Source organism: Chondromyces apiculatus DSM 436, assembly GCF_000601485.1.
Classification (GTDB): domain Bacteria; phylum Myxococcota_A; class Polyangia; order Polyangiales; family Polyangiaceae; genus Chondromyces; species Chondromyces apiculatus.
Window position 1 is genome coordinate 1 of sequence record NZ_ASRX01000059.1, and the last position, 57,671, is coordinate 57,671.

The following is a 57,671-nucleotide window of genomic DNA, read 5'->3' on the forward strand; positions in this document are numbered from 1 at the left end:
GTGAGTTTCCGGTCAGGTATCCGGTTCCCTGCTGAAAGAACTACTTCATGCGCCTCGCGGAAGCCGCTGCTACTTTCAGGGTTACCTTTACCTGTCCATGGCTCCTCTTGGTGCCCAGTCGAGCTATTTACTTGCGCCTCTGTTTGCCTCGTCCCAGCCAACAAATCCTTCCGTCCAATGGTCCTGATTCAGCACCACTGCGCTCACGTAAAAACCATCTGGATGATCGCGGAACCCCGGCTGTAGTTTGAGACGTTCGACCGCCTCCTTCGCTTTCTCTTCGTCGGAGTAAACGCCAATCAATTTGATGTTCTCCGCACCGTCTGGGGATTCATACACATGCTGAACGAGGTGTACTTGGTCCATACCTATTTATCTTTCGGCATCTCGAAGGCGCGGTCGCCCCACTTCTTGATCTGATTAAACTCAGAAGACGGCCCCGTGTCGCTCCACCCGCCTTTTCCGTACTTCTCGTCCATCAGCCTTCTTGCAAAGTCTTTTCCACTCTCTTCTACCGTGGGTCGGTTCCCGCGTGCCCAGCTCGGAACGTCTTTTGACCCCCCTTTGCCGCTGACTCCGGGCTTAGGCACCTTATCGGCAGCGCCTGTAACCTGGACGCCACTGGCCGGCGCTTTTCCTCCCGATGGCTTTAGCGCCTTCTCCCCGATCTCCTTCTCCAGCTTTTCGGCAGCCGCCTCGACGCCCTCCTTGACGACCTTCTCCCCGGCTTCCTCGACGACCTCCTTCCCGGCCTTGATCGCGAACTTCCCGGCCGTCGCCGCCTGTCCCCCGATCGGCAGCATCGCCGCGACCGAGAGCGTGCCCATCAACGCATTCTCTGCAGCCTTCGCCTGATTCCCCGCGATGGCGTACCCAGCCGCTTCCACGCCGTGGATGACCGCATTCACCCCGTCCGCGATCTCTCCGAGCCCAGGGACCAGCCCCACCACGTCCAGCATGGTGTGCACCGCAGAGAGCCCCTTCTCCCACCAGCTCTCCTCCTCCTTGGTCTCCGGCTCCGGCGTCGGGCTCGTCTCGCCCTCGATCTCGCCTAACGGTCCGATCTTCACGCAATCCACGTTCTCGACGAACACCACCCGCCCGCGGGTGTTGCCCACCCCGTCGGGACCGTCGCAGTTCATCTCGTAAATCGAGGTGTGGTACGTGACGTGGTGGCCTTCGACGGTCACCGTGGTGCTGTGCGTCACGGGCTTGCAGTAGCCCTTGTTCACGCCGCTGATCACGCCGCCGCCCACGCCGGCCTCGTCGCCGTAGACCGTGGTCAGACGGCTATCCATCGTCATGACGGCCTCGCCTGTCATGCACACGGTGGTGGCGTGGCGGATGCCGTCGCTGAACCGCCCCAGGATCTGGTACGGCACGGGCGCCATGGTCGGCGGTGTCCGGCACACGTCGGGCGTGGTGCTGAGGACGATGGCCTCGCCGGTGACCCGCAGGCCTTCGTTGTCAGCCATGGCTCCTCCCGGTGGGATGCGCCATCCGCGCCTCCAGGACACGGATCGGTTTCGTCTTCACGACCGGCGCGCGCCAGGTGAGGTGGGCCTGGCCAGCAGGAACGTCGAGGAAGAGGGTGTCCAGGAAGACCGGCGCGATGGCGAGGGAGCCGTCCATGTGCCGCAGGAGCAGGCCGAGTTTGTAGCCCGGCAGGTAGCAGCGCAGCGCGCCCTCCGGCGTCATGCCTTCCAGGGTCACCTCCTCGTCGCCGTTCAGGAAGTCGGGGTAGATGAGGTCCGGATGCGCGGCGTTGTGGAAGGTGAACTCGAAGTCCTCTGGAAGCTCGGGCCAGCGGCTGCGCTGCCACGGCTCGTCGAAGGTGCCGGCGCGTGCCAGCCGCGGCTGCCAGGAGCGCGCGATGGGCCCGAGCCCCTCGGGGGCGTAGGCCTTGCCCACCTCGGTGACGGGCTGCTCAGGGGAATCGATCTGCGGTGCAGGGATCGGCGCGTCGCCCTGCGGGAGTTCGTCACCGACATGGCCGACCCCGACTGGGTTCTCCTTGCACAGACTGGCGCCTCCCCAGTTCGTCTTCCACGTCCCACCGAAGGCGTGCTCGTAGCGCAGCGGGACCTCTGCCACGGGCTCCGGCTCCGAGAGGGTCCAGCCGTCGCCCTCGCGTGTCCAGTGGCGTGGGCCAGTCACCCGTAACGCCTTGCTCAGCATCCCCACCTGGACCCGCACCGCCCACTCCGGGAGCGGTCGGCCTTCGGGCGCGTGTGCCACGGCGTTCACCAGGATGTCGGCGCGCGGCTTGAAAGGCGCCAGGTCGCTCTCCACATAGACGCTGGATTCATTCGGCGCGCCGTGCCAGACGTCCACCTCCACGAGGGCGCGCTGCTCGGGGCTGGGGCGCAGCGCGGCGCCAGGCACGAGGTCGAAGGTGCCTCTCATCACGAAGACCCCGAACTCGCGACCGGCGACGTCGCGGGCGTCGAACAAGAGCGTCCGGAAGGGCGTGTAGTTGCGCACGATCATCGAGGCCTCCTGCCCGCTCCGGGCCTCAGTTGAGGTTGATCTTCTTTCCCTTCACGTTCACCTCACCGGAAGCCTTGAACTCGAACTCCACGCCCTTGATCTCCACCTTGCCGCTCTTGTCGAGAGTGATGCTCGCCTCGCCGACGGTGATCTCCAGGCGCTCCTTCACGTCGAGCTTCATCACTCCAGGCGGCAGGTCGGGCTCCTTCGCGGCGGCCACGGTGGCATCGCTCCCGGCCGCGCTCGCGCCTGCGATCGCGCCTGTGCCTGCGGTCGCACCTGCACCTGCGGCTGCGCCCATGCTCGCGCCTGTGGCTCCGCCTGCGCCCGCCTCTTCCTTCTTCGGCTCGGGTCCGACGGTGATCTTCATCCCCTTGCCGATGCTCTCGGTGCGGCTCCCCCCGATCTTGACCTCGTGCTTGCCAGCCACGGTCTCCGTCACGTTGGCACCCACCACGAGGGCGCGGTTCTTGGTGATGGTCTCGGTCACGTTGCGGGCGACGTTGGTGACCAGGTTGCCGCCGACGGTATCCACGCGGTTGCGCTCGGTGATCACCGTCTCGTCGCGCTTGACGAGGCGGCGCATGTCGCGCTCGGCCTGGATGAAGATCATCTCGCGGCCTTTGGCGTCCTCGAAGAGCAGCTCGTTGAAGCCGTCGCCGCCAGGGGATGAAGCGGTGCGCCACGTGGACACGGTCTTGTTGTCGGGGAGCTTGTGCGGGACCTGGGTGGTCTCGCCGTGCACCCGGCCGATGACCACCGGGTGGTCGGGGTTGCCCTCCAGGAAGGCGACGATGACCTCGTGGCCGACGCGCGGGATGGTCATCAGTCCGTAGCCGGCGCCCGCCCAGCCGGTGCTGACGCGGATCCAGAGGGAGCTGTCGTCGCTGAAGGGGGCGTCACGGTCCCAGTGGAACTGCACGCGCACCCGGCCGTATTCGTCGGTGTGGATCTCCTGACCGGGGGGGCCGACCACGATCGCGCTCTGGATGCCGTGGATCTTGGGAGGCGGTGTCTTGAGCGCCGGTCGGTAGGCTTCGTCGGCGAAGACGGCGGTGCACGAGAGCGACCACTCGCCGTTCGGGGTGCCCTCGAACGACAGCTCGGTGATCAGGAGCTTCCGGCTGGGGGACAGCTCCTCGCGAGGGTGGTCGAGCAGCGAGATCAGCACGCCGACGTGGAGGTCGATGACGTTGGTCTCGAAGGTCATGAGGATGCGCTCGGCGCGCAGGCTCTCCAGGCCCTTCGCGGCGAGCTGCTGGCCGGCGCGCTCGTCTTGACGTACCGCCCCCTTGTCGTCGCCCGCGAGCTTCTTCACCTGACCCGTCACGAGTTCCGCGAGGCCCTCCGAGACTCCCTTCGTGAGGTCGCCTGCGACGTCGCCGACGACCTCGCCGAGCTTGCCGCCCACGAGGTCGGTGACCGCCTCGTCGACCTTCTCTCCGAGCTTCTTGCCCTGCTCCTCGATGACGCCTTTGATCTTCTTGTTCACCGCGTCGACGACCGCCTTGCGGAGCGTCTTCTCCAGGTCGATGTTCAGCTCGCGCTCGACGCCGAGGATGTCCCCCGTGACCTTGCCGGCGATGTCGCCGAGGATCTCGCCGGACACGTCGCCCGCGATCTCGCCGATCATGTCCGCCGCCACCTCGCCGAAGCCGCCGCTGAGCACGCGCTTGATGGCCTTGTTGAGCAGCGAGGTGACCTGCTTGTCGACGAGGGTCGTGACCTGCTTGTCGACGAAGTCGACCACCTCCTTGCCAGGATCGCTCTTCTCCTTGGCGGTCCCCTCCGCGCCGCTGCCCCCGCCGCTCTTGAGCGCAGCGGCGGGCGCCGCCTCCTTGACGATGATCGCGGTCGATCCAGGTAGGTAGCGGTACTGCTCCAGGGTGTTCTCGCCCGTGCCGGGTGCGGACGTCGAAGAGAGCAGCGCATACCTGGGACTGCGTCGGAAGTCGTGGTCGCGGCTGGTGTAGCGCTCGGGGGTCACGCGCTGCGCGAGGCGCAGGCTGCTCACATAGGAGAGGTCCGCAATCTCGCTCGGATTCTCCACATACTGGATGGGGCTCCCCGCGTACGTCTCGCCGTCCTGCGGTCGGTCCGTGAGCACCATCTCGGGCCCGTTGTCGCCCTCGACGAAGAAGAAGGAGATGCCTGCCTCTTCGAGGTGCCGGCTCAGAAAGTCGTAGTCGCTCTCGTCATACTGGACGCGGTATTCGAGCTTCGGGTACGCGGCGGCGTCGATGCGCCAGGTGGCCTTGATGTGCCACTCCTGGAGCAACTTGTCGGCGATGTCCGGGATGGAGAGGCGCTGAAAGATGCGGATGTTGCGGCGCTGGGTGAGGAGCCACAGCCGAGGGACGATGCGGAGGTAGTAGGTCGAGAGGCCTGTCGGCTCGGGCTGAACCAGCTCCATGTGGGAGCAGATGCCGGTCCACGTTCGGCCACCTGCGAGTAAGTTCAGGAGGTCGCTGACGGCCTTGAAGCCCGCAGGCTTGCGCAGGAACGACTCGCACTGAAGGCCGTGGTTCTGGGATCGCGCCCACACCGAGACGCTGAACAGGTTGGACATCGATTCGTGCACCGAGAATCGGCGCACCGACAGCGAGGGTTCGCCGCAGTCAAACCAGAGCGACAGTAATCCCATGCGCCTCTCCTCCGCCCGAGCTGGCCGCCCCCTGCGATCGCAAGGAGTCGAAGCGACAACGACGGTATCCCCGGGTGAGGAAGCTCCGCAAGCCTGCGCACTCGAGGAGGTGCAATGACTCTCCGAATGACCGGGACGGTCTCGTGCAGGAGATCGACACTCTTTCTGCGGGAGCCAGGAGAGTCTGCTGGGAGAGCCACGGGAGCCTGTGGCCATGCGTCCGGAGATGTCTGCGAAGGCCGCGGAGTCTCCGCGGAGAGAGGCAGCGTGCACTGGAGGCACTGGACGAGGATCCTTGGAAAGAGGTGCTCGCTCTTCCAGGACAGTTCTGCGCTCCTCGGAGGAATCGGTGAGGGCACCCAAGTCCTTTCCCCTGTCTGCTCAAGGGACCTGCCGGGCACGCTGCGAGACGCCAGCAGTGTCGTCGAGCAATGCCGGTCGTCTCTCCCAAGAGCTTCGGCGGGTTCAGGAGGACCCGACGGAGCTGCTCGCGAGAGCCTGGGGAGGCTCCTGCGAGAACTCCCCGGGTCTGTCAGGAGCCTCGGCGGCTTCAGGGGTGTGCCCGGCAGGCCCCTGAGATCCGGACAGACGCTGGTCCCATGGCCTCCAGAGGGCATGGTGGTAGGCGCCGAGGCTCCTGCAGGAGCGTCCCGGGTCTCTTGAAGGAGCCTCGCGAGCCTCTTCCTGGCGACCGGGGAATCTCGATTTCTGGTGACAGGCCCGGATGCTGGCAGCCCGCGCGTCAGCCTTTTCAAAGGTCGATCGTGGCAGGCGCCTCCCTCTCCGCGCGTGGGGATCCGGAGGCGATACCGGCGCATGGGGACCGGAGGCGATACCAGCGCATACAGGCTGGCGCAGGAGCACGAGGGCCCGTGCAGCACACCGCAGGAACGAGGTCCTACCCTGGAGGCGATGTCGTACCCAGGCCTGCGAGGGTCTGCTCCGCTGACGTCACCAACATACAGGCTGCGCTTGACAGCCCGCAACGGAACACTACAGTGGCCGACGATTGCGCGTGGGGTGTGCAATCGTGACCGGCACTGCCCCGACGGGACCCCGTGGGATTCACCCGCGTGTTCCCGGCCGGGAGTGGAGCCAGGAGGACAACATGGCCAATGACCCGTTGAATCCGGAGATCGGTGAGCGATTCATCGATGCGCGTGAATGCGATTACTTGATCGATGTGGAGGCGCGCGAGCTGCTCGGGCTGCGCACGGCGCATGAGGGGTTCCAGGAGGTGCTCGGCGAGATCGAGGGGAACGCAGTGGCTTGGGGTCCCCTGGCGGGGATGACCACCACAGACACGGACACGCTGGCGGTGCTGAATGCACAGATCGCGAGGGTCGAGATGTTCCTCGGTCCTGCGGCGAAGCTTGCCGAGATGCTGTACGAGACGCGCTATGTGCTGGAGGACCGGCGGCAGCGCCTGGTCCTGAACCTGGGGGCAGCGGTAGAGCGGCGGGGCAAGGAGATGCCGGAGCTGCTCGCGAAGTACGAGAAGACGCGGGCATACCGATCCGCTGCGGGGAAGAAGGCGGCGAAGACGCGGCAGCGCAATGCGGAGCAGGGTCAGGCAGCGGCGCGGGCGGCGGGGGAGAAGCCCTCGGCAGGCGCGGAGATCCCGGCAGCCACGACGCACGCTGCAGTCTTGGCGCCATCGGCAACCGCGACGCAACCGGCGGTCATGATGCCAGCCGCAATCACGACACCGTCAGCGAGCACGGTGCGACCGGAGGTCCAGATGCCGCCGGGAATCACGGTGCAACCGGCAGTGACGGCACTCTCCGCATCGGCAACGGCGACGCAACCGGCAACGGCGACGCAACCGGCAACGGCGACGCAACCGGCAACGACGACGCAACCGGCAACGACGACGCAACCGGTAACCATGGCCCGTTCCGCATCCACGGCGCACACCGGCAGCAAGGCACATGCCCCGCGCAAGGTGCGCGCGCGAGACAAGGAACGGCCGAAGTCCGAGAGGGACGCAGCCAGCGCTTCGTCGACGGCGGGCTGAGTCAGCCTCCACAAGATCGGACGCACCACGTGCTCCTGCGTCAGGCGCATGGTGGTGCGTCCGTGCGACGGTGCAGCATCATGAGCCGTATTACGCGCAGTGTGCCGTGCACGTGCCACTGCTGCTTGGGCGGCTGTGCTTGACAGGGGGGAGCGCTTCAGAACACTTCAATGATGGTATCTGCGCTGGTCACCTCGGCAGTGGCGCCTCTGGAGGTGCCCAGGCCCGACGTGTCGGCCGTCGTGACCGAGGACGACACGCCCGTGGACAACTTCCCTTCGGAGAAGCAACAGCGCCTGCTCACCGAGCCGCTCTTCAGCTCGTGGTCGGGGCCGCCACCGACCGAGCCGGGCGTGTTGCGCCCCTTCTTGGTTGCTGCCAACGTCGGGCTGTTCGCCACGCCGAAGGAGCCGCCCCTCGTACCCGACGTGCTCCTCAGCCTGGATGTGATCCTGCACCAGGATCCGCGAGCACCTCCACTCAGCGCGCCTCCCCTCGACCGTGGCGCCCTACTTCACGCGCGCCGCTCCTCCGCCTTCCGCGTCCCGGCAGCAGCGAATCCCCGTCGAGTAGTCGGCATAGGACCGCGGGTGCGCCGTCACCAGCGCATCGCATCCCGAACGCGTGGACCGCGCGTAGAACCCCCCGGCGAAAGCCCCATCCGCATCATCGACCCACTCGTCGAGGTTCCCGACCATGTCGGCGATGGCGTCATTCCCCCAGCGACTCCAGCAGCGCGGCGTCGCCCCTGTCTCGTGGAGCAGAGGGTCTCCCGCGTGCTGCAGACGGTTGAGGCGGGGATCCAGGTGCCCGAGGGAGGCGTTGTCGTGGAGCATCGCCGCGGGGTGCGCGTCGCGGTACACGTTGCAGGCGCCCGCCTCGAAGGTGTCACCGTACGGATAGCGGGTGCGGTCCTCTCCGCGGCACGCGAGCGCGTGCTCCTCGGGCGCGCAGAGGCGCTTGCCCACCGCCTTGCAGGCAGCATCGGCCACCAGACCCGTGACGTAGCCGCTGGGCCGGTCCCCGAGGCGCGCACGGGCGGCCAGCTTGTGGGTGCGGCCCCGCTGCCACTCGGGGAAGAACGGCAGCGGCATGGCGCGGGCGTGGAGGTCCCCGAGGCGCTGCCGGCCCGTCGCCCACTGGGTCAGCACGAAGTCGAGCAGGTTGGGGGTGGGCGGGTAGTCCGGAGAGAGATCACGCCCGGAGTCCGCGTCGACGAGGCTGGCCTCGTAGCGGTCGACGCAGAACAGCGTCCCCCCCTCGGCCACACGCGCTCCATCCACGGCCACCATGTCGGCCGGGCACGGTGGGACGGCGCTGCGTGCGGCTGACCCCTCGCCCGGCGCGGCTGTCCCGGCGCCCGCGGCAGGTACGGCGCTCGACCCGGCTGCCCCGGCGCTCGCGGCAGGCGCGGCGCTCGCGGCAGGCGCGGCGCTCGACGCGACTACCCCGGCGTTCGCGGCAGGCGCGGCGCTCGGCGCCGGTGCCACGGCACTCGACGACCTCCCCGGCACGGAGCCGCCCGTGGGCAGCGGCGGCGCAGCGAGGACCACCTCGGCCTGCGACGTCAGTCCCTCGACCGCACTGCCGAACCAGCGCAGTGTCCCATCCGGCGCCCACACGGGATCGCCGACCACGCAGGCGCCCGGCGCATCGGGCACGGGCAGGTCGACGAAATCTCCCGGCGTCGGGGCGGGGTAGGTCTTCCGGACGGGCCGCCCATCGACGCAGGCTGCGGGACTGGCGTCGGCGGGCCAGGGCCTGGAGGCGCGCTCGTGGCCCTGGTCATCGAGCCAGACCACGTGCCGACGCTCCCGATCGGTGAGCAGCGCGCCACCCTCGGGCAGCGGGATCAGACGCACCGCCGCACTGCCTGCCGCCCTGGGCAGCGATGTCGGCTGCACCTGGCCCGGGCGCCCGTCCGCGTCGAGGGCGAAGGCGACGATGCGGCGCGGATCCGCGGTGCTCGGACCGGCCATGAGGGCTCCCCCAGCACGCCGCTCGCAGGCGTCGAAGTGCGCGCGCACGGGCGCAGGAACGGGCGGGAGTGGGGTGAGCGCGCCGGAGGGCGCGAGGGCCGTGAGGTGCAGATCCCCGCCCATCAGCTCCAGGAAGAGACCACGCCTGGGCCCCCCGACGAGGGCCGTGGCGTCGGGGTGAGCGCGCCCGCGCAGGCTCTCGATCACCGCGGGCGTCGGCAGGAGGCGCACGAGATCGCTGCGCGCCATCCAGTACGACGCGGCGATGCGGACCATGCCGCCCCGGTCCGCAGGGTGCTCCGGAGCGCGCAGCAGCGTCGTCGCGCGCTCAGGGAGGGAGGGACTGCCGGCGTCCTCGATCGCGCCCGTGATGCTGACGCGCCGCAGCCGACCCGCTGCCCAGGCCAGCCCTTCTCCATCAGGGAGGAACGTGCCCCAGGAGATACGCGCACGGGGTGCCGGGAAGGGATGGTCCTCGCGGCGAGGCTGGCCGTCGGCGCGGGACGCGGAGAGCAGCTCCCCCGCGACCTGGAAGAAGCCTCGACCGCCGGCCCAGGCGACGAGGCCAGGATCATGCCGCGGCTGCAGCGGCGCGCGGCGAGGGCCGAGGCCAAGGATCCGATCGAGCACCGTCGTCTCCTCTGCGGTGAGTGAAACCGACGCGGCGAGCCGCCCGGGGTCGAGCAGGCAGGTGGCCTGCGCGCCCGTGTAGCGCGCGAACGAGGGGGTGATGCGGGCAGCTTCGCAGCGACCCCCGCGCTGCTCGATGCCCGCGTAGGCCGCGCCAGCCTTGCCGAAGAAGAGGCGCGGCTCCTCGTGACCGCGGATGAACCCGTACTCCAGCTCGCCCTCGGCGGGCGTGGCGCTGTACGTCGGGTCGTGGCGGCCATCCTGCTGGAGCGTCGCGGCGACGATGCGCGCACGACCGAGCGGAGACTTGTCGCCAGGCTTCGCCGGAGCCTCGGTGTACACCAGCAGATCGATCGCAGCGCCGCGCCCCCCCGCGTCGATGAGCGTCATCCCGTCGAGCGGCGGCCGGAAGCGGAACCCGGTGGGCGTCGCCTGCGCATCGAGCACGCCATCGAGCGAGGCCCAGCGCAGGAGGACGTCGAGCTCGGGCTGGCGCAGGGGCTTGATGACCCCATGCCCCCCCTTCTTGGCGGCCGGCTTCTTCCCGCGCCCGGAGCCGGCTTTTGCGGGCGTCTTCGCGGGGGCCTTCGGGGTCGGCTTGCCCGCACGCGCGCGCTCGGGAGCCGGTTTCACGGGCTTCGCCGTCGCGGCACGCGGCGTGGAGGAACGAGGATCAGGGGTGGCCAGCGCCGGCGCGACATCGAGCAGCGCGAGACGGTCGCCCACGGCAGCGAGGGCGTGCGCGCGGATGGACGTGCAGCGGCGGGTGGGCTCGCGCGCGGCATCCATCGCAGCCCCCGCCGCGTGCGTCGTGAAGCACAGCGCTCCCTCGCGGGAGGTGAGCAGCGTGGTGCTGGCGTCCGCACGAGGGAGCGCGGTGATCACGTACTCGCCGTCGAGGCGGATCTCGGGCCCGAGCTTGCCGGTGACGCTGTCGTGAACGCGCACCCAGCCGGTGCGCTCCGAGGAGGTGCTGGCCACGAAGAGCAGCGCGCGCGGATCCAGGGTGGGCTCGATGGTGAAAGCGAGCGGCTCAGCCGTGAGATCCCCGAGCGGTCTGCGCCGCACGATCTCGGCGGAGGCCCCCGCGCCCTCACCGCCCCCAGAGCGCACGGTGGCAGGTTGCACAGCAGATCCAGCCCCGGATGTACCGTGCACGTCGGGAGCGGTCTGGGTACGGGAGGCACGGGGTGAGCAGCCTGCCGCCGTGAGCAGGGTCGAACCAGCAGGCGCGCGCGGCCCCGGGGAAAGGGCGGCACATGCCGCAAGCGCGCCGAGGCCCGTCAAGAGCGCTGTCCTTCGACGTGGCACGATGGCTGCAGAACTTCCGTGGTTGTGGTCGCGACGAGACCACGGAGTGTTCCCATGAAGGCATCGTTTCATCGTTCCTGGTTCTATCTCGGCTCGGTCGCTCTGGTGATGGTCGCGTCGGGGTGCGTCAGCGATCGCACCCGCGACGCGCGCTCCCCGGGCCGCTCGGAGACCTTCGAGTCACGCGCCCCCGAGGCGAGCGACGAGGGACCTGCACGACCGGTCATGGCTCCGGATTACCACGCCATGCACGACGATCCGCTGGGCATGCACGGGCGCCCCCGGCCCGGCCTCGACGCCGCGTTCCCCGGCCAGCCCCAGACCGATCTGCTGCCCGACCCGCGACGCACGGACACCAGCCGGGGCGAGATGAAGATGAACCACCTCCCCGACCAGCAGGAGCCGCGCTCCGCGACCCTGGCGCCGCGCAGCGCCGGCCAGGATCAGACCGCCGCGGGCGAGCAAGTGTCCATCTCGCCGGACGCCATGAGCGAGCGACAGCTCTGCCAGCAGCTCGCCGCCGCCGGCCGCCTGGAGGTGCAGGACATCGAGAACGGCGTCCGGATCATCATCGCCCCCAAGACGGCGGCAGAGCTCGCGGCCGTCCGGGAGACGGCCCAGCGCATCGAGTCCCGCATGCAACCGGGATCGGCGGCAGCACCACGCGGAGAGCCCTCCACACAGTGCAAGCTCTTCGAGGTGGGCCAGCTTGGCGCGCGCGCGAGCATCCAGGAGAGGCCGAACCAAATCCACCTCATCCTCACCACCACGGACACGCTGAACGTGACCGACGTCCGCCGCGAGGCGCGCGCCTTCGTGGCGACGGGCAGCCCAGCGCCGCCCGCGACGCCTTCCAAGCCTTCGAAGTGACGTCCCCGAAGTGACATCCGGCGAACGGCGCTCGACCCGGCCACCCGACCGGGTTAGCCTCCGCGGCTGGGGTACTTCCATGAGCAAGAAGCTGGACGACGAGCTGGCAGAGGCCCTCAATCTGGGCGCACACACCGACGCGCCACCCGTGGAGAAGTCGACCACGCGAAGCACGCCTAAAGCCGCTTCGAGCCGGGCGAGCCTGGGTCTCCTGGCCGTGCTGCTGGTGATGGGCGGCGCGATCGTGGCGCTCTTCATGGTGGGCTTCAAGGAAGCCGCCGTGTACGCGCTGCCGGTCGATCAGCTCATGTCCCAGAAGGACAAGCTCGCAGGCCGCAAGGTGCGCGTGGAGGGAGAGCTCGTGAAGGGCACGCTGGTGAAGCGTGACGACCCTTGCGAGTACCGCTTCACCGTCCACGGCCCGCAGTCCGAGATGCCGGTGAGCTACGCGCAGTGCGTGATCCCCGACACGTTCCGCGACGTGCCTGGCGTGCAGGTGACCGTGGAGGGCACCCTGAACCAGGCAGGGACGTTCGACGCCACGCTGGTCATGGCCAAGTGCACGTCGAAGTACGACCCCGAGACGCACGAGATCCAGGGCGCCGAGGCCGCGACGGCCCCCGGCCCGCTCTCGCAGAAGTGAGGCGCTGACCGGGACCACGTCGCGAGGGCGCCGCGCCTGCGGCGCTGCCGTGGTCCGAGACGGAGGGCGCCGCGCCTGCGGCGCCGTCGAGGATCAGCCGAAGGTCAGGGGCAGAAGATGCCGCACGAGAAGAAGACCTCGTCGAGGCAGTAGTAGTCCCACGCATCCGTGCAGCAGAACGAGTCGGAGTCGCAGACGGCCGTCACGCAGGGGTTGCACCCGTACTGAAGGGCAGCCCCCGTCGTGCAGATGTCGTGCGCGCACGTGTCGGGGCAGGCCTGTCCGCACACGGTGGTCACCGCGCTCCTGCAGACCTCGTCCCACTCGGTCGTGCAGCAGAAGCTGTCGAACGCGCAGACCTGCGCGACGCACGGATCACAGGCGCTCGCGAGGGCGACCCCCATCGTGCACTTGTCGTGCGCGCACGTGACCGGGCAAGGACCACAGTCCTGCAGGCAGGTCATGCAGGTCTCGCCCGCGCTGCACACGGCGTCCCCGCAGACGATCCCTCCACCCGAGCTGCTGCTGCTCGTCGTGCTGCTGCTCGTCGTGCTGCTCGTGCTGCTGCTCGTCGTGCTGCTCGTGCTGCTGCTCGTCGTGCTGGAGGTGGAGGCGCCACCTTGACCGCCTCCCCCGCTGCCCGCGCCGCCCACGCCAGCATCACCCGCGCCGACGCCCGTGCCCACCGTGACGCCACTGCCCGTCGTCGCCGTGCCCGTCGTCGCCGTGCCCGTCCCGGAGCCGCCGCCCGCGCCGGATCCCGGACCGGTGGGCGCGGTGGAGCCGCCTTCGGAGCCCGTGCTCTCGCCGGAGCCCACCGAGGGCTGTCCGGGGAGTTCGGTGCCCGTCGCGCACGCGACACCCACCACCGATGCGCCAAGCCCAACCACCAGCCAGGGAACCCACGCGCGCGCCATCGTGCACCTCGCTCCCCTCGGCGTCCCCGACCACGAGGCCGGAATACCGCAGAGGTAGAGACCATCCTAACCCTGTGTCCCATCGATCGGGCAAGGACCCGCCCGCAGTCCACGCCAGCAGAGCGCGGAGGCTCACCTCCATCAAGGAGGCGAGGGCAGCCATGGATCGAGGTGATGCTCGGTGACGGCGACCTCACGCGCGACGGCGATGTGGCCATCCGCTCCATGATGCACCTCGTGGGTCTCCGAGAGCGGGTGCTCCTGCCGCGAGTACAGGACCACCCGGGCCCCCTGGGTCTCGGGCTGCCTCCTGAGGAACGCCACCACCCCTTCGCAGTCCAGCTCGGGCATGTCCGTCTCGATGAGCACGAGATCGGGCTTGAACGCGACGAGCAGCCCACGCAGGCCCAGCGTGTGCTGGGCACGGACCACGTTGAGCCGGCGCCGGTTCAACGCGAACTCGAGGATCCGGGCGCAGTACGGGTCGCTGCCTACGATGACGGCCGTGGACACCTTCATGAGAGACCTCGGAGGTGCAGGGATCGCGGTGATGGTCGTCTCGCCACGACCTGAAGCGTCCGTCGTCGGACGCGACGCGAGCCTGCGGAGAGGCTCCTTCCTCATCCCTCGCGAGAGCGGAGGAGCGGGGTTCCTGTGAAGACCCGACAGACGCGCGCCGATGCTCCGAACGTGCGGCGTGCCGGGCCAAGCGACGTTCCGTGTCACACATCATGCCGAACGCAAGTGCAGCCGAAACACGCGCAATTCGCGTGCACTCGTCGAGGATGCACAGCAGCAAGGTGGCGTTGGGTAACACAGCGCTGAGGCCAACAAGCCTCACGTGATGTCCGGAGACCTCACGCCTGCTCACCCCGACGCTCGCCTGCTCTTCTCCAGCGTTCCTGCCCAGCGTTCCTGCCCAGCGTTCCTGCGGGGTTCTTGCCGTCCGCTGTTCGCGCCGCCGTGTGACGTGCTAGACCCCACGGTGATGCGAGTGTGTGCGGTCATCCCGGCCTACGATGCAGAGCGTCATGTGGGCGAGGTCGTTCGCGCGACAGCGAAGGTCTGGCCTTCCCGGGGCGCGATCTTCGTGGTCGATGACGGATCCCACGACAGGACCGCCGCGATCGCCGAGGAGGCAGGCGCCGTTGTGCTGCGGCACGCCCGGAACCGCGGCAAGGGCGCGGCCCTGCGCACCGGGATGCAGCACGCGCTGGACGCTGGCTTCGACGTCGCGGTGACGCTCGACGCGGACGGCCAGCACCCGCCCGCCGAAGCGGTGCGCCTCCTCGACGCGACCCCGGACCCAGAGGCGCTGGTGCTCGGCCTCCGCGACCTGCGCCGGGCCGGCGCCCCCCGCGCCAACCAGATCTCCAACGGCATCTCCGACTTCTTCCTCTCCCTCTTCGCGGGGCGGCCGCTGCACGACACCCAGTGCGGCCTCCGGCGCTACCCGCTCCGCCGCACCCTGGCCCTCGACGTGCGCGACGACGGCTACGCCTTCGAGGCCGAGGTGATCCTCCGCGCCATCGCCGGGCAGGTGCCCATCGTGGAGGTGCCCATCGAGGTGCTCTACCCCCCGGAGAACGAGCGGGTCACCCACTTCGACTCCGTGCGCGACCCGGCCCGGATCATCGTGCGGGTGCTCGCGACCCTGGCCCTCACCCGCGGGCTCCGCCGCGTACCTGCCGGCGTGGAAGCTCCCCTGGGCAGCACGGCGCGCAGCTCCACAGGAGCGCACGTCGAGGCCGACGACGAGCGCAGCCGCGAGCGCGAGCGCGACGCTGATGCTGTGGAAGCGCAGGCCCCCCAGGCTTCGCCGTCTCCCCAGTCCTCCCAGTCGCCTCTCTCGCCGCCTGCGCCGTAGGATCGCACGGTGACGGCTCCCTCCTCGGCCGACGGCGCGCCTCCCCCGCAGAAGCTTCCCTCGCCGCCGGCAAAGCCCGGCTTCGTGGCCCGACACCGGCGCAAGCTCCTCGCCCTCGCGGTGCTCGTGGTGGCCATTCCGCTCGGCCACCTCGGCATCACCCTGGGAACACGGATCGAGCCCCCGCCCATCGCCGAGGTGAAGGGTGAGGTGGTGGAGAGCCCCTCCGGGCTACGCGTGCTCGGGCGCGGCTACGCGCGGCAGCGGGGCAAGGTGATCGAGGTGCGGCTCGCCGGAACGCCGGAGGAGATCGGACACCAGCACGGCCGGCTCCTCTACCGCGAGATGGTGGAGAACGAGGGCATGCTCCAGGCCGAGTTCGCGCACTTCGTCCCGCTCGCGCCGCTCCGGTGGCTGCTCATGGACCTCTCGCGGGTGCAGTTCCGGGGGGTCACCGGCGGCATGACCGAGGCGCGGCAGCGGGAGATCGCGGCCCACGCGCGCGCGTTCTCGCCCGACCCGTTTGCCGATCTCCTCCCCACCTACCACCGCATGGTGTTCCTGCACGCGCTCTACGACATCTCGCTCTCCTTCGAGCGGTCCCCGCTCATCGGGTGCACGAGCTTCGCGCTGAGCGACGGCGCCTTCGAGGGAGGCGGCGCGGTCCTCGCGCGCGCCTTCGACTTCGAGGTGCTGCCCATCTTCGACGAGAACAAGGCCGTCTTCCTGATGCACGAGGAAGGCCGCATCCCCTACGCCTCCGTCTCGTGGCCGGGCCTCGCCGGCGCGGTGAGCGGCATGAACGCCGAGGGCCTCGCGGCCGTGGTCCACGGCGGGAGGGCCATGCGCCCGCGCACCACGGGACAGCCCGTGGCGCACACCATGCGCGAGCTGCTCGGCCGCGCGCGCACGGTGGAGGAGGGCCTCACGCTGCTCGCCGCGACCGAGCCGATGGTCTCGCACATGATCTTCCTCGCCGACGCCTCGGGCGACGCCGCCGTGGCCGAGCGCGCCCCCGGTGCGCCGCTCCACGCGCGGCGCGGGAGGGGCAAGGTCCCCCTGACCAACCACTTCGAGGGCCCCCTCGCGGCCGACCCGGCCAACCGGCGGGTGATGGCCGAGACCTCCACGCAGGCGCGGCGCGCCCGGCTCGACGAGCTCCTCGCCAGCCTCCCCCCTGGGGCGCCCGTGGACGCCGTGGTCGGGGTGATGCGCGACCGGCGGGGCGTGGGCGGCGCGCAGCTCCCCCTCGGTGATCGACGCGCCCTCGACGCCCTGATCGCGACCCACGGCGTGGTCATGGACACCACCCGGCGCGCGCTCTGGGTGAGCGAGAGCCCGCACCTCCTGGGGCGCTTCCTCCGCTTCGATCTCCGGAAGCTCCTCGACCCCGCCTACACGCCCGACACGCCCAATACGCCCGGCGAGAGCGAAGACGTGCTCGACGCAGTCCCGGCGGATCCGGCGCTCACCGACGGGACCTATGATGCCTGGGTCCGCGCGGGCTCTCCCCACCCGGACGAGGCGGGCCCGAGCAGCCCGCCAGGTGAGCCAGCGCCAACGCCAACGCCGGCGCCTGCAAGCAAAGGAGAAACGCGATGATCTCGATGGGGCGGCGGCAAGTTCTCGGCGGAGCGCTCGGGTGCGTGGGCGCGCTGGCGCTCGAAGGACAGGCCCGCGCCGACGCGGTGGACGACGCGCTCAAGGAGATGACCCAGGCCCGCGCGGGGGTGAAGACCCTCCTCGCGCCGTTCACCCAGAAGCGCGCCATCGGCCTGCTCGCGACGGAGGTCGAGAGCGCGGGCGAGATGACCCTGGTGCTGCCGGATCGGCTGCGCTGGGAGCTGAAGCCGCCGGATGCCGTCACTTACTGGGTGACACCCGAGGGCTTCGGGTACGCGACCCCCAAGGGCGGCGGCGCCACCGGAGCCTCCGCCGCCGGGCGCTTCGGGGCGGTGCTGGGTGACCTGCTGATCCTCCTCGGCGGGGATCTGGCGAAGCTCCGCAGCCGGTACGACATCGCCATTCCCAGCCGTAAAGACGGCCTCACCCTCTCGGCGAAGCCCAGGGCGCCCGAGGTGGCGAAGCTCGTCACCCGGCTGGAGCTTTCCGCCGGGCCGGAGCTGTGGTCAGTCAAGCGGGTGGTGATCGAGGAGCCGGGCGGCGACCGCAGCGAGATCACCTTCGGCCAGGTCCAGCGGGACGCGAAGGTGGATCCTGCACGCATGAAGCCGCCCCGACCCTGATCCCCGTGGAGGAACCTTTGCCATGAGCGAGTCGTTGATCAACGCCGAGATCCCGGGCGACATGTCCGCCTGGTGGATGCCCTTCACCGCCAACCGGCAGTTCAAGGGGGCGCCACGCCTCCTCGTCGGGGCGAAGGACATGCACTACAGCAGCCACGATGGCCGCCGCATTCTCGACGGCACCGCCGGCCTCTGGTGCTCGAACGCGGGGCACTGTCGCGAGCCCATCGTCCGCGCCATCCAGTCCCAGGCGGCCGAGATGGATTTCGCCCCCGCCTTCCAGATGGGTCACCCCAAGGCCTTCGAACTCGCCTCGCGGGTCGCGGCCCTCGCCCCTGGAGACCTCGACCACGTGTTCTTCTCGAACTCCGGCTCCGAGGCCGTGGACACCGCCCTCAAGATCGCCCTGGCCTACCACCGGGTCCGCGGCGAGGCGGCCCGCACCCGCCTCATCGGGCGCGAGCGCGGCTACCACGGCGTCGGCTTCGGCGGCATCTCCGTGGGCGGCATCGGCCCCAACCGCCGCACCTTCGGCCCCCTCCTCCCCGGCGTGGACCACCTGCCGCACACCCACGACCCCGCAAAGAACGCCTTCTCCCGCGGCATGCCGCAGCACGGCGCGGAGCACGCCGACGCCCTGGAGCGCATCGTCGCGCTGCACGACCCCTCCACCATCGCCGCGGTGATCGTCGAGCCCGTGGCCGGCTCCACCGGTGTGCTGGTCCCCCCCGTGGGCTACCTGGAGCGCCTGCGCGCCATCTGCGACAAGTACGGCATCCTGCTCATCTTCGACGAGGTGATCACCGGCTTCGGTCGCCTCGGCGCGCCCTACGCCGCCAACCACTTCGGCGTGGTGCCCGACATGATCACCGTCGCCAAGGGCCTCACGAGCGGCACCGTCCCCATGGGCGCCACCATCGCCCGCAAGCACGTGTACGACGCCTTCATGCAGGGCCCCGAGCACATGATCGAGCTGTTCCACGGCTACACCTACTCGGCGCATCCGCTCGCCTGCGCCGCGGGCCTGGCGACGCTCGACGTCTACCGCGACGAGCGCCTCTTCGAGAACGCGAAGGCGCTCAGCCCCGCCTGGGAAGAGGCCGTGCACGGCCTGCGCGGCGCGCGGCATGTGGTCGACCTGCGCAACCTCGGTATCGTCGCCGGGGTCGAGCTCACCCCCCGGGACGGCGCCCCGGGCCGGCGCGCCTTCGACGTCTTCGTCCGCTGTTACGAGCAGGGCCTCCTCACCCGCGTCACGGGCGACATCATCGCCCTCTCCCCGCCCCTCATGCTGAAGCAGGAGCACATCGACGAGATGTTCGGCATCCTGCGCCGCGCGCTCGATAGCGTGGACTGAGCGCGCCCGGGATCCGGACGGCCGGAGAGTCCCAGGACCGGACAGCCCGGAAACCTCAGAACCTTCACATCGTCCGAGCCGGGGAACCATCCATCGCCCCTCGTCGAGGGGCGTGGGTGCCGGCACGGACGCGGCCATGGTCGCGGGCACCTACACGGGTACCTGCGCAGCCACGTAGCGGAGCTGCGCGATGCGTCAGGGCCCGGAAAGGCGCGCCACGCCGCGGCGGAGGTGTATGCTCGCCGCCCGCCACGGACACCCAGGGAGGATCGCATGTCATCGCAGGATTCACGCATGAACCGTCGCGCGTTCGTCGAGCTCGGCGCGACAGTGCTGGCCGGGGGCCTCCTCGGCTGTAGTAGTACTTCCGGGGTGCCTACCGCCCTCGAAATGCCCACCACCGCTGGCGTGAAGCCCTCCACCGACGCCCCGCGCGTCACCTACTTCTCCCGCTTCGGCGTCACCGAGGCCATGATCCGCGAGACGATCGGCGTCGCCATGTCCCGCGGCGGCGACTACGCCGACCTGTTCTTCCAGCACCAAGTCGCCAACAACCTCTCCCTCGAGGACGGCCAGGTGAACCGCGCGTACACCAGGGTCGAGCTGGGCGTCGGGGTGCGGGTCGTGAAGGGCGACCAGACCGGCTACGGCTACACCGAGGAGCTGACCGCCGACGCCCTCCGGCGCGCCGCCCAGACCGCGGCCGCTGTGGCCGACGGCCCTGCGCGCCCGGGCCCGCAGCACTTCAGCGTCGACCCGCTCCCCCAGCGCTACCCGGTCCGCACCACCTGGGACGCCATCAAGCCCGAGCAGAAGCTCCCCATCCTGACCACCGCCAACGAGGCCGCCTTCAAGGCCGATCCGCGGGTGAAGAAGGTCAGCATGTCCCTCGTCGACGAGGCAGGGGCCATCCTCATCGCCGACAGCCAGGGCCGCCTCGTCGAGGACGTGCAGCCGATGACGGCGCTCCGCATGTCCTGCGTGGCCGAGCAGAACGGCCGCCGCGAACAGAACGGCTACAACGTCGCGGGCCGGCAGGGCCTCGACTTCTACACCCCCGAGCGGATCGAGCGCGTGGTGCGCGAGGCGACCGCGCGCACCCTGATCCTCTTCGACGCCGTGGACGCGCCGGTCGGCGAGATGCCCGTCGTGCTCGCCGCGGGCTCCTCCGGCATCCTGCTCCACGAAGCCATCGGCCACGGCATGGAGGCCGACTTCAACAGGAAGGGCGTCTCCATCTACGCCGACAAGATCGGCAAGCCCATCGCCAAGCCCTTCGTGAGCATCGTCGACGACGCGACCAACGAGTTCGCGCGCGGCGCCATCAACGTCGACGACGAGGGCAACGCCGCCGGCGTCACCACCCTGGTCGACAAGGGCATCCTCGCGACCTACCTCCACGACGCCATCTCGGCCAAGCACTACGGCGTCAAGCCCACGGGCAACGGCCGGCGCGAGAGCTACAAGCACGCCCCCCTGCCGCGGATGCGCTCGACCTACATGCTGCCCGGCCCGCACCGCAAGGACGAGATCATCGCCTCGGTGAAGAAGGGCATCTTCTGCTCCAGCTTCAGCAACGGCCAGGTCTCCATCGGCGCCGGCGACTTCACGTTCTACGTGAGGAACGGCTACCTCATCGAGGACGGCAAGCTGACCCGCCCCATCAAGGACGTGAACCTCATCGGCAACGGCCCCAAGGCGCTGGAGCAGGTGGACATGGTGGCCGACGACCTCGTGATCGACGAGGGCGGCTGGACCTGCGGCAAGGACGTCCAGTCCGTGCCGGTCTCCCAGGGCATCCCCACGGTCCGCGTCGCCGCCATGACGGTGGGCGGCCGGGCGCAGAAGAAGGGCTGAGGGAGAGAGCCATGAGCGACACCATGCTGGACATCGCCAAGCAGGCGCTGCGCCTCGCGACCCAGAAGGGCGCCTCCGGAGTGGCCGCCAAGGCGACCCTCGACCGCGAGGTCGGCGTCACCTGGCGCGACGGGAAGCTCGAAAAGATCAGCGAGGCCTCCACCCGACGCCTCGACCTGGAGCTGTACGTGGACGGCCGCTACACCGCCGTGTCCACCAGCGACCTGCGCCCCGACGCCCTCGGCCCCTTCCTCGACAACGCCATCGCGCTGACGCGCACCCTGACCCCCGACCCGTTCCGCGGCCTGCCCGACCCCGCCCTCTACAAGGACCAGTCGACCGCGGATCTCGAGCTGGACGACCCCGGGTACACCGCGGTCACCCCGGTGGAGCGGCGCGCCAGGGCCCAGGCCATGGAGCAAGCCGCCCGCACCGTGAAGGGCAGCGACGCGATCATCTCCGTCACCGCCCAGTTCACCGACACCTCCACCGAGAGCCACCGCGTCCACTCCAACGGCTTCGAGGGCTCGCGGCGCGCCACCGAGTACAGCGCCTCCGCCGAGGCCACGGTGCGCGACCCGAACGGACGCCGTCCGGAGGACTGGTCCGACGTGACGGTGCGACGCTACGCCGACCTCGCCGATCTCGGCCTCGTCGGCCGGCAAGCCTCGGAGCGCGCCCTCAGCGCCGTGGGCGCCAAGAAGATCCCCTCGGCCGTCGTGCCCGTCGCCGTGGACAGCCGCGTCGCCGGCAACCTGCTGCGCCGCATGCTGAACCCCCTCTCCGGCGGCTCCCTGCAGCAGAAGCGCTCCTTCATGGAGGGCAAGCTCGGCAAGACCATCGGCAGCCGCCTCCTCACCATCGACGACGACCCGCTCCTCCCCCGCGGCCTCGGCTCCCGCCTCTACGACGGCGAAGGCCTCACCGCGCGAAAGCGCCCCCTCTTCGAGGACGGCGTGCTGAAGAGCTACTGCATCGACGTCTACTACGGCCGGAAGCTCTCCATGGCGCCGACCTCCGGCTCGTTCTCCAACGTCACCTGGAAGCCCGGCACCAAGAGCCAGGCCGAGCTGCTCGCCGACATGAAGAATGGCGTCCTCATCACCGGCTGGCTCGGCGGCAACTCGAACGACACCACGGGCGACTTCTCCCTCGGCTTCAAGGGCTTCGCCGTGCGCGGCGGCAAGATCGCCGAGCCCATCGCCGAGATGAACCTCTCCGGCAACCACCTGGAGACCTGGAAGAAGCTCGCTGCCGTCGGCAACGACCCTTACGTGTACGCCTCCTTCAGGACGCCCACCCTGATCTTCGACGGCCTCCAGATCGCCGGCACCTGACCCTCGCCCCGCGCCTGTCTCACGCCCGCCGCGCCCACCGCAGGGCTTCGTGGGCCATCGCATCTCCTGCCCACCTCGCCTAAGACGCCCCCATGGTCTCGCACTCCTGGAAGGTGCCGACGTGGGTGGCCGCGCTCCGCGGCGAGGGCGACCTGCCGTTCCGCTGGCTCGAACCCGAGGACGCGGCGACGCAGCGCGACCTCCTGCGCGACGTCTGGGAGCTGGTCCCCTTCGCCGACGACTTCAAGGAGCACGGCGCCGAGCGCATCGCGCGCAGCACCCCCGTCGCCCTGGGCCCTGCCCGGCGCGCCCGCGTCGGTGAGCGCCAGGAAGATCTCACCCTCCTCGTCGACCCCGAGCACCCCGACCACCTCCTCGCCTCCCTGGGTGAGCGCATCCCCCCTTCCCTCTGGATCCCGCTCGGCCGCACCGCAGCGAGCCTCCGCGAAGGCCTCGCGCCGTACCTGACCGACGACCAGCGCTCCGCGCACAGCTTCTCGCGGGTGCAGCGCGTCTTCAAGGGCACCGCCGAGCAGCTCGGCCTGGAGGGCCTCGACGCCCTGATGGAGATCATCACCCTCTCGGAGACCTGGCTCGACCCCTCCTTCTGGAGCAGCGCGCACGAGGACGATCCCTGGCCCGCCGACACCTCGTCCCTGTCGATGCTGCAGCTCCGGCGGCTGATGGAGCTGAACAAGCAGCAGCACCCCGGGCAGTTCCCGGCGTTCTCCTTCCGGACGCTCTGGTCACGCAGCGTGCTGCGCATCGAGGAGCACATCGCCCAGAGCTTCGTCTTCGAGCTTCGCTACGAGCCCTCGCGCCACCCCGAGGTGATCCGCGCGCTCCAGGAGATCCTGCCGCTGCCCATCCCGGAGGACATGCCCGTGGACCTCGTGGCCTCGCTGCTGCGCGGTCCGACCGTGACCCAGGGCGCTCTCCACGACGTCCTCCAGCAACACGGGCCAGCCCCCTTCCTCGCCCTCGCGCAGTGCGCCCTCGATCCAGGGGGCACCACCGCGCTGGAAGTCCTGCGCGCGATGCTGCCCGACCCGAAGCTCCAGGGCGTTGCCGTCGAACTCGCGAACTCCTACGGCCACGTGGGCCTGCTCCACGAGGCCCTCACGACCACCGACGATGACGCGCTGAAAGAGCAGCTCGCCCACCACCTCGTCCCCCGGGTGGAGGTGCCAGACGACGACGGCGAAGGAGACGAAGAGCCCGACGACGACCTCGACGAGGACGACAGCGAGGACGCCTTCGACGACGACGACGGCTTCGACGACGACGGCTTCGACGACGACGGCTTCGACGAGGACGAGGACGACGGTGACCTCGACGACGAGGATGACGGTGACCTCGACGAGGATGATGGCGACGGCGGCGACGGCGATGGCGACGACGACGGCGACGAAGCCGGCGAGGACGATGAGGATCTCGACCGCGGCGAGGTGAAGTCGTGATCAAGCTGCTCCTGCGCGCGCCGCTGACCCGTGACGAGATGGATGGCTTCGCCCGCGGCGAGGGCTTCGCGCCCACCCGCGACACCCCCTGGACCTCCGGCATCCGCACCACGAGCTGGGCGCGCGGCGACGACACCCTCGCCTGCATCACCGACGCCTCCGCGGGGGCGAGCCTGCTCGCGGTGCACGGCCCGGGCGAGCACGCTCTCGCCCAGCGCGCCCGGAAGCGGCTCGGCGGCCAGGACACCCCGGAGGTCCTCGCAGAGGCCCGAGGTGCCCGCGATGCAGCACGCCGCGTGCGCTCGCTGATGCACCTCGGCTTCCTGCTGCACGGATCACCCGACGCAGCGAACGCCGAGGACGAGGCCACCGCGCTCCTCCGCCAGCGCCTCACCGACGCGGACCAGGCGACCCGCTGGGCTGCGTACCGGGTGGCGCTGAACCTCGGCTGGCCCTCGCTCGACGAGGCGATGGCCGGAGCGGCGCGCCAGCACGAGGACATGCAGCCGGCGCTCGAACGGTGGAAGGCCCACCGCCAGCGCGAGGACGCAGCCAGGGCCAGCGAAGAAGCCGCGCGACAGGAGGCAGCGCGCCTCGCCGGCCTCTCTCGCCTGGCCAGCGAGCGGCAATGGACGCAGCTCCTCACCGAGGCTTCTGCTGTCATCGCTGGCGGCCAGGCTTTCGCGGAGGGCTTTCGCCACCACGCCCTCGCGCTGGAGGGGCTCGGTCACCTCCCTGCCGCCATCACCGAGATGCTCGCTGCCGCTGCCGTCGCGGCCGACGACGAACGCGCCGTCATCGACGAGGCCCTGCCCCGGCTCACCTCGGCCCTCGAACCTTCCCCCGAGGCCGCCGAGGAGGTCGTCAACGCCCTGCTCGACGTGCGCGCGTGGCTCCCCGAGCCGCTCCGCGACGAGGCCCTCGTGCGGGTGCTGCGCGGCCTCCTCACCGCCCGCACCGGCGCCCAGGCCGAACTCACCCTCGCCCTCGGCGCCATGCTCGACAAGACCCTGCGCGCCGAGGCCGTGGAGGTCCTCGAGCAGGCAGCGACGCTCGCGCCCGAGCTTCCCGAGGCCTGGTACACGCTCGGCAATGCGCGCGCCCAGCTCGGACAGCACGCCCTGGCGGCGGCCGCGTTCGAGGAGGCCCTGAAACGGCTCGACCCCGCCCGCCCCCGCGCCGGTGCGTCCGCGCGCGCTGCCCGCCTGTACGCCCACCTCCGCAGGCGGGTCACCACGGCCGCGATCACCTCCGCCCTCCTCCGCTCCACCCTGGAGGACCGGCAGTACGCGCGCGCCCTCGACGTGGCCGAGGCCGCGGTCGCCCGCGATCCTGGCAGCATCGTCGCCTGGGAGAAGCGCGCGCTCGCGCTCACCTTCCTCTCGCGCCACGAGGAGGCCATCCAGGCCTACGGCGACGCCCTCGCGGCCATCGCGCACATCACCGCCCAGGCTCCCCCCATGACCGGCGACGTGCGCGGCCTCCTCCACTTCAACAGGGCCTGCGAGCAGGCGCGGCTCGGCCGCAAGCAAGAGGCGCTCGCCGATCTGCGCGAGGCCCGCCGCTTCTCCGACGACTGGGGCCCGAAGGCCCTGCACGACGACTACTTCGCGCCCCTCTGGACCGACCGCGACTTCCTCCTCGTCGCCCACGGCCGCGAAGACAGCCCCCCCACCCGCGCCGAGGTCGAGCAGCTCACCCGCCGCTCCATGGGCCTGTTCTTCAGCGGCGAGGGCGACGAGGCCGTCGAGGCGGGCGAGGAGGCCGTCAGCCTCGCCGAGATCCTCGGCGACCCCGCCCTCCTCTCCGACGCCCTCAAGGCCCTGGGCAACGCGCTCACCTACGTCAAAGGCCCCGCCCAGGGCATCTCCCGGCTCGAACGCGCCGTGCAGCTCGCGGAGCAAGCCTTCCCCGACCACCCCGACCGACGCGCCGAGGCGCGCCACCTGCTCGGCGCCGCCCACCACGCCGGCGGCGACCACGACGCAGCCTCACGCCACTACCGCGCCGCGCTCGCCGAGCGCATCGCCGCCATGGGCGAGGGACACTGGCTGCTCGCCAAATCCCACGGCGACATCGCCCGCCTCGAAGCCGACCAGGGCCGCCTCACCGAGGCCGTCGCCAGCATCGAGCAGGGCCGCGCGCTCCTCCGGGCCTTCCTCGACGGCGCGCTCGACGCCGCCCCCAGCGGCGACGACCGCATCGAAGCCCTCTTCGACCTGACCACGCTCTCCTCGAACCTCGGCCGCGTGCACCTCGACGCTGGCGCCCTCGCCCCTGCCGTGAGCGCCCTCGACGACGCAGCCTCCGGCCTCGCCTCCCTCGTCGCTGCTGGCCGTCGCCCCGCCGCGCCCCTCGTCCGCAACGCCCTCCGCCACGCCACCTTCGCCCTGCAGCGCGCGGACGACGAGGCCCTCCGCGACCGCGCCGCGCGCCTCGCGCAGCAGCTCTTCGAGATCCTCGAACCCTCCCCCCGCGCGCGTGCCGAGCGCCTCTACTGGGCCCACCTCCGCGCCGGCGCGCGCCAGCTCGTCGAGGGCGGCATTCCGGAGCAGGCCATCGCCGCGGCCATGCGCGACGCCCTGCGCGGCGAGGGCTTGCCGGAGCCCCTGCGCGCACACCCTGCCTTCCAGAACCTGCCGATCGAGCTCGCCACCCGCCTCGGCCAGCGCGGCGACCTCGTGCTCGTGGCCATGGCCCTCTCCACGGCCATCGAGGGCGGCAGCCTCGACGAAGCCCTCGAACAGCTCGAAGAGATCGCCGTCGCCGGAGCGCAGATGGGTGACCCGCCGGACACCGAGGAGGACGGTGCATGAGACGGCACGCCGGGCGCTTTTCGAGCACGATGTTTGCTCACGCAATTACCTGCACGCGCGCCATCACGCGCCGGCAAAATGGTCGAGCTACCCGGAACTAGTCTTGTAGGGCGCGCGAGAAACGTCGGGGGCAACGCTGTCCGGTTGCAGCAGAGCCCCCGCCGGACCACCACGGGCCCCGGGAGGATGTCATGGGTTCGAGACTTCACTTCGAGGCTGCAGCCGGCACCCACATCGGGCCAGTACGCCGGAAGAACGACGACAGCTTCGCGGCTCTCCCCGAGCTCGGCCTGTTCATGGTGGCCGACGGCATCGGTGGCCGGCCTGGAGGCGACATCGCCTCCCGCATGGCCGTGGACACCGTGCGCACCTGCTTCGAGGAAGACGACCCCGACGAGACCTGGCCCTACGCGATCGAGCCCACCCAGGAGCGCGAGCAGCTCCAGTTCATCCACGCCGTGCGCACCGCCAACAACGCCATCTTCGAGCGGGCCGTGCGCACCCCCACCCTGCGCGGCATGGGCACCACCTTCACCGGCGTCTACGTGCGCGGAGAGCGCGCCTTCGTGGCCCACGTCGGCGACACCCGCGGCTACCGCCTCCGCCGCGGCCAGCTCGATCTCCTCACCGACGACCACTCCGTGCTCGGCGAGGCGCGGCGCTACGGCGTCCTCCTCGACGACTCCGTCGACGACCGCCTCGCCGGCATCCTGATGCGCTCCGTCGGGACCGAGCGCCGCGTCGATGTCGACACCCGCGTGGAGGTGCTCGACCCCGGCGACGTCCTCCTGCTCTGCTCCGACGGCCTCTGGGAGCCCGTCGACGAGGCCGACCTGCGCGCCACCCTGGCGAGCGACGACACCCCCGACGACATGGTCACCCGCCTCATCCACCACGCCCTCGAACGCGGCACCACCGACAACGTGACCTGCGTCGTGGTCCGCGTGGCCTGACCCGACGCGCTTCCCACGTCACCCGCCTGCCACGTCACCCGCCTGCCACGTCACCCGCCCCAGCGTCACCCGCCTGCGCCGCGCACCACGATCGCCGAGAGCAACCTCCCGCTGCGTGCCCCCTGGCGCCGGTACGAGAAGAACCTCGCCTCGTCGCACACCGTGCACCCCCGCACGTCGTCGATCGCCTCCGCCGCGACCCCTGCTTCTTCGAGCTGCGCCCGCACCACCGCCCGCAGATCCACCCGCGGCCGCTCCCCTTCGCGCCGGATCACCGCCGCCTCTCCCAGCGGAGAGCACCCGGCGAGATCCTTCGCCACGTCCTCTCCCACCTCGAAGCAGCACGCCTCGATGTGCGGCCCCACCGACGCGCACAGCGTCGCCTCCGCCCCCGCAAGCTCCCGGAGCGCCCGCACCCCGGCCGGCACCGCGCGCGCCACCGTCCCTCGCCACCCGCTGTGCACCGCCGCCACCGCCCCGCTCCGCCGATCTGCGATCAGCACCGGCGCGCAGTCCGCGCTGCGCACCCCGCATGCCACGCCCGCCACCCGCGAGAGCGTGATGTCTCCCTGCGCGCGGATCACCGCCTCCCGATCTTCCTCACCGGAGAGCACCCGCGCCTCCACCCCGTGCACCTGGCTCAGAAAGTACACCCGGCCTGGCGGCACCCCGAGCTTCCGGGCCACCCGGGCCAGATTCTCCCCGACCGCCTCCGCCGCGTCCCCGGTGGACACCGCGAGGTTCAGGGAGTCCCACGGGGAGGCGCTCACCCCCCCGCGCCGCGTGAAGAAGGCGTGCACAAAACCCGCCTCCGCGAGGAGCGCACTCTGGAGCGCCTCGGCTTCCACCAGGGGTTCACGGCTCATGATGTTCTCCGGGACTCCCGTTCATAGACGAACCCCGGTCCCTCCGTGGTATTTTCGCCCCCTCTATGAGCGCTGCCGCCCAGGATCCGTACATCGGACGCGAAGTCCTAGGGGGGAAGTTCAAGATCCTCCAGAAGATCGGGTCCGGCGGGATGGGGGCCGTCTACAAGGCCTCCCAGCCCGACATGAACCGGATGGTGGCGATCAAGATCCTCCACCAGAAGCTCACCAACCGGAAGGATCTCGTCTCCCGCTTCCGCCGCGAGGCGCGGGCCATGGCCCACCTCACCCACCCCAACACCGTGCGCGTGGTGGACTACGGCGAGCTCGAAGACGGCGCGCTCTACATCATCATGGAGTACCTCGACGGGCGGAACCTCAACCAGATGGTGCGCAAGGAGGGCCCCATGCCCGTCGAGCGCGCCCTGCCCGTGCTCATCCAGGCCTGCGGCGCGCTCCAGGAGGCCCACCTCCAGGGCATCGTCCACCGCGACCTCAAGCCCGAGAACATCTTCCTCTCCACCAACGCCGGCCTGAAGGACTACCCCAAGGTCCTCGACTTCGGCCTCGCCAAGGTCACCGAGCGCGAGCTGCGCCCCGGCTCCATCATGCTCACCCAGGAGGGCATGGTCTTCGGCACGCCCGAGTTCATGTCTCCCGAGCAGGCGCAGGGAAAGGTCCTCGACGCCCGCAGCGACATCTACTCGCTCGCGGTCATCCTCTACGAGGTGCTCACCGGCAAGCTGCCCTTCGAGGCGCGCACGCCGATGGAGCACATCCAGATGCACGTCAACAAGCAGCCGATCCCCATCGACGAGCGCGTGCCTGGCAAGACCTTCCCGCCCGGCCTCTGGGGCGTACTCAAGAAGGCGCTCGAAAAAAAGCCCGACGACCGCCACGCCTCCGCCGCCGACTTCGCCGAAGCGCTCAAGCCCTTCGCCGGCTCTGCGGGCAAGGGCTTCACCGCGATGATGCCGGCGAACTCCTCCTCCGTGCTGGAGCAAGCAGCCAAGCAGCATGCCGCCGCGCTCGAAGCTGCCAAGCCGCCGCAGAACGCACCGGTCGGCCCGGCGCCCATCCGACCGGCGCCCACCGTGCAGATGGAGGCCCACCCGGGCATGCCGCAGAGGCAGCTCGCGCCGACGCAGCGCACCTCGACCTCGCCCCTCCTGCTCATCGCGATCGCCGCGGGATGCCTCATCGCCGGCATCGTGCTCACCATCGTCGCGATGAAGCTGTTTCAGCAGTAGCCGACACCCCGTCTGCTGGGCCGTGCCACAGGCGGCGTGCTAGCGTCCGGAGGCGCCTGGATCGCCCGGGATGCAACAGAACGGCCCCGGCGTTGTCCATCCGAGGCCATGGAACCCGAGCAAGCAGGGAGGCGAGGCGTGAAGGCCACGATCGTGCGTTGGCTGAAGCGGATCATGGTGGCCCTCCTCCTCCTCGGGGCCGTCGGCGCGGCCGTGGTGGCGCTCGGCATCAAGCGCTTCGAGGCGGACCTGCCCTCCACGGCGGAGCTGAAGAACTACCAGCCCCCCCAGGTCACCCGCATCCTCGCGCGCGACGGCGCCGTCATTGGCGAGCTGTTCACCGAGCGGCGCACCGTGGTGCGCATCGCCCTGATCCCCGCCCACATGAAGCTCGCCGTCCTCGCCGCCGAGGACGCCGCCTTCTACGAGCACACCGGCCTCAACTACCTCGGCATGCTCCGCGCCATCGCCGTCAACGTGCGCTCCACCAGCAAGCGCCAGGGCGGCAGCACCATCACCCAGCAGGTCGTCAAGAACGTGCTCCTCACCCCGGAGCGCACCTTCGACCGCAAGGCCCGCGAGGTCATCCTCGCCCGCAAGATCGAGCAGGAGCTCACCAAGGACGAGATCCTCGAACTCTACCTCAACAAGATCTACTTCGGCCACAGCCGCTACGGCATCGAGGAAGCCGCGCGCTACTACTTCGGCAAGAGCGTGCGCGACGTCACCCTCGCCGAGGCCGCCATGCTCGCCGGCGTGGTCAAGGGCCCTGGCGTCTACTCCCCGCGCATCAACCTCCAGCGCGCCACCGCCCGCCGCGCCTTCGTGCTCGACCAGATGCTCGCCAAGGGCTTCGCCGACGCCGCCCAGGTGGAGGCCGCCAAGCGCGAAGCCGTCACCCTCGCCCCCGAGCCCGAGTCGCTCAACGAGCTGGCCCCCGAGGTCGTCGCCGAGGCCCAGCGCATGCTGCGCAAGCTCGCGGGCCCCGCCATGGATCGCGGCGGCTACACCGTGACCACCACCATCGACCCCGCCGCTCAGTCCGCGGCCCGCGCCGCCGTCCGCAAGAACCTCGACGCCTACGCCAAGCGCCACAAGCTCCTCGCCCCCCTCAAGCGCGCGAAGAAGGAGCCGGCCTCCTTCGACGGCACCCCGTCCGGCTACCGTGTCTTCCGCGGCGTGGTCACCGGCGCCGACGACGCGAAGGGCACCCTCAGCGTCCAGGTGGGCACCCTGCGCGGCGTCGTCTCCCTCAAGAACGCCGACCGCTACAACCCGAAGGGCCTCAAGCCCAGCGAGTTCGCCGAGGTCGGCAAGGTCGTCCGGGTGAGCCTCATGGGCGCCGCGCCCCCCTCCGTCCCGGAAGACCCTGAGACCGAGGACGGCGACCCCACCCCCGCCGCTGCCGCGAGCGCCGTCCCCACCGCGCCTCCTCCTCCCCAGACCGCCCCCGTCCCTCTCCGTCTGGAGCTGGGCCCCGAGGGCGCCCTCGTCGCCATCGACGTCCGCACCCGTGAGATCCGCGCCCTCGTCGGCAGCTACGCCGCCACGCGCGGCGGCCTCGATCGCGCGACCTTCGCCAAGCGCCAGCCCGGCTCCACCTTCAAGCCCTTCGTCTTCGGCTACGGCATCAAGGCCCGCACCATGACGCCGGCCACCATCCTGGAGACCAACCCGGCGGCCCTCGGCAGCAACTACAAGCCCCAGAACTACGACGAGAGCGAGGGCCACTCCCCGGCCCGCCTGCGCGAGGCCCTCGCCCACAGCGTCAACGTCGCCGCCGTCTCCGCCATCGGCCGGCTCGGCCCCTCCAACGTCGCCGCCTTCGCCAACTCCCTCGGCATCCACGCCAAGCTCGGCACCGACCTCTCCCTCGCCCTCGGCGCCTACGAGATCACCCCCCGCGAGATGGCCACCGCCTACGCCACCATCGCCGCCGGCGGCCTCTACGAAGAGCCCCAGCTCATCGTGAAGATCGTCGGCCCCGACGGCGCCGAGCTTTCGCTTCCTCCCCGCCCTCCGTCCCACCGCGCCATGGAGGAGTCCGAGGCGTACGTGCTCACCAACGTCCTCACCTCCGTGGTCCGTGACGGCACCGGCAAGGCTGCCCGCGCCCTCGGCCGCCCCATCGCCGGCAAGACCGGCACCTCCAACCAGGCCAAGGACACCTGGTTCGTCGGCTACTCCACCGATCTCGCCTGCGCCGTGTGGACCGGCTACGACGACGCCGCCCCCCTCGGCACCGGCGAAGCCGGCGCCAGCGCCGCGCTCCCCGCCTTCATCGAGTTCATGAAGAAGGTGCACGACAAGCGCCCCGTCACCGACTTCCCCGCACCCCGCGGCATCGTCCGCGTGAAGATCGACCCCAACACCGGCCTCCTCGCCTACGAGGGCCAGGAAGACGCCATCGAGGAAGTGTTCCTCGCCGGCACCGAGCCCAGCGACATCGCCCCGCTCCCCGATGGCGGCGTCGACGGTGGCGAGGAGGACGGCGGCGACGGCGGCGACGGCCTCGACGCCGGTGTTGCCGCTGCCGACGAGGAGAAGAAGGCCGAAGAGGTCCCCGAGGTGGTGCTGGACCCCGGCGTGGAAGCGAAGCCGACCAAGGCCGAGGAGCCCACGCCGAAGGGCGAAGAGGGCAAGAAGGACGAAGGCAAGAAGGACGAAGGCAAGAAGGACGAGGGAAAGAAGAAGCCTTCCACCGAGCACCCCGCCGAGCCGCCGCCGTTCTGACGAACATCGCCGTCGCTGGGGCCATCCCCGACCGCACTTGAGTGACGCGCCTTCCTGGCTCACCCTCCGGCCCCGTTCCAGGATCCCGCATGCTTTCTCACCGCATCCTCTCGACCCTCTCTCTCGGCGCTCTCCTGGCCCTCTCGGCGTGTTCCAAGGCGCCCGAGCCGCCCACCGCGCCCGAGCAACCCACCACGCCCGAACAGCCCCCGACGGGAACCCCGACGGGCGGCGACACCACCACCGGCAACACTGCGGGCGGCGGCGCCTGCACCACCGACGCCGACTGCGTCGCCGCCTCCTGCTGCCACGCGACCGCCTGCGTCCCCAAGGCGCAGGCCCCCAAGTGCGACGGCATCATGTGCACCCAGGAGTGCCGCGGCGGCACCCTCGACTGCGGCGGCGGCTGCCTCTGCACGAGCGGCCAGTGCGCCGCCCGCTTCGGCGATCAGAGCGGGCCCGACGCCCCCCAGTGAGCCGCGTCCCCGCCCCTCCTTGACGGCCCTCGCCCCAGGGCCGACCCTCCCCTCGCCGTGCGCCAGCCCCTCTACAGCCTGCACCCCCGCGACCTTTCCCCCCACGTCCTCGCGATGGTCGGCCTCCCCGCCCGCGGCAAGACCTCCATCGCCCGCAAGATCACCCGCTACCTCTCCTGGCTCGGCCACCCCACCCGCGTCTTCAACGTCGGCAACTACCGCCGGAACCTCCTCGGCGCCCACCACCCCGCCAACTTCTTCGACCCCCAGAACCGCGAGGCCCGCCGCACCCTCGACGAGATGGCCATGGCTGCCCTCGACGACCTCCTCGCCTGGCTCGGCGGCGGCGGCGAGGTCGCCATCTTCGACGCCACCAACAGCACCCGCGCCCGCCGCCAGATCGTCTCCGAGCGCTGCCGCGACAAGGGCTACCCGGTGGTCTTCATCGAGTCCATCTGCGGCGACGAGGCCATCGTCGAGACCAACGTCCGCGAGACCAAGCTCCGCTCACCCGACTACGAAGGCGTCGACGCCAGCGAGGCCGTGCGCGACTTCCGCGCCCGCATCGCCCACTACGCCCGCGCCTACGAGACCGTCACCGATCTCGAGAGCAGCTACATCAAGATCATCGACGTCGGCCGCCAGCTCATGCTGAACCGCATCCACGGCTACGTCCCGGCCCGCCTCGTCCCGCTCCTCATGAACATGCACGTCGCCCCGCGCCCCATCTGGCTCACCCGCCATGGCGAGAGCATCTTCAACCAGCAGGGCCTCCTCGGCGGCGACGCCGACCTCTCCCCCCACGGCGAGGCTTACGCCCGGAACCTCGCCGCCTTCATCCGCGGCCGCGCCCGCGAGCTCGGCGAGGCCTCCGGCATGCCTGGCGAGCCCGCCTGGATCCCCGACGACGTCGTCGTCTGGACCAGCAGCCTCCGCCGCACCATGCAGACCTCGCGCCCCCTCACCCAGCGCTCCATCTCCTGGCGCGCCCTCGACGAGATCGACGCCGGCGTCTGCGAGGGCATGACCTACGACGAGATCCGCCTGAAGATGCCCCACGTCTTCGAGGCGCGCTCCGCCGACAAGTTCCGCTACCGCTACCCGCGCGGCGAGTCCTACGAAGACGTCATCCAGCGCCTCGACCCGCTCATCATCGAGCTGGAGCGCCAGCGCAGCCCCATGCTGGTCATCGCCCACCAGGCCGTGCTCCGCGCCCTCTACGCCTACCTCATGGACAAGCCCCCCCACACCTGCCCGAGCCTCCCCATCCCTTTGCACACCGTCATCGAGCTGATCCCCACCGCCTACGGCTGCGAGGAGCGCCGCTTCCAGCTCGGCCCCGAGGTCCAGAGCGTCGGCGAAGCCGCCATCGCCCACCCCTGACGCCTCTCCGTCCCCCCCTCTCCGTCGCCCCCTCTCCGTCCCCCCCTCTCCGTCTCCCTACCGCTTCCGCCCGCCCTCAGCTCTCCGTCAGCAGCGTCTTCAGCGCCCCTGGCGCCACCTGGTACGCCTTCCGGCAGTAGTCGCAGGCGATGTCCAGCACCTGCCCCTCGGCCACCATCTCCTCGATGTCGCTCCGCGGCAGCGACGCCAGCGCCGCCACCACCCGGAGCTGGCTGCACCGGCAGGCGTAGCTCAGCGCCGACGACTCCAGCCTCGTGAACGGCATCCCGTAGAGCACCTCCTCCAGCAGCTTGTCCGCGGTCACCTGCGGATCGGCCAGCACCTCGTCGAGCCGCTCGAACTCCCGCAGCCGCTCCGTCATCACCATCAGCGGACCGCGCTCCACCTCGGGCAGGAGCTGCACCAGCACCCCGCCCGAGCGCCCCACGCCCTGCTCGTCGAGCAGCGTCGCGACCGACACCATGGTCACCACCTGCTCCGACTCCTGCATGTACGCCATCAGCCCCTGCGAGATCCGCCCCTCGCGCGGCAGCTCCACCACCCCTTGCTGCAGCGCCCCGTTCGGCAGGGTCCGCATCACCTGGATCAGCGACCCCTCCCCGATGGCCACCTCGCTCCCCTTCCCCAGGTTCACGAGGCCCCGCGTCGTCCCGTCCGGGTGCGCGTCGGCCACCAGGCTCCCCTGCCCCGCCCCCTTGACGATCACCTGCACCCGCAGCGTCGGCGCCATCGCCTCGCGCACCAGGATCGCGCCCGTGAGCAGCTCGCCGAGCCGCTGCGCCGTGTTCCCCGTCGCCGCTTGCGCCGCCACGGTCCCCCGCACCGTCGCGGTGGTCAGCGCGGTGATCACACGAAAAGCGCCATCCTGGGTGATGGCACGAACGACGGTATCCGAAGGCTCACTCACGGAGCACTCTCCTGCGCCATCCAGGCGCGTTGCATCGGGGCTTTCACGCGGCCTCCATACCAACGGGGCGACGACGTGCACACCCTTGGACAGCCCAACCTGCAGCCGCGCCTCCTGCTTGGCAACTGCCCCGCCACCCTCCCCAAGCCCCGCCAGCCCCCGGCGCTGCTCCCCCTTCCCCCGCAGTGCGACCGCACCTCTCCGGCCGCATTCTCGTACGCCCTGTGGAAAACCTTGAGACGTATCCGCAAAGCACTTTGATTCCGCTGAGTTACGCAAAATTGCGCGTTTCCCAGCCTGCCCGAGTGGGCTAGATCCAGGAGAGGGGATCCTCATGATCAAGCGCGCGCCGGACAACCGGGACGAGCCCTTGGAGGTCGCGCCAGCCCGTTTTGGCTGGGGTGAGACGACTCCCTTCGAGGGATTCGTACCGAGCATTGCCACCGCCGGCGCCCTCGCCGCGGAGCTCGACCGCGTCCTCCGTGGCCGCGCCGTCCTCCCCCGCCCTGCGCCGCCTTCACCGGCTCTGCGGGCGCGCTGGTTCGACGACGCCCTCACCCCCGCTGTCGCCGCTTGCCGCGTCGCCCTGGCGCCCCCCCTCCGGGTCGCCTTCGACGCCGCTGTCCTCGTCCTCGCCGAGCTGCACGCCCCTGCCGCCGTCCCCTCCCGCGCCCTCCTCCTCTGCCGCACCTGGAGCGGCACCCCGGAGGCCCTCCGCGAGATCGCCACCATCGCCGACCTCCTCAACGCCACCCGCGCCGTCGAGGCCGCCCTGCGTGTCCTCCGCTCTCCCTTGCTCCGCCCGAGCGCCGTCATCGAGGAGCTCGACGGCCGCCTCGCCCCCGACTTCGGCATCATGGACGTGCTCATCGACGCCGCGGCCAGCACCCCCTCCAGCCGCGGCTAACGCAGCGTGGAGCAGCACGACGGTCTCAGGATGAAAGGGTCGCGACCACCGGAGCGTAGGGGCCGCTAGGCCCCTGATCCAGGGTACGCAGTACCTAGACCAGCCCGCTCCGCTCGAAGAGCGCGTCGAGCCGCGGGGCTCGCCCCATGAACTCCTGGTAGAGCGCCGACGGCTCCTCCGTGTCCCCGCGCGACAGGATGCTCTTCCGGAACGCGCGCCCCACGTCGCGGCTGAACAGCCCCTCCTCCTGGAACCGCGAGAACGCGTCCGCGTCCAGCACCTCGGCCCACTTGTACGAGTAGTACCCGGCCGCGTAGCCCACGGGACTGGAGAAGAGGTGCGAGAAGCTCGCCACCATCGCGTAGTCCTTCGGCAGCGGCACCGCCGCGTGGGCTTCGAGCACCGCGCGCGCCACGTCCATCGGGTCGCTGTCGCCGGGCTTCCAGTCCATGTGCAGCGCCAGGTCCAGCTCCGCGAACCCGAGCTGCCGCATCTGCGCGTTCGCCGCGCGGAACGAGCGCGCCGCCCGCATCCGCTCGAACAGCTCCTCCGGGATCGCCTCGCCCGTCTCGTGGTGACGCGCGAACAGATCGAGCGCCTCCCGCTCCCAGCACCAGTTCTCCATGATCTGCGAGGGCAGCTCCACGAAGTCCCAGGCCACGTTGGTCCCTGCCAGGCTCCGCACGTCCACCAGGCTCGACGCGTGGTGCATCATGTGCCCGAACTCGTGGAACAGCGTCTCCACCTCGTCGTGGGTGAGCAGCGCCGGCCCCTCGCCCACCGGCGGCGTGAAGCTCCCGGCCAGCACCTCCAGGTGCCGCGCGTCGCCCTTGCCGTCGTGGGCCCCGGTCACGATCCCGTGCATCCAGGCCCCGTCCCGCTTGTCCTCCCGGGGCAGGAAGTCCAGGTAGAACGACGCGCTCTGCGTCCCGTCCTCCTCGACCACCCGGTACGCCTGCACCGACGGGTGCCACACCGGCGCGTCCTGCCACGGCTCGATGCGCACCCCGTAGAGCTTCTTCGCGATCTCGAAGAGCCCTGCCACCACCCCCTCCTTCGGGAAGTACGGCCGCAGCGCCTCCTGGTCGAAGTCGTACCGCGCCCGGCGCAGCTTCTCCGCGTAGTAGCCCACGTCCCACGGCGCGAGCGGCGCCGCCCCGGCCCCCTCCAGCTCCCGCCGGAACGCGTGCAGATCCTCGTTCTCCTTCCCGAAGAACGGCACGGTCCGCTCCCGCAGCGTCTTCACGAAGCGCCGCGCCTCCCCGCCCGAGCGCGCCATCCGGTCTTCCAGCACCAGATCCGCGAACGTGGGGTAACCGAGCAGCGTCGCCTTCTCCTGCCGCAGCTCCAGCACCCGCCGCAGGATCGGCCGGTTGTCCACCTCCGCCGCCGTCGCGCGCGTGTTGAACGCCCGCCACATCTTCTCGCGGATCTCGGCGTCGTCGAGGTACGTCATCACCGGCAGGTAGCTCGGCGCCTGCAGCGTGAACCGGAAGCCCTTCACCCCCTTCTTCGAAGCGCTCTCCCGCGCCGCCACCACCGCCGACTCCGGCAGCCCCGCGAGCCGCTTCTCGTCCTCGACCAGAAGCTCGAACGCGTTCGACGCATCGAGCACGTTCTGCCCGAACTTGAGCGTGAGCTGCGCCAGCTCCACCTCGATCGCGCGCAGCCGCTCCTTCTCGGCCGGCGGCAGGTCGGCCCCGCTCCGCCGGAAGTCGTCCATCGTCTTGCGGAGGAACCGCTTCCGCGCCCCCGTCAGCGCCTGCGCCTCGTCCGTCGCCTCGAACGCCTTGAGCGCCTGCCACACCCCGTCCGACAGCGAGATGCCGCTCAGGAAGTCGCTCACCGCCGGCTGCACCGCCGTGTACGCCGCCCGCAGCTCCGGCGTCGTCGCCGCCGACTCGAAGTGCGAGATCACGTTCATGGCGCGGTCGAGCTTCGCCGTGACGTTCTCCAGCGCCTGCAGCGTGTTCTCGTACGTGCGCGCCCCCTGCACCCGGGTCAGCGCATCCAGCGAGGCCCGCGCCTCGTCGAGCAGCGCCTTCACCGCGGGCTCCACGTGCTCGCCGCGCACGCGATCGAACGGGACCTCGTAACCGAAGGAAAGAAGCGGATTGTCGTTGGGATCGCTCATGGGCAGTCCCCACTTCGTAAGTCGGACATCGCCCCACGGCAACCGGCGGCCAGGCGATCCCGGATGGCCGCGCTCAGCCTGGCCCGCCCAGCAGCACCCCCTCCTCCACCGGCAACGACCGGAACGTCTCCGGCCTGCAGAAGCTCTCCGGGTCCTCGAGCACCTCGTGCAGCCGGGCGTCGGCCAGCGCCACCCGCGCCTGCGCCTCGCGCGGCAGCGCCCCGGCCACCTCCAGCACCTCCGTCATCGCCCGTACCGGCGGCCCACCCCGCGCGATCTGCTCGTACACCGCGTGCCCGAACAGCAGCGCCACCGCGCGCCCCGCCCCGATCGCCTCGGCCACCGGCCCCGCTGCGCGCCCCGCGAGCCCCTCGCGCACCTCCCCCGCGGCCCCTGCCTCGACCAGGAGCAGGAGCCCTCCCTCATCCAGGATCGCCAGCCCATCCTGCTCCCGCGTGCGACGCCCTGGCAGCTCCCGCACCCCGGGCGCCACCCACTGCGCGAGCGTCGCCGCCTGCCGCGCGCTGAGCTGCCGCTTCGCCCGCGGGAACGACGCCCACACCAGCAGGTTGAAGAAGTCGTGCCACGACCGGGGCCGCGTCGGGAGCCATCCCTCCAGGTGGATCCTCCCCTCGTAGAGGCCCGAGACCTCGATCACCTCGCGCTCACGCCCCCGCCTTCGCTTCGGCCGCGGCGGCTGCTCCCGGATCGCCACCGGCAGCCCTGCCCCCACCGCGCGGTCGTAGTCCTCGATGCTCGGCCAGTCCGCGAACCCCGAGAACGCCTGCGCCGCCGCGCTCACCGGCCAGAACAGCCGGCTGCGCTCCATGAACCCCGGATCCCACGGCTCTGCGGCGCGCCCTCCCGCTCCCACAGCGTCGCCCCGTCGGTGTTTCTAGTCCGAGCCCCGGGCCGAGCCCTGCGAACCCTGCGAACCCTGCGAGCCCTGCGAGCCCCCGCCAGCCGCCCTGTCCGGTCCTGCTGCCGGCGGCCGCGAGGACTTCGCCTGCGCCTCCGCCGCGGCTTCCGCCGTTGGCTCCCCCAGCACCTGCGCCAGGGGTTCGGGCGGCGGCCGCGACGACCCGGCCCGCATCCCCTCGACCATCACCGGATCGCTCTGCTCGACCAGGTGCGCGAACCCCGACGGATCGATGTAGTGCCCCGACCGCTGCGCCTTGGTCTGCAGGTAGAAGCGGTTGAACTCGTGGGGCGGGATCACGTGCGGGATGCGGCCCGCCACGTTCACCCCGTACATCGAGAGCTGCTTCATCTTCTCGGGGTTGTTGGTGATGAGCTGGATCGAGTTCACCCCGAGGCTGAGCAGCATGTGCGCCGCCACCGCGTAGTCCCGCTCGTCGTCGCGGAACCCGAGCGCCAGGTTCGCCTCGACCGTGTCGAGCCCTTGCTCCTGCAGCGCGTACGCCCGCACCTTGTTCACCAGGCCGATGCCGCGCCCCTCCTGCCGCAGGTAGAGCAGGATGCCCCGCTCCGCCTCCTGGATCTTGCGCAGCCCTTCGAGGAGCTGGTCCCGGCAGTCGCAGCGCAGCGACGCCATCACATCCCCGGTCAGGCACTCCGAGTGGAGGCGCGTGGGCACGTCCGAGGCCCCCACCACGTCGCCATGCACCATGGCGATGTGCTCCTTCGCGTCCCGGTTGTTCCAGAACGCGACGATGTGGAACCGCCCGAACCGGGTCGGAAGCTCCGCGACGGCCGCTACCCGGACGCAGACCTGACCGGGGCCGTAGCCTTCACAGTCATGGTCCCGGTCCCGCTCGACCAGGCGCGCCAGGCTGTCGTAGTCAGACAAAGTGCTCCACCAGTACCTGGATGGGATGCACCAGCCGGTGACCCTTCACTGGCTATTTGTCGCGTGCGTGCGCACGTCTACACAGAGAATCAGTGGACCTGTGGGGGATCGAACCCCAGACCTCTAGAGTGCGATTCTAGCGCTCTCCCAGCTGAGCTACAGGCCCGTGACGTTGGGACGGCGGACTCTACTCTGCAGTCCCATTCTGTCAAGACCGATTGAGCGGTCTCGTCTCAAGCCGCCTCGGGACGCCTCAGGCCGCGGTCTTCTCCGACCGGGCCTGGAGCGCCGCGAGGAGCTTCTGCACGCTCGCCTTCGCGTCCCCGAAGAGCATCAAGGTGTTGTCGTAGTAGCAAATCGGATTGTCGACCCCCGCGTAGCCGGCGGCCATGCCTCGCTTCAGCATGATCACCTTCCCCGCGTGCCATGCCTCGAGCACCGGCATCCCGTAGATGAGGCTCGACGGATCGTCGAGCGCGCTCGGGTTCACGATGTCGTTCGCCCCGATCACGATGACCACGTCGGTCCCGCCGAAGTCCTCGTTGATCTCCTCCATCTCCTTGACGATCTCGTAGGAGACGTTCGCCTCGGCGAGGAGCACGTTCATGTGCCCCGGCAGGCGCCCGGCCACCGGGTGGATGGCGTACCGCACCTTCACCGCCCGCTGGGCGAGCAGCGAGGTGATCTCCTTCACCGCGTGCTGCGCCTGCGCCACGGCCATCCCGTAGCCCGGCACCACGATGACGCTCTTCGCCCCGAGGAGCAGCTCCGCCGCGCCCTCCACGTTGGTCTCGTTCACGGCCTTCGCCGGCCCCGCCGCGCCGCCGGCCGGCTTCGCCCCCGACTGCTCCCCGAACCCGCCGAAGACCACGTTCCAGATGGAGCGGTTCATCGCCTTGCACATGATGTAGCTCAGGATCGCGCCCGAGCTGCCCACGAGGGCCCCGGTCACGATGAGCAGGTCGTTGCCGAGCATGAAGCCCGCCGCCGACGCCGCCCACCCCGAGTAGCTGTTCAGGAGCGACACCACGACGGGCATGTCCCCGCCGCCGATCGCCAGCACCAGGTGCGCCCCGAGCACGCTCGCCACCCCCGTCGAGATCAGGAGGAAGGTCACCCGCGAGGTGCCCCCTTCCTGAAACGCGAGGCCGGCGAGCGCGAAACACCCGAGCACCAGCAGCGCGTTCAGCGCGTGCCGCGCCGGCAGGAGCAGCGGCTTGCTCCCCAGCGTCCCGCGCAGCTTCAGGAACGCCACCACCGACCCGGTGAACGTCACCGCCCCGATGAACACCCCGAGGTGAATCTCCGTGTGGTGCGCGACCTCCGGCGGCATGCCCCCGTGCACCGCGTCGATCTCCGTCGCGAGCCCCACGAGCGCCGCCGCCGCCCCCACGAAGCTGTGCAGCACCGCCACCAGCTCCGGCATGGAGGTCATCGCCACGCGCGCCGCCAGCACCGCGCCGACCACGCACCCGACCCCGATCGCCCCCGCGAGCAGGCCGAGCCCCTCCGGGCGGATGGCACGCATCGCGTGCGCCCCTCCCTCCGGATCCGGCGCAAGCAGCGCCCCCAGCGTCACCGCCACCGCCAGCGCCATCCCCAGCGCCCCGCGCGTGTTTCCCTGCCGCGCCGTCTGCTGGGCGGAGAGCCCCCGCAGCGAGGCCACGAACAGCAGGCTCGCCAGCAGGTAGGCCACATTGATCAGGCTGATCCGCATCGCGCTTCCCCTACCTCTGGAACATCCGCAGCATCCGCTGCGTCACCAGGAACCCGCCCGCCACGTTGATCGACGCGAGCAGCACCGCCACCGCCCCGAGGATGGCCGCGACCGGCACCCCCACGCTCCCGCTCGCCGACAGCAGCATGCCGCCGATGAGGATGATCCCGCTGATCGCGTTGGTGACGCTCATCAGCGGCGTGTGCAGCGCCGGGGTCACGTTCCAGACCACGTGCCACCCCACCACGCACGCCAGCAGGAACACCGTCATGTGCTGCACCAGCTCCCGCTGCCCGAAGAGCCCCACCGGCACCAGCACGAGGAGCGCCGCCACCATCCCGATCCGCGCGGGCCACGGGCTCGACGGCGCCTCCGGCTTCGCCCCGTGCGCCCCGCCCGGCGCTGACGGCTTCTGCGGCGCGGGCGCCCCCGGCCGGATCGTCGGGCTTGGCGGCGGCCAGAGCAGCTCCCCGTCGTGCACCACCAGCATCCCCCGCTGGATCTCGTCCTGCATGTTGAGCTGCCACACCCGCGCCTTGCCGAGGATCTCCTCGATCAGCGTGGCCACGGTGTTCGCATAAAGCTCGCTCGCCTGGAGCGCCATCCGGCTGAGCAGATCGGTGTGCCCGTTGATGAGCACCCCGTACCGCTCCACCGTCTTGTCCCGCTCCGTGAGCGCGCAGTTGCCGCCCTGCTCCGCCGCGAGGTCCACGATCACCGACCCCCGCCGCATCCCCACCACCGCGCCCGAGGTGATCAGCTCCGGCGCCTTCCTCCCGGGGATCAGCGCCGTGGTGATCACGATGTCGCTCCCGCGGCAGTGCTCCGCGATGAGCTGCTGCTCCGCCGCGAGGTACGCGTCGCTGACCTCCTTGGCGTACCCACCCTTGCCCTCGCCGGTCTCGCCCTGGAACTCGAAGGGCACGAACTGCGCCCCCATGGACTCGATCTGCTCGCGCACCACCGGCCGCGTGTCGAAGGCCTTCACCTGCGCCCCGAGCGACCGCGCCGCCCCGATCGCCGCGAGCCCCGCCACGCCGGCCCCGACGATGAACACCTGCGCCGGCTTCACCTTCCCGGCCGCCGTCACCTGCCCCCCGAGGAGCCGCCCGTAGCAGTACGCCGCCTCCACCACCGCCCGGTAGCCCGCGACGTTGCTCATCGCGCTCAGCGCGTCGAGCTTCTGCGCCCGGGTGATGCGCGGCACCGCGTCCATCGCCAGCACCGTCGCCTTGCGCGCCCGGAGCCGCTCCACCAGCTCCTTGTTCTGCGCCGGCCACAGGAACGAGATCAGGCGCTGCCCTTCCCGCACCCGGTCCACCTCGTGCTCCTCCGAGTCCGGCACCTCCATGGGCGCCCGGACCTTGACCACGATGTCCGCCTCGCCCCACACGTCGGCGGCCGTGGGCACCACCCGCGCGCCAGCCTCCGCGTACGCCGCGTCCTCGAACCCGGCCCCCGCGCCAGCGCCGCTCTCGACGATGACCCGCAGCCCCATCTTCAGGAGCCGCTCCACCGACGCGGGCGTCCCTGCCACCCGCTTCTCCCGTGGATCGACTTCCTTCAGTACCCCGACGAGGAACGACCCACTCCCCGCCTCCCCATCCGCCCCTTCAGCGCCCCCCTTCGGAGAGCCATGCTTGTCTTCGGCCATGCGGGCCGGAGCATACCGGGATCACGCCGTCCGCACGAATTCCTGAACCATGTCCGGCAAATGCCGCGGATTCCCGACCCACCCCCAGGCACCCGTCCTGACCACGAGGCCCTCTCCCGCGCCATCTTGCCCCACCCGCGACGACGAGCCCCCCCTCTGTCGCGGCATCTCGCCCCTACCGCGACGGCGTCTGCGGCGGCTCCGGATCGTCCACCGGCGCCGCACCTTCGGGTGCTTCCCCGCGCTCCCGCGGCTCCCGCGGCTGCGGCGGCTGCGGCGGCGTCCCCGGCTCTCCCCCCTCCCTGGGCACCGCGAGCCTGTGCGGCGGCGGAGGCGCTTCCTTGAACACCGACGGCGGCGGCGCCGCGACCGGCGCGGGCACCCCTGCCTTCTTCGCCAGCGCGTCGGCCTGCGCCTGCGCCTGCGGGTTCACGAAGGTGAACACCTTCTCCTGCTCCTGCCCGTAGCTGTCGGTGCGCCCCCACTTGGGGTTCCAGTCCTTCACCCAGAACACGTCGCCGGACACGATCACGTCCTGCGGTCGCCCCGTCCTCTCCGGGTAGCGGAAGAGGTACTCCTTCATCGCGTCCCGGTAGCCCGAGTTCGACCCGAGGTGCATGCGGTTGAAGTAGTCGCTCCAGATCTGGTTGTACTCGTAACTCTTCGCGTGGATCAGGTCGAAGTCCGGCTCCTTGCCCGTGAACGGGTTGAGGTGCCGCCCGTCGATGGTCACCGCATCGACCACGATCGTGCCGTCATCCATCACCGGGTTCGGCGAGAACATGAACCAGCCCTGCAGGAACCGGAGCTTGTGCGAGAGCACCTTGAGCGGCTCCGGCTGCGGCACCCGGATGCGCCGGTTGATGCACCACAGCTCCACCGCCGCCTGGTTGATCGCCCCCGCCCACATGGCCACGATGGCCAGCTCCCGCAGCACCGACACGAACCGCTTCTTGCCCCGCGCGAGCGGCGTGGGCGGCTCCGCGACCCCCGCCGCCGCCGGCACCGAGAGCCCCAGCACCGCCCCGAAGTCGTTCCGATCCATCGCCCGGAGCGCCGCATCCACGAGCCCCCGGATCCCGGGCAGCCGCAGCTTCCAGGCCATCACCGGCCCGAGCGGCAGCGCCGCCACGATGTCCGCCAGCGCCGCCGCGCCTTCCTTCGTCGCGCCTTCCTTCGTCGCGCCTGCCTCCGTCGCTTCCTTCGTCGCCCGCGCCGTGAGCTTCCCACCGAGCCCCGGCCGCTCCTCGAAGGTGAGCAGCGAGAACCTGTCCATCCGCATCAGCACCCGGCACGCCCACAGCGCCCCCGGCGACGTCGGATCGAACCCGACCACGCGCGCCCGGTGCACCCGCCGCATCGTCTGCGCCGCGACCTCCCAGTCCTCTTTCCCGAAGAGCAGCGTCGAGAACACGCAGAGCGCCCACGCGAAGGGCCCGAGCACGAACGTGGTCCCGAACGCGAGGTGCAGCGCGTTCATCATCCCGATCACCAGCCGCCGCGCCCACACCCGCCCGATCGGCGCCAGCAAGCACACCGGAATCGACGCCTCGAACGCCAGCGTCACCCGCGTCATCGCCAGGATCGCCCACCCCGGGATGTACTCCCGCACCAGCGCGATCGCGGGGTTCACCATGCGGTCGACGTAGAGCACGTAATGCACCGCGGTGCCGTTCTTCCAGGCCGTCCCCGTCTTGTGCACCACGTTGAAGAAGTAGATCGACGCGAGCTGGAGGATCAGCACGAGCCCCAGGATCGTCACATACGCATTCGGCTTGTACGGGTCGTCGACGTGGCTCCTGTCATTGAGGTCCTCCGCCGAGCGCTCCTTGCTCCGCGCCAGCGACGCCCGCATCGCATCCACCGAGAACCTGTCCCCGAGCGGCAAGAACGCCGTCCAGAGGAGCAGCAGGTTGTGGACGACATAGCCGCCGTTCTCGATGAGCAGGACGCGCCCATTCATGCTCGCCACCCAGAGCAGCGAGAGCACCTGCGCAAGCTTCGTCTTGTACCCCACGAGCAGGCACACGTACGTCGCCAGGATCACCGCCCAGAGGACCCACAGCTCCCCGCTCGTGGAGAAGGCGTTGAAGATGGTGAAGTTGTCCGCCCCCCTCCGGAACAAGTTCACGTGGTTCGGGAGCACGCCCTCCACCGAGAACATGTCCACCCAGTCCCAGGTGCGCCGGAAGAGGTCCCCGATCAGAAACAGGCCGAGCAAGATCCGCGTGAACCCGAGCGTGCGCCTGTCAAACGTGAAGTACGCATCCCGGAAGAGGTCCCACCACGAGTACCGGAGCCCCTTCGGGTCATAGATCGGCGTGAGCACCTCATGAACGCGCCCCCAGAACGAGAGGCCCGCAGCCCCCCCTCCCTCCGGTGCACGAGAGGGCTCATCCCCGGTCACGACGGCACTATCAGTGTGGGCTTTCATGGCTACGCGCGGCCCGGCACGAGCAACCGCCCGGTCCTCCCGCCGAGTGGTACCCCAGCTTCGCCCTCCTTGGTACTGCGGTACTGCGGTACTGCGGTACTGCGTACCCTGAAGCAGGGACCTGCGGTCCCTACGCTCCCGATGGTCGCTACCCCCCTCCGGAGATGCTGCGGTGCTGCGTACCCTGGATGGTCGCTACGCCCCTCGCGGTTGCAGCGGGCCGCCCACGCGGCTAGCAGGAAACCAACCTCGTGATGCTCGATGCCACCGAACGGAGAGCGCTCGTCGGCTCGTCCCTGGTGGCGACCACGCTGCTCTGCCTGCCCCGCCAGTGGGTCTCCGCCGGCATCGCCGCGGTCCTCACCATCGCCCTCTACACCTGGCACGTCAGGCGCTCCGCCCGCGAAGCCGCCGCTGCCCCGAAGCCCCCGCAGCCAGCCGCGCCCGCCGAAGCTGCTCCCGCCGAAGCTGCTCCCGCCGAAGCTGCTCCCGCCGAAGCCGCGCCCAGCGACCCTGCACCTGCTGACGAGACGCCGCCCCGCGCCACCTCCGACCCGCCGCCGAGCGGCCCACCGCGCGCCGCGTAACCCGGCCCCGCTTCGCCATCGGCGTCTCTGATTTCCGCAAGCTGCGCGAGGCGGGCAGCATCTACGTCGACAAGAGCGCCCTCATCGACGACATCCTCGGCGCCGGCGCCGAGGCGCTCCTCATCCCGCGCCCCCGCCGGATGGGCAAGACCCTGAACCTCTCCATGCTCCGCTACTTCTTCGAGAAGAGCGCCGAGCCCCGCGCCCCCCTCTTCGACGGCTCGCCATCGCCCGCTCCGAGCACGCCCGCCCCCATTTCCAGCGCTACCCGGTCGTGTTCCTCACCTTCAAGGACGTGCGCGCCGCGAGCTGGGCCCAGACCTCGCCGCGAGCCCCGACGCCCTCTGGAGCTTCTTGCTCTTCTCCGGCTACCTCACCGCCACCGAGGTCCTCGTGAACGACCTCGGCCGCATGCGCGCACGCCTCCGCGTCCCGAACCGCGAGCTCCTCGGCGCCCTCGCCGGCCTGGTCGAGTCCTGGATCAAGACCCAGGTCGGCGGCGCCACCGAGCTGTCCCGCATGCTCACCGCCCTGCTCGGCGGCGACGCCGGCGCGAGCCCCATCCACGCCCTCGCCGTGGTGTTCGACGGCAAGCGCGCCTGGGTGCGCGCCGCTCCCTGAACGCCTCCTCCACCGGGAGCTATACGATCCCGAGCGCGCCCTGGATGCCGAGGAGCAACTCCCTCACCTCACCTACGAGCAAGGCCGGACATCCGTCACGGTCTGCGTGTGCGAGCAGCGCTGGACCCAGGCCGCCTTTTGGCTCTCGGCCTTCTTCCCGGAGCCGTGCACCGACCGCATTGAGCAATTCTTTACCGTCCACGCGGGTGGCCAGAGGACCGTCGACCGTGAAGTCTTGATCCAGCTCGTCAAACTTCTTGAAGGCAGCCTTCTCGTCGAGCGCTTCGGTGGCGTCCTTCAGCATTTCCGCACATTGCGCGGAGATGGCGGCCACCGCCTCGCCCCGTGTCGAGATGAGTTTGCTCAGCTTGGGCCACCTGGAGTTGGAAGCTCGCCAGCGCGCGTCGTTGAGCACGGCACGCCCGAGGTCTAGCCAGCGCCGTTCCGCGGCAAGTCCTTCGAGCATCTCGTTCCACTCCGCTTCAGCTTGCCCCAGGACGCTCACCAGGAACGAGGGTTCGAGCAAGTAACTCTCGATGCAATGCCTGCTGAGCGGCCACGCTTCCGCAGCTTTCGCGTCGGTCAGGAGTGCGCGCTCACGCTGAACATCGAGCAACTTTCGGCTCAGAAAGTCCCGATCGCGAATGCCAAATGCGCGCCTCTGGCCTGCACGAACATGCTTCTGGTCCACACGAGCATGACGAACGCGCACTTTGACGTCGGACTTTCCACCTGCAGGCAGCGGCTCTACCAGGGTGGCGATCCGCACCTCCCGTCGCAGCGACTGTACAGCGATCGCCAGGAGCCGGATCGTCGGACCATTCGGCTCGTCCTCGCAGAAGAGCGAGATGTCGTCGAACTGACTCATGCTCCGTCGAGATCTTCGAGGATGATGACTGCGTTCGGGTCGACGTAGCGGAGCATCGTCTCCGAGTGCGTGGTGATGATGAACTGGTTGTCGTCATCGCCACCTGTCTGGCAGAAACGAAGAAGGCTCCGCTGCCATCGCGGATGCAGGTTCAGCTCCAGTTCGTCGATGAGCACGATCGATCTCACGGCGCGCACGTAAACGAGATTCGCTGCGAGCCGCAAAATCTGGCGCTCGCCGCTGCTCATGCCTCCCGAGTAATAGTAGCCACCGTCGCGAATCAGGCGGAGATCGTAGCCGTCATCAGACGGCTTCATGTCGTCGATGGCCGCCGGCGCAGCCAGATCCGCAAAGAGCCTCTTGACCCGGCGCCACTGGCTCTCGCCCTGGGTCTCCGGCTCCCACTTCTCGTCGAGGATCGAGGCGCGGACGAACCATCCGAGCACGTCCTTCGGAGTCACGCGTTCTTTCAGCGCAGAGCTCATGTCGAGCTTGGGCGCATCATCGAGCAAACGGCCGTACCGATTCTGGTCCAGATAAACGACGGCACCGATGTCGTCGAGACACTTCTCCGTGGTCACCTTGCGCTTCAACGCCATGCTCGCCAGCGCGCGACCCTGGAATGCAAGCTGCGCGTGGTGAGGGTTGCTCCGGGTGACACCGTGGTGGGAGGTGGCGGGAGGAGGCCAGGAGAACTCGAACGAGTAGACCGCTGCACGCGCGACGTCGAACGAGCTGCCAAGCGCGCTCTCGAGGGTGCTCAGAGCCTCGTATTCCCCTTCATGGAGCGAGAACTCGACAGAGATGACGATGGGCTGGTTCGGATCGGGACGAAGGGTAGGATCGTCCGGATGGAACTCCGGCCTCCAGCGCGGGTTCCTGGCATGCGCGATGGCCTCGTAGGCGAGGTGGAGCGCGTCGAGCAGCGTTGTCTTGCCCGACATGTTCGGGCCCACGATGACGGTGAGCGGGCGGGGACTTCCGTCAGGCCCTAGAAGTGAAATCTCCCGCTTCTGGATGCGCCGGAAGTTCTCGACTCGGAGTTTATGGAGTCGCACGCTCACACTCCTTCGTGAGCCGCCCGGTCGCCAGATACCGCGCGCAAGGGCCTTTTCCAGCTCGGTTCAGCACACAGGTCCTATACCACGCTGCCCTGTGGCCGCAGAGGCGCTGCCTTGCGCGGGTGCACGCAGCGCAGAGGCGGCACACCGACCGAGGAAACGGGCGACGCTCACGAACAGCGCCGGCCCCGGCGGCTGCTCACGGCCACTGGCACGAGTAGGATTGCCCGACGGCTCCCTGCACGTGGTGGAAGTCGCCCGCCGCATCGATGGTCCACACGTCCTGTCGCGCGTAGATCACCTGCATGTAGATCGCGTGGATCCCCTGCGCTTCCAGCTCCGCGATCAGCGCCGGATCGAGGCCCTCCTCCAGCCGCGGCTCGAAGATGTAGGCGTCGTGGTCGTTGTGGCGTGAAGGCCAGTAGGTCTGCGAGAAATGGCCCGTCAGCACGATCGGGCTGCTCGTCAGGCCCGTGATCTCGGTCGTCGGCCACCGGTGCAGCGGCGCCCTGTCGTTGGACCAGTCCCCGGGCGGCCAGTAGAGCGACGGCGCGATGGTGACCCCGCCCTGGAGCACGCACGTGTCCTCCACCAGCGTCGCCCCCGGATCCGGAGGTCCGCTGCCCGGGCAGGCTGCGAGCGCGATGCTCTCCTCGGGGACCTGGTAGTGGACCACCTCGTCACAATCGAACGGGATGCCGTTGTACGGGGTGCCGTCGTAGCTCACGCACCCGTAGGACGTCCTCGGCGTCGCGTAGGTGGCGCTGAGCCGCAGGGCGTGGTCGCTGGGCGCCACGAGCGGCCCCCGCGATCTCGGCAAGAGGGACTTCACCCCGCTCGCCGTGAGCGTGAAGGTGGTGAGCCCGGCGCCCGCGCCGACAGTGAAGGTGTCCGTCGCGCTCTCCGGCGCGACCGTGTGCGCGGCGCCTGGCCACGCCGCCGGGCTCCCCGAGAGCGCCACCACCGACCCCGCGGGCGCCACCTTCAGGTCCACGTCCTTGAAGAGCGTGGTCTCCAGGACCGCGGGCGTGAGGAACGTGCTCTTCGTCGACAGCGTGGCCCTCGCCTTGAGGCGGTGGGCCGTGAAGACGGTCCCGCTGCCCTGCGCCGACACCGTGCACAGCTCCCTCGGATCGTCGAGCAAGTACGGCGTCAGGCTGGGCGTCGTGTCGCCCTGCGCCACCTCGCGCACCTGCTTCACCAGAAGCTCCCCGGGGGCCATCTTCTTGAACTCGACGTCGAGCTGGAACGAGGGCTTGTCCGGGTACACCTGCATGAACCGGTCCCGCACCTGCCAGAGCAGACCCGCGAGCGCCCCGTAGTCCCCTGACCACTGCATCACGTTCTCCCCGAGCGGCAGCAGCGACGACCAGGAGCGCCGCTGGAAGTACAGGGAGCCGAAGTTGTACACGCGCACCGCCTCGGGCAGCGCCCCGCCCTCGGGGTTGGTGACCGACGTCGCCCCGACCTGCGTCACCATCTCGAGGAGGGGCACCAGGGAAGGGAACCCGTGCGACAGGGTCGCGACGCCGTTCGCCATCTCCTGCGCGTCGGGATACGAGTGGTGGACGAGGACGCCCATCCCCACCTCCGCCTCGTTCACCCCGTGGCGCAGCCGCGCCAGGAACGCGTTGTCGTTGTAGAAGCTCGCGTACACCTTGCGGAGCGCCCGGAACACGCCCCTCTCGCCCGCCTCGTCGGCGTCGCACAGGCTCGGCCCGGCCGCGTCCGCGTCGGTGTCGTCGGCGAGGCAACCGCTGTAGCTGTCATACAGCCCGGCGCCCGTGAACAGCGCGCTGTCCTCCACGTTCGTCGAGCTGCGGAACCGGATCTTCTGCGTCGGCGTGAACGGCGCGAGCGCGGCGATCACCGCCTGCTCCTGCGCCGGCGTGAACACCGTGTCCTCGGTGATCCGCGCCCGCAGCGCCGCGAGGTCGGCCCAGAGCGCCTGCAGGTCCGGCGGATACGTGTACCCCCCGAGCGTGGCCTCGATCTCCTGCCGCAGCGTGCTCCCTCCGGGCATCCCCTGGTCCAGGAAGTCGTCCCACAGGTCGAACGACAGCGCGATCGCCACGTCCGAGTTCTGCGGGATCGCGTCCCGCAAGAGCCCGTAGTTCGCCGCCTTCCCGCCGAAGTGCACGAGGTCCGCGGGCCCGAGGTCGTCGGTGGACCCGACGTAGGACCCCAGCGCCTCCTTCGGCTGGATCCCGAGGTCCACTGGCTCCTTCAGCGCGAGGAGCTGCTGCCTGTCCGCCGCCGTGATCTCCCCTTCTGTACCGGCCAGCGTCACCTGGCAGAAGTGGTTGTCATCCATCAGCACCCGCAGCGCCGCCTCCTGCCCGTCAAGCGCCATGGCGCGCTGCGCGATCTCCGCGCCCTCCAGGAAGGCGAACGGCGTCCCGAACGACGTCGACAGCAGCGCCACGTGAGAGCTCGGCGTCGACGGCGTGAGCGACAGGACCCCCGCCACGAGCGGGATCTCCGCCGGGACCCCCTCCGTGAGCAGGATGTCCTCTGCCAGGAGCTGCCCCTGCGCGTATGCCTCGTCGATCATGTCCGTCGGCACGTAGCGCACCCTCCCCAGCGCCCAGCCGTTCGCGTAGCAGCCATCGCCGGGCACCCATCGATCCGGCCAGCTCACCGGGAACCCGTTCGCCGCGAAGAAGTCACGGTTCGCCACCGCCGAAGCTTCCTGCTCGACCGTCGGGAAATAGAACGCCTGCATCCCCGCGGGCTCCACGATGCTGCTCTTCACCAGGTTGAGGAGGGAGAGCGCCGTCTGCGGGTCGTACGCATCCTGCCGCACGAGCTGGATCCCGTACTCCAGCGTGGTCTCCGGGTCGCGCGGGACCAGCACCACCCCGAGGATCGCCTGCTGCCCCTGCGCGTGAAGCGAGACCTGGTCGTACGCCTCCCGCGACATGCCCATGAACGGATCGAGCCGCTCCGTCGCGAACCCGGCATGGAACGGATAGGCATACGGGTCCTGGTAGTAGACCTTCGTCGGATCCTGCGCGAGCACCGTGAACTTCGCCCACAGCGGCTGCTGCGCGTCGCTGAACTCGTTGAAGAAGGCGTCGTAGGGAACCTCGAGGTCGTTCTTCCAGGTCGCGGACGGCGTGATGGTGATCCCTCCCGGAGAGCCACCTCCGCCTCCGTCCCCACCCGTGCCTCCCGCACCGCCGACCCCTGCACCGCCGACCCCTGCACCGCCGACCCCTGCACCGCCGACGCCATCGCCGCCGACACCTGCGCCACCTGCGCCACCAACGCCTGCGCCACCAACGCCTGCACCGCCGACACCTGCGCCCCCTGCGCCGCCGACACCTGCGCCACCTGCGCCACCGACGCCTGCGCCCCCTGCACCGCCAACGCCTGCGCCCCCTGCACCGCCAACGCCTGCGCCCCCTGCGCCACCCGCGCCACCGACGCCTGCGCCACCGACGCCTGCGCCACCAACACCTGCGCCCCCTTCACCACCTGCGCCGCCAACACCTGCGCCACCTGCGCCGCCAACACCTGCGCCACCTGCGCCACCGACGCCTGCGCCCCCTTCGCCCCCTGCGCCGCCGACGCCTGCACCCCCTGCACCACCGACGCCTGCGCCACCTGCGCCACCTGCGCCACCCGCGCCCCCCGAACCCGAGGTGGATGTACCGAAGCCGCCCGGCGGAGAACCGTACGTGCAAGCGCTTGTGAGCGGGCTACCCGCCGACAGTGTTGCTGTCAGGAGAGCCACCTGGCGCATTCGTTGATGCTTCATTGTCGTACCTCCATGGCAGGGACCCACCCGGCCTCAGAAGAAGACGATCTCGACGCCGGTGTAAACAGGAACACATGAGCCGTTGTCGCTCCGACACGCAGTGGCACATCTCCAGGCGCCACCCGCCGTGACCATGCGAAAGCCACGGAGCGCGCGTCCTACCCGGGGAGGCGAGCGCACGACGCACTCCAGAAGACCTCACGGGGTGCCTGTCGGAGAGCCTGCACGGGCACGCGACCGTCGCACGCGACCGACGCGCGCGACGCGCTTCCGGTCTGCGCGTCAGTCATCCTTCGCTTCGAGCGGAGGCTTGTGAAAGCGCGCCCGCAGCTTGTTGACGCTGGCGAGCACCTTCTTCTGCCCGAGGATCTTCCGTTCGAGCTTCCGCTTCCCGGGGATGATGTCGAGGAACATGATCCCGATGAGGATGGTCAGGATGCCCTGCCCCGGTATCCCCGGCAGCGACAGCACGACGCCGAGCGCCACCAGGGCCAGGCCGAGCAGGTTCCTGCCGACGCGCGCGAGGATCTGCACGCCGGCCGGGCGCCCCGCCATGAAGGGCTCCTCCTCCGACTCCAGGTAATCGGCCGGCAGCTTCACCAGCACCAGCGTCACGACCCCCAGCGACAGCAGGATCGAGCCCACGAAGATCCCCGCGCCGAGGGCGATCTGCGTGCGGTGGGCGCTCGCATAGGCGAGCCACTCGTTGATCTTGTCCATACCGGCTCGACGGCATGATCCGGCCGCTAGCCCCGTGACGTACAGGCCCGCTCCGTCCACGCCCCAGGATGGGATGCTCGGGTGCCCCCTCCGGTCGCCCCTCCGGCCGCAATGAACGGGCTCGGGCGGTGTACGGGAGGGGCTGCTGCAGGGGCGAGGAGGCGCCGCGGAGCCCGCGTGATGGCGCCCGGCAACCCCCCGACCGGCAACGGTCACGCCCGCCGCGGAGGTCCACGAGGTCGCTGCGGCCGTGGAACAAGGTCCGTCGGCGGCCAACCGGTCTTGTTCCGGAACGGGAGCGCCTGGGTCGGAGACCGACCGGTCTTGTTCCGGAACGGGAGCGCCTGGGTCGGAGACCGACCGGTCTTGTTCCTGGGAACAACCTTGGTAAGTCGGAGGCCGACCGGTCTTGTTCCCGGGAACAGCCTTGGTAAGTCGGAGGCCGACCAAGGTTGTTCCTGGGAACAGCCTTGGTAAGTCGGAGGCTTACCAAGGTTGTTCCAGCCCGGAACAACGCCGGTGAGCGACTTACCAAGGTTGTTCCTGGGAACAGCCTTGGTAAGCGGGAGGCCGACCAAGGTTGTTCCCGGGAACAGCGCCGGGGGGCGGAGGCCGACCAAGGTTGTTCCAGCCCGGGACAACGCCAGTAGGCGACCGACGGGTGTTGTTCCAGCCCAGCGCAGGCGGAGAGAGGTCGGCGAGCGGGGGGTGGCGGGCCGGGAGCCGGGGAAAAGGCGGGGAGGACCGGGGATGGTGAGGGGAGAAGGACGGCGGTGGGCGGCCGGAGGGCGCTCTCCCGGAGCAGGAGGGCGGACCACGGGGGCCGGCAGGGGCGCTCCTGCGGTGAAGGGAGAGATGTGGGCGGCCGGAGGGTGCTTCCCAGCGGCGGTCTGGGCGGCTCAGGAGTCGGTCGGCGGAGCGTCGGGCGCCGGAGGCAGAGGGAGCCCCGCCAGCGTGTTGCGGTAGGCGAGCGGGAGGCGCGGGAGGTCGACCCTGTCGCGCAGGGCAGCGATGGCCCCGAGGACGCTGGGCGGGAGGTCGGCCGTGAGCCGCGCAGCTTCGAGGTACACCTCCAGGGCGCGGAGGTGACCCGCGGCGGCACGGGGGTCGCGCACGGCCTCGCGGTTGAGGGCGTCCTCGGAGAGGATCAGCGCGTACGCGGTCACCTTCTCGACGGAGCCGAGGAGCATCGCGGCGCTCGTGGCGTCGAGTTTGTCGAGCATGGAGCGCATGGGTCCGAAGACGCCGTCGGCAGTCTCCTTGAGGAGCATCGCCGCCTCCTCGTGCTTCCCCGCCTTGCGCGCGAAGATGACGCGGCCAATCGACTGGGCGAGCCGGTCGATCATGCGGAGGATGTAGTCGCGCTGGCGGACAGACATGACGCCGGGAAACTTAACCTGGCAAGGTGCCGCCGTCTTCCCCGGGCCGGAGAGGGGCGCTGGCGTTCAGGGGCTCTCGGGCGCGCTGCCGTGCGGACGAGATGTCCAGAGCGCCGACAGCTCCAGTTCGACGGCCTCGAACGGCGCGGCGCGCACCATGGCATCGTCGCTGGAGAACATCTGCTCCAGCTCCCAGAGCTTGCGCGCGCCGAGGTGAAACCCTTCCAGAGACTGCGCCCCAGGGTCGATGAACCAGAGCCAGGTCACGCCGGCCCTGGCGTAGACGGGCATCTTCCGGAACCTGTCATGCGTCGCCGTCGATGGCGAGAGGACCTCGCAGACCCAGTCCGGCGGCAGCGTGAAATAGGGGACGACGGGTACCTCCGGCATGCGTTCACGGCGCCAGCCGGCGAGATCCGGGACCACCACGTCCTCCCCGAGGTGCAGTTCGGGTTCATGAAGGATCTGCCAGCCGCCAGGTCCGCCACGGCCTCGGCTGAACGGCGTGCCGATGTCCATGATCAGGACCGACGCTGCGTTCGTATGCGGACTCGCGGGACGAGGGAACGTGTAGAGGACGCCGCGGATGATCTCCGCGAGCAGATGATCTGGGATCGCTTCGAGATCCGCATACGTGGCCGGTCTCGCTCGTTTTTCCCTGGACTCCGTTGCATGTTCAACCCGTCCAACCCGCGACCACGTCTCTTGCTCGTGGCATCACGCAGCACCTACGTGACCCGCACTCCTACGTCGTAGCGCTCGCCGGGCGGGGACCCTCGAGCAGGTGTCTGTGGCGTTCCAGGTACACCGAGAGCATGAGCGAGAACGGCCACTCGGGCTGCGCGAAGGCGTGAAGCATTTCCAGTTCTTGCTCGGTCATGCTCTTGCGACCTTCGTCGATCATCTTCTGCTGGATGGTCATGATCGTCTCAACCATCAGCCTGAGCTGCCTACTGCGCCTGCCGTCGAGTTCAGGGCGGTCGAGAATGTATTTCATGATGGTGGATCGTCCCTTCGGGGAGCCACCACGAGCACGGATAAGATCAGCCTCGAACGTGAGATGCTCCGAAGAGTTAACTGACGTGTCGCACGGGTCCACGCAGTCAGAGACGGGGATCGAACGATTAGGTTTCTTGACGCCGTTGCACTCGGAGCATGACAGGTAGTGGTGGCTCATCGCTTTTGGTGTGCTGACGATCTCCTCGTGGTTGTACGTGTTGGGCGGGGGCTTTTCTTTCGGGTTGGACTCGCGCTTCTTCAGGAATGCCTTGAGCCACCTCTGCCCGAGCTTTTGGAGCACCTCCGGCTCTTCGAGACGGCGGACCGGAATCATGAGACCTCACCCCGGAGCGCACGGAGTCGCGCCTCGATGTTGAGGTAGGAAAAGTACTCGGGGTTCTTCTCCAGCAGTTCGGCCTCGATGCGGGCGCGGGCGCTGGTGTCGCCAGCGTCGATGGCCGCCTTGCGCTGCTCGATGAGCTGCGAGATCTCCTCGCCGAAAGGCTGCGTCCCGTCGAAGGCGGGCGAGAGGAGGATCTCCTCCACGGGCTTGTTCGCGTACTCGGCCGTCTCGTCGGCGACGACGCAGGTCTTCCGCTCACGGTCGTAGCGGCACACGAACACCTTCGCCCCGGGCACCGCGCCCACGATGAAGGGGGAGTGCGTGGTGGCGATGATCTGGAGGTTCGGGAAGATGCGCAGCACGTCCCCGAGGAAGCGCTTCTGCCAGCGCAGGTGGAGGTGGTTCTCGGCCTCGTCGATGAGGAGAAGGCCCGGGCGTCTTGCAGATCTCGGAGGCGTCCGTCTCGCGCAGGACGTGCACCGCGTACATCTTGCCGAGCAGCGACATCAGATGCTGGACGAGGTAGGCGTTGCCACTGCTCAGGTTGGAGAGCGGGACGACCTGACCGCTCTGGCGGAACATGGGCATGAAGGAGCGTCGGTTGACGTGACTCAGCTCCCCGTCGAGAAGGCTGGTTTTCACGATGGTGCGCATGGTCTCGTAGAGAACATCTCCGTCACGACAGTCACGTGGGTCGTCGCTACCGCGCAGATAATCCAAGGAGCAGATCTGCTCGGTGACTGCGCCATTGCGCTGGATGCCTTCGAGCGATCCTGAGAGGAAGGCTCGTGGGTTCTGTGCGGCGAGGGAATTGATCGAATATGCGTCGGCCGGCAATGCCGAACGCCAGTAGTCGAGGATCCAGGCAGGGCTGGCGCGACCTTCATGCTGAACGTAATGCGGCAAGTAACGTAGTTCCGCATCAGACGGTGCCCAGTTGAAGGTCGCACCTTTGCTGGCTGACACTACTCTCCGGTGATGACCGCGACCGGCACGGCGGGATCCGCCCCTCACGGCAGCAGCACGGTCCCCACCGAGCCTGGCTCTCGCGCCTCGCGCGACAGGTCGCCGGGCTTGAGGTGGCCGAGGATGTGGATGCGCTGCACGCCTTCGCGCAGGGCGGCGAAGGACTCTTCGATCTTCACGATCATGCCCTTGCTGATCACGCCGCTCTCGATGAGGGACTGGCCCTCGGCGGCGGTGAGGCGGCCGATGCGGGAGGCGGGGTCGTTCACGTCTTGCAGCACGCCGGGGACGTCGCTCACGAGGAGGAGGCTCTCGGCGCCCAGCTCGACGGCGAGGCGGTTGGCGACGGTGTCGGCGTTGATGTTGTAGACGTCGCCCTCGTGGCCGGCGCCGATGCAGGCGACGACGGGGAGGTAGGCGTTGCGCATCAGGAGGTTCAGGAGGTCGTGGTCGACGCCGGTCACGTCGCCGACGTGGCCAAGGTCGACAGGGTCGGGGCCGGCGCCGGCGTAGACCTTGGGGGGGCGCTTCGCGGCGCGGATCACCGGGCCGCTCGCGCCGTGCAGGCCCACGGGCTTGGCGCCGGCGGCGACGAGGGCCGCGCACAGCTCGACGTTGAGCTTGCCGGCGACGACCATCTTCATGATGTCGAGGGTCTCGGCGTCGGTGACGCGGCGG

45 protein-coding genes, 1 tRNA gene and 3 pseudogenes (1 of these 49 running past the window's edge) are annotated in these 57,671 nt (G+C 70.0%); 23 read left to right on the forward strand and 26 right to left on the reverse strand.

All coding sequences use genetic code 11. The features are described from left to right. Positions 1–123 precede the first annotated feature (123 nt). From CAP_RS48925 to tssI, 4 genes are read right to left on the reverse strand one after another with little or no spacing between them, the layout of a single operon-like run. A complete protein-coding gene (locus CAP_RS48925; protein WP_081865426.1) occupies positions 124–366 on the reverse strand; it encodes a DUF7336 domain-containing protein in 243 nt (80 codons plus the stop codon). 2 nt (positions 367–368) lie between these two features. Further along, on the reverse strand, positions 369–1,475 hold the full coding sequence (locus tag CAP_RS45870; RefSeq protein WP_052376359.1) for a PAAR-like domain-containing protein: 1,107 nt from the start codon (positions 1,473–1,475) through the stop codon (positions 369–371). Beyond that, complete coding sequence (locus CAP_RS30555; protein ID WP_044247310.1) at positions 1,468–2,490, reverse strand: DUF2169 family type VI secretion system accessory protein; 1,023 nt, start codon at positions 2,488–2,490, stop codon at positions 1,468–1,470. The genes CAP_RS45870 and CAP_RS30555 overlap by 8 nt, the downstream gene beginning before the upstream one ends. A gap of 25 nt (positions 2,491–2,515) precedes the next feature. Continuing rightward, positions 2,516–5,134 carry a type VI secretion system tip protein TssI/VgrG gene (gene tssI / locus CAP_RS45875; RefSeq protein ID WP_197041426.1) on the reverse strand — a complete coding sequence of 873 codons (2,619 nt, stop codon included), beginning with the start codon at positions 5,132–5,134 and terminating at the stop codon, positions 2,516–2,518. 1,108 nt (positions 5,135–6,242) lie between these two features. Here tssI and CAP_RS30570 point away from each other — a divergent pair. Further along, complete coding sequence (locus CAP_RS30570; protein WP_044247312.1) at positions 6,243–7,151, forward strand: hypothetical protein; 909 nt, start codon at positions 6,243–6,245, stop codon at positions 7,149–7,151. Between the two features lie 157 nt (positions 7,152–7,308). Here the strand turns inward: CAP_RS30570 and CAP_RS30575 are convergent, their stop codons facing one another. Together CAP_RS30575 and CAP_RS30580 are read right to left on the reverse strand one after the other, a co-directional pair. Continuing rightward, on the reverse strand, positions 7,309–7,551 hold the full coding sequence (locus tag CAP_RS30575) for a hypothetical protein (protein WP_044247313.1): 243 nt from the start codon (positions 7,549–7,551) through the stop codon (positions 7,309–7,311). A gap of 109 nt (positions 7,552–7,660) precedes the next feature. Beyond that, a complete protein-coding gene (locus CAP_RS30580) occupies positions 7,661–10,873 on the reverse strand; it encodes an SUMF1/EgtB/PvdO family nonheme iron enzyme (protein WP_197041427.1) in 3,213 nt (1,070 codons plus the stop codon). Positions 10,874–11,125: 252 nt separating this feature from the next. Between CAP_RS30580 and CAP_RS30585 the strand changes: the two genes are divergently transcribed. Beyond that, on the forward strand, positions 11,126–11,941 hold the full coding sequence (locus CAP_RS30585) for a hypothetical protein (RefSeq protein ID WP_044247317.1): 816 nt from the start codon (positions 11,126–11,128) through the stop codon (positions 11,939–11,941). Positions 11,942–12,020: 79 nt separating this feature from the next. After that, complete coding sequence (locus CAP_RS30590) at positions 12,021–12,584, forward strand: cytochrome c maturation protein CcmE (protein ID WP_044247319.1); 564 nt, start codon at positions 12,021–12,023, stop codon at positions 12,582–12,584. A 104-nt stretch (positions 12,585–12,688) separates the two neighbouring features. Here the strand turns inward: CAP_RS30590 and CAP_RS30595 are convergent, their stop codons facing one another. Further along, complete coding sequence (locus tag CAP_RS30595; protein ID WP_044247321.1) at positions 12,689–13,048, reverse strand: hypothetical protein; 360 nt, start codon at positions 13,046–13,048, stop codon at positions 12,689–12,691. Between CAP_RS30595 and CAP_RS51150 the strand changes: the two genes are divergently transcribed. Together CAP_RS51150 and CAP_RS30600 are read left to right on the forward strand one after the other, a co-directional pair. Continuing rightward, positions 13,047–13,208 carry a hypothetical protein gene (locus tag CAP_RS51150; protein ID WP_156041293.1) on the forward strand — a complete coding sequence of 54 codons (162 nt, stop codon included), beginning with the start codon at positions 13,047–13,049 and terminating at the stop codon, positions 13,206–13,208. The two genes, CAP_RS30595 and CAP_RS51150, sit on opposite strands and share 2 nt — an antisense overlap. A 54-nt stretch (positions 13,209–13,262) precedes the next feature. Next, positions 13,263–13,559: a hypothetical protein gene (locus CAP_RS30600; RefSeq protein WP_044247323.1), complete on the forward strand. Its 297-nt coding sequence runs from the start codon at positions 13,263–13,265 to the stop codon at positions 13,557–13,559. A gap of 83 nt (positions 13,560–13,642) precedes the next feature. Here the strand turns inward: CAP_RS30600 and CAP_RS30605 are convergent, their stop codons facing one another. Next, on the reverse strand, positions 13,643–14,020 hold the full coding sequence (locus tag CAP_RS30605; RefSeq protein WP_156041294.1) for a PleD family two-component system response regulator: 378 nt from the start codon (positions 14,018–14,020) through the stop codon (positions 13,643–13,645). 469 nt (positions 14,021–14,489) lie between these two features. On the opposite strand from CAP_RS30605, the gene CAP_RS30610 reads away from it, so the two are divergent. From CAP_RS30610 to CAP_RS30650, 9 genes are all read left to right on the forward strand, one after another. Then, positions 14,490–15,368, forward strand: coding sequence for a glycosyltransferase family 2 protein (locus tag CAP_RS30610; protein ID WP_081865428.1), 879 nt, complete (start codon positions 14,490–14,492; stop codon positions 15,366–15,368). 9 nt (positions 15,369–15,377) lie between these two features. Next, positions 15,378–16,970, forward strand: a complete 1,593-nt coding sequence (locus CAP_RS30615; RefSeq protein WP_081865429.1) for a C45 family autoproteolytic acyltransferase/hydrolase — start codon at positions 15,378–15,380, stop codon at positions 16,968–16,970. After that, entirely contained in the window at positions 16,967–17,614 is a 648-nt protein-coding gene (locus tag CAP_RS30620) for a LolA family protein (protein ID WP_231511774.1), read from the forward strand. The genes CAP_RS30615 and CAP_RS30620 overlap by 4 nt, the downstream gene beginning before the upstream one ends. A 22-nt stretch (positions 17,615–17,636) precedes the next feature. Next, entirely contained in the window at positions 17,637–18,971 is a 1,335-nt protein-coding gene (aptA, locus tag CAP_RS30625) for an omega-aminotransferase AptA (RefSeq protein ID WP_044247326.1), read from the forward strand. 294 nt (positions 18,972–19,265) lie between these two features. Continuing rightward, positions 19,266–20,828 carry a TldD/PmbA family protein gene (locus CAP_RS30630; RefSeq protein ID WP_044247328.1) on the forward strand — a complete coding sequence of 521 codons (1,563 nt, stop codon included), beginning with the start codon at positions 19,266–19,268 and terminating at the stop codon, positions 20,826–20,828. Between the two features lie 11 nt (positions 20,829–20,839). Continuing rightward, on the forward strand, positions 20,840–22,165 hold the full coding sequence (locus CAP_RS30635) for a TldD/PmbA family protein (RefSeq protein WP_044247330.1): 1,326 nt from the start codon (positions 20,840–20,842) through the stop codon (positions 22,163–22,165). 92 nt (positions 22,166–22,257) lie between these two features. Beyond that, the gene (locus tag CAP_RS45880; protein WP_052376362.1) at positions 22,258–23,625 is read left to right on the forward strand and encodes a hypothetical protein; all 1,368 of its coding nucleotides are present in this window, start codon (positions 22,258–22,260) and stop codon (positions 23,623–23,625) included. Then, the gene (locus tag CAP_RS55240; RefSeq protein ID WP_044247332.1) at positions 23,622–26,441 is read left to right on the forward strand and encodes a tetratricopeptide repeat protein; all 2,820 of its coding nucleotides are present in this window, start codon (positions 23,622–23,624) and stop codon (positions 26,439–26,441) included. The genes CAP_RS45880 and CAP_RS55240 overlap by 4 nt, the downstream gene beginning before the upstream one ends. Before the next feature lie 191 nt (positions 26,442–26,632). Continuing rightward, entirely contained in the window at positions 26,633–27,394 is a 762-nt protein-coding gene (locus CAP_RS30650) for a PP2C family protein-serine/threonine phosphatase (protein ID WP_044247333.1), read from the forward strand. A gap of 65 nt (positions 27,395–27,459) precedes the next feature. Here CAP_RS30650 and pgeF read toward each other — a convergent pair whose 3' ends face one another. Further along, positions 27,460–28,260, reverse strand: coding sequence for a peptidoglycan editing factor PgeF (gene pgeF, locus CAP_RS30655; protein WP_044247335.1), 801 nt, complete (start codon positions 28,258–28,260; stop codon positions 27,460–27,462). A gap of 65 nt (positions 28,261–28,325) precedes the next feature. Here pgeF and CAP_RS30660 point away from each other — a divergent pair, with 65 nt between their 5' ends. From CAP_RS30660 to CAP_RS30675, 4 genes are all read left to right on the forward strand, one after another. Beyond that, the gene (locus CAP_RS30660) at positions 28,326–29,510 is read left to right on the forward strand and encodes a serine/threonine protein kinase (protein WP_044247337.1); all 1,185 of its coding nucleotides are present in this window, start codon (positions 28,326–28,328) and stop codon (positions 29,508–29,510) included. Between the two features lie 138 nt (positions 29,511–29,648). Continuing rightward, positions 29,649–32,243 carry a penicillin-binding protein 1A gene (locus tag CAP_RS30665; RefSeq protein ID WP_231511775.1) on the forward strand — a complete coding sequence of 865 codons (2,595 nt, stop codon included), beginning with the start codon at positions 29,649–29,651 and terminating at the stop codon, positions 32,241–32,243. Positions 32,244–32,332: 89 nt separating this feature from the next. Then, positions 32,333–32,719: a hypothetical protein gene (locus tag CAP_RS30670; protein WP_044247339.1), complete on the forward strand. Its 387-nt coding sequence runs from the start codon at positions 32,333–32,335 to the stop codon at positions 32,717–32,719. A 57-nt stretch (positions 32,720–32,776) separates the two neighbouring features. Beyond that, on the forward strand, positions 32,777–34,102 hold the full coding sequence (locus CAP_RS30675; RefSeq protein ID WP_231511776.1) for a bifunctional nucleoside/nucleotide kinase/histidine phosphatase family protein: 1,326 nt from the start codon (positions 32,777–32,779) through the stop codon (positions 34,100–34,102). Between the two features lie 76 nt (positions 34,103–34,178). On the opposite strand, the gene CAP_RS30680 is transcribed toward CAP_RS30675, so the two are convergent. Then, positions 34,179–35,030 carry an Hsp33 family molecular chaperone HslO gene (locus CAP_RS30680; RefSeq protein ID WP_044247341.1) on the reverse strand — a complete coding sequence of 284 codons (852 nt, stop codon included), beginning with the start codon at positions 35,028–35,030 and terminating at the stop codon, positions 34,179–34,181. Between the two features lie 334 nt (positions 35,031–35,364). Here CAP_RS30680 and CAP_RS30685 point away from each other — a divergent pair, with 334 nt between their 5' ends. Further along, the gene (locus CAP_RS30685; RefSeq protein WP_044247342.1) at positions 35,365–35,937 is read left to right on the forward strand and encodes a hypothetical protein; all 573 of its coding nucleotides are present in this window, start codon (positions 35,365–35,367) and stop codon (positions 35,935–35,937) included. A 94-nt stretch (positions 35,938–36,031) separates the two neighbouring features. Here the strand turns inward: CAP_RS30685 and CAP_RS30690 are convergent, their stop codons facing one another. The 7 genes from CAP_RS30690 to CAP_RS45885 all read right to left on the reverse strand — a co-directional run bounded on the left by CAP_RS30690 (position 36,032) and on the right by CAP_RS45885 (position 45,686). Continuing rightward, positions 36,032–38,071 (reverse strand): M3 family metallopeptidase, encoded by a 2,040-nt coding sequence (locus CAP_RS30690; RefSeq protein WP_044247343.1) that lies wholly within the window; start codon positions 38,069–38,071, stop codon positions 36,032–36,034. Between the two features lie 73 nt (positions 38,072–38,144). Then, on the reverse strand, positions 38,145–38,900 hold the full coding sequence (locus CAP_RS30695; RefSeq protein ID WP_081865432.1) for a DUF3025 domain-containing protein: 756 nt from the start codon (positions 38,898–38,900) through the stop codon (positions 38,145–38,147). Positions 38,901–38,966: 66 nt separating this feature from the next. Then, complete coding sequence (gene ribA, locus CAP_RS30700) at positions 38,967–39,881, reverse strand: GTP cyclohydrolase II (RefSeq protein WP_231511777.1); 915 nt, start codon at positions 39,879–39,881, stop codon at positions 38,967–38,969. A gap of 93 nt (positions 39,882–39,974) precedes the next feature. Beyond that, positions 39,975–40,047, reverse strand: a tRNA-Ala gene (locus CAP_RS30705). 87 nt (positions 40,048–40,134) lie between these two features. Beyond that, positions 40,135–41,598, reverse strand: a complete 1,464-nt coding sequence (locus CAP_RS30710; protein WP_044247347.1) for an NAD(P)(+) transhydrogenase (Re/Si-specific) subunit beta — start codon at positions 41,596–41,598, stop codon at positions 40,135–40,137. Positions 41,599–41,608: 10 nt separating this feature from the next. Continuing rightward, complete coding sequence (locus CAP_RS30715; RefSeq protein ID WP_081865433.1) at positions 41,609–43,252, reverse strand: Re/Si-specific NAD(P)(+) transhydrogenase subunit alpha; 1,644 nt, start codon at positions 43,250–43,252, stop codon at positions 41,609–41,611. Between the two features lie 175 nt (positions 43,253–43,427). Then, positions 43,428–45,686, reverse strand: a complete 2,259-nt coding sequence (locus tag CAP_RS45885; RefSeq protein WP_197041428.1) for an HTTM domain-containing protein — start codon at positions 45,684–45,686, stop codon at positions 43,428–43,430. A gap of 251 nt (positions 45,687–45,937) precedes the next feature. On the opposite strand from CAP_RS45885, the gene CAP_RS30725 reads away from it, so the two are divergent. The 3 genes and pseudogenes from CAP_RS30725 to CAP_RS54185 all read left to right on the forward strand — a co-directional run bounded on the left by CAP_RS30725 (position 45,938) and on the right by CAP_RS54185 (position 46,894). Beyond that, on the forward strand, positions 45,938–46,273 hold the full coding sequence (locus tag CAP_RS30725) for a hypothetical protein (RefSeq protein WP_197041429.1): 336 nt from the start codon (positions 45,938–45,940) through the stop codon (positions 46,271–46,273). 59 nt (positions 46,274–46,332) lie between these two features. Next, positions 46,333–46,434, forward strand: a pseudogene (locus CAP_RS54180) (AAA family ATPase); the annotation flags it as partial. 193 nt (positions 46,435–46,627) lie between these two features. Then, complete coding sequence (locus CAP_RS54185; RefSeq protein ID WP_044247349.1) at positions 46,628–46,894, forward strand: lipase chaperone; 267 nt, start codon at positions 46,628–46,630, stop codon at positions 46,892–46,894. A 19-nt stretch (positions 46,895–46,913) separates the two neighbouring features. Here the strand turns inward: CAP_RS54185 and CAP_RS54190 are convergent, their stop codons facing one another. The 8 genes and pseudogenes from CAP_RS54190 to CAP_RS30770 form a co-directional block, all read right to left on the reverse strand. Then, positions 46,914–47,762, reverse strand: coding sequence for a hypothetical protein (locus CAP_RS54190; protein WP_044247351.1), 849 nt, complete (start codon positions 47,760–47,762; stop codon positions 46,914–46,916). Continuing rightward, positions 47,759–48,820, reverse strand: coding sequence for an AAA family ATPase (locus tag CAP_RS30740; protein WP_156041295.1), 1,062 nt, complete (start codon positions 48,818–48,820; stop codon positions 47,759–47,761). The genes CAP_RS54190 and CAP_RS30740 overlap by 4 nt, the downstream gene beginning before the upstream one ends. Before the next feature lie 202 nt (positions 48,821–49,022). Continuing rightward, the gene (locus CAP_RS51160; protein ID WP_156041296.1) at positions 49,023–52,571 is read right to left on the reverse strand and encodes a PEP/pyruvate-binding domain-containing protein; all 3,549 of its coding nucleotides are present in this window, start codon (positions 52,569–52,571) and stop codon (positions 49,023–49,025) included. A 297-nt stretch (positions 52,572–52,868) separates the two neighbouring features. Continuing rightward, positions 52,869–53,306, reverse strand: coding sequence for a hypothetical protein (locus CAP_RS30750; protein ID WP_044247355.1), 438 nt, complete (start codon positions 53,304–53,306; stop codon positions 52,869–52,871). Positions 53,307–54,205: 899 nt separating this feature from the next. Further along, a complete protein-coding gene (locus CAP_RS30755) occupies positions 54,206–54,685 on the reverse strand; it encodes a hypothetical protein (RefSeq protein ID WP_044247357.1) in 480 nt (159 codons plus the stop codon). Positions 54,686–54,751: 66 nt separating this feature from the next. Then, a pseudogene (locus CAP_RS30760) lies at positions 54,752–55,306 on the reverse strand (Uma2 family endonuclease); the annotation flags it as partial. A 124-nt stretch (positions 55,307–55,430) separates the two neighbouring features. Continuing rightward, positions 55,431–56,018, reverse strand: a complete 588-nt coding sequence (locus CAP_RS51165) for a hypothetical protein (protein ID WP_156041297.1) — start codon at positions 56,016–56,018, stop codon at positions 55,431–55,433. Further along, positions 56,015–56,485 (reverse strand): annotated as a pseudogene (locus CAP_RS30770) (AAA family ATPase); the annotation flags it as partial. The gene CAP_RS51165 and the pseudogene CAP_RS30770, both read right to left, overlap by 4 nt. Before the next feature lie 52 nt (positions 56,486–56,537). Between CAP_RS30770 and CAP_RS51170 the strand changes: the two are divergent. Next, positions 56,538–56,804 (forward strand): hypothetical protein, encoded by a 267-nt coding sequence (locus CAP_RS51170; RefSeq protein WP_156041298.1) that lies wholly within the window; start codon positions 56,538–56,540, stop codon positions 56,802–56,804. 233 nt (positions 56,805–57,037) lie between these two features. Here CAP_RS51170 and argB read toward each other — a convergent pair whose 3' ends face one another. Beyond that, positions 57,038–57,671 carry the 3' portion of an acetylglutamate kinase gene (gene argB, locus CAP_RS30780; protein ID WP_044247426.1) on the reverse strand. 206 nt of this gene lie beyond the right edge of the window, so 634 of the gene's 840 nt are visible here — the last part of the coding sequence; its start codon lies off the right edge, out of view; the stop codon is at positions 57,038–57,040.

What these genes read in the sequence shown, in the direction of transcription:
- CAP_RS48925 (WP_081865426.1), bottom strand. Translation starts at nt 366, where the DNA reads ATGGACCAAGTACACCTCGTTCAGCATGTGTATGAATCCCCAGACGGT.
- CAP_RS45870 (WP_052376359.1), bottom strand. Translation starts at nt 1,475, where the DNA reads ATGGCTGACAACGAAGGCCTGCGGGTCACCGGCGAGGCCATCGTCCTC.
- CAP_RS30555 (WP_044247310.1), bottom strand. Translation starts at nt 2,490, where the DNA reads ATGATCGTGCGCAACTACACGCCCTTCCGGACGCTCTTGTTCGACGCC.
- tssI (WP_197041426.1), bottom strand. Translation starts at nt 5,134, where the DNA reads ATGGGATTACTGTCGCTCTGGTTTGACTGCGGCGAACCCTCGCTGTCG.
- CAP_RS30570 (WP_044247312.1), top strand. Translation starts at nt 6,243, where the DNA reads ATGGCCAATGACCCGTTGAATCCGGAGATCGGTGAGCGATTCATCGAT.
- CAP_RS30585 (WP_044247317.1), top strand. Translation starts at nt 11,126, where the DNA reads ATGAAGGCATCGTTTCATCGTTCCTGGTTCTATCTCGGCTCGGTCGCT.
- CAP_RS30590 (WP_044247319.1), top strand. Translation starts at nt 12,021, where the DNA reads ATGAGCAAGAAGCTGGACGACGAGCTGGCAGAGGCCCTCAATCTGGGC.
- CAP_RS51150 (WP_156041293.1), top strand. Translation starts at nt 13,047, where the DNA reads ATGCAGGTCTCGCCCGCGCTGCACACGGCGTCCCCGCAGACGATCCCT.
- CAP_RS30595 (WP_044247321.1), bottom strand. Translation starts at nt 13,048, where the DNA reads ATGACCTGCCTGCAGGACTGTGGTCCTTGCCCGGTCACGTGCGCGCAC.
- CAP_RS30605 (WP_156041294.1), bottom strand. Translation starts at nt 14,020, where the DNA reads ATGAAGGTGTCCACGGCCGTCATCGTAGGCAGCGACCCGTACTGCGCC.
- CAP_RS30610 (WP_081865428.1), top strand. Translation starts at nt 14,490, where the DNA reads ATGCGAGTGTGTGCGGTCATCCCGGCCTACGATGCAGAGCGTCATGTG.
- CAP_RS30620 (WP_231511774.1), top strand. Translation starts at nt 16,967, where the DNA reads ATGATCTCGATGGGGCGGCGGCAAGTTCTCGGCGGAGCGCTCGGGTGC.
- aptA (WP_044247326.1), top strand. Translation starts at nt 17,637, where the DNA reads ATGAGCGAGTCGTTGATCAACGCCGAGATCCCGGGCGACATGTCCGCC.
- CAP_RS30630 (WP_044247328.1), top strand. Translation starts at nt 19,266, where the DNA reads ATGAACCGTCGCGCGTTCGTCGAGCTCGGCGCGACAGTGCTGGCCGGG.
- CAP_RS30635 (WP_044247330.1), top strand. Translation starts at nt 20,840, where the DNA reads ATGAGCGACACCATGCTGGACATCGCCAAGCAGGCGCTGCGCCTCGCG.
- CAP_RS45880 (WP_052376362.1), top strand. Translation starts at nt 22,258, where the DNA reads ATGGTCTCGCACTCCTGGAAGGTGCCGACGTGGGTGGCCGCGCTCCGC.
- CAP_RS30650 (WP_044247333.1), top strand. Translation starts at nt 26,633, where the DNA reads ATGGGTTCGAGACTTCACTTCGAGGCTGCAGCCGGCACCCACATCGGG.
- pgeF (WP_044247335.1), bottom strand. Translation starts at nt 28,260, where the DNA reads ATGAGCCGTGAACCCCTGGTGGAAGCCGAGGCGCTCCAGAGTGCGCTC.
- CAP_RS30660 (WP_044247337.1), top strand. Translation starts at nt 28,326, where the DNA reads ATGAGCGCTGCCGCCCAGGATCCGTACATCGGACGCGAAGTCCTAGGG.
- CAP_RS30670 (WP_044247339.1), top strand. Translation starts at nt 32,333, where the DNA reads ATGCTTTCTCACCGCATCCTCTCGACCCTCTCTCTCGGCGCTCTCCTG.
- CAP_RS30685 (WP_044247342.1), top strand. Translation starts at nt 35,365, where the DNA reads ATGATCAAGCGCGCGCCGGACAACCGGGACGAGCCCTTGGAGGTCGCG.
- CAP_RS30690 (WP_044247343.1), bottom strand. Translation starts at nt 38,071, where the DNA reads ATGAGCGATCCCAACGACAATCCGCTTCTTTCCTTCGGTTACGAGGTC.
- CAP_RS30695 (WP_081865432.1), bottom strand. Translation starts at nt 38,900, where the DNA reads ATGGAGCGCAGCCGGCTGTTCTGGCCGGTGAGCGCGGCGGCGCAGGCG.
- CAP_RS30710 (WP_044247347.1), bottom strand. Translation starts at nt 41,598, where the DNA reads ATGCGGATCAGCCTGATCAATGTGGCCTACCTGCTGGCGAGCCTGCTG.
- CAP_RS30715 (WP_081865433.1), bottom strand. Translation starts at nt 43,252, where the DNA reads ATGGCCGAAGACAAGCATGGCTCTCCGAAGGGGGGCGCTGAAGGGGCG.
- CAP_RS45885 (WP_197041428.1), bottom strand. Translation starts at nt 45,686, where the DNA reads ATGAAAGCCCACACTGATAGTGCCGTCGTGACCGGGGATGAGCCCTCT.
- CAP_RS54190 (WP_044247351.1), bottom strand. Translation starts at nt 47,762, where the DNA reads ATGAGTCAGTTCGACGACATCTCGCTCTTCTGCGAGGACGAGCCGAAT.
- CAP_RS51160 (WP_156041296.1), bottom strand. Translation starts at nt 52,571, where the DNA reads ATGCGCCAGGTGGCTCTCCTGACAGCAACACTGTCGGCGGGTAGCCCG.
- CAP_RS30750 (WP_044247355.1), bottom strand. Translation starts at nt 53,306, where the DNA reads ATGGACAAGATCAACGAGTGGCTCGCCTATGCGAGCGCCCACCGCACG.
- CAP_RS30755 (WP_044247357.1), bottom strand. Translation starts at nt 54,685, where the DNA reads ATGTCTGTCCGCCAGCGCGACTACATCCTCCGCATGATCGACCGGCTC.
- CAP_RS51165 (WP_156041297.1), bottom strand. Translation starts at nt 56,018, where the DNA reads ATGATTCCGGTCCGCCGTCTCGAAGAGCCGGAGGTGCTCCAAAAGCTC.
- CAP_RS51170 (WP_156041298.1), top strand. Translation starts at nt 56,538, where the DNA reads ATGCTGGACGAGGTAGGCGTTGCCACTGCTCAGGTTGGAGAGCGGGAC.